55 protein-coding genes and 1 tRNA gene are annotated in these 55629 nt (G+C 67.6%); 38 read left to right on the top strand and 18 right to left on the bottom strand.

The window, feature by feature from the left end:
• Positions 1-317: 317 nt before the first annotated feature.
• The 3 genes from ISP_RS11490 to dnaE all read right to left on the bottom strand — a co-directional run bounded on the left by ISP_RS11490 (position 318) and on the right by dnaE (position 7087).
• On the bottom strand, positions 318-1502 hold the full coding sequence (locus ISP_RS11490; protein WP_013224039.1) for a low temperature requirement protein A: 1185 nt from the start codon (positions 1500-1502) through the stop codon (positions 318-320).
• A 428-nt stretch (positions 1503-1930) separates the two neighbouring features.
• Entirely contained in the window at positions 1931-3400 is a 1470-nt protein-coding gene (locus ISP_RS11485) for an MFS transporter (protein WP_013224038.1), read from the bottom strand.
• 99 nt (positions 3401-3499) lie between these two features.
• Complete coding sequence (gene dnaE, locus ISP_RS11480) at positions 3500-7087, bottom strand: DNA polymerase III subunit alpha (protein ID WP_013224037.1); 3588 nt, start codon at positions 7085-7087, stop codon at positions 3500-3502.
• A gap of 344 nt (positions 7088-7431) precedes the next feature.
• Between dnaE and ISP_RS11475 the strand changes: the two genes are divergently transcribed.
• From ISP_RS11475 to ISP_RS11455, 5 genes are read left to right on the top strand one after another with little or no spacing between them, the layout of a single operon-like run.
• Positions 7432-8079: a FadR/GntR family transcriptional regulator gene (locus tag ISP_RS11475; RefSeq protein ID WP_013224036.1), complete on the top strand. Its 648-nt coding sequence runs from the start codon at positions 7432-7434 to the stop codon at positions 8077-8079.
• Positions 8076-9506, top strand: a complete 1431-nt coding sequence (locus ISP_RS11470) for an amino acid permease (protein WP_013224035.1) — start codon at positions 8076-8078, stop codon at positions 9504-9506. The genes ISP_RS11475 and ISP_RS11470 overlap by 4 nt, the downstream gene beginning before the upstream one ends.
• Positions 9503-10414, top strand: coding sequence for an asparaginase (locus ISP_RS11465; protein WP_013224034.1), 912 nt, complete (start codon positions 9503-9505; stop codon positions 10412-10414). The genes ISP_RS11470 and ISP_RS11465 overlap by 4 nt, the downstream gene beginning before the upstream one ends.
• Complete coding sequence (aspA, locus tag ISP_RS11460) at positions 10411-11802, top strand: aspartate ammonia-lyase (RefSeq protein WP_013224033.1); 1392 nt, start codon at positions 10411-10413, stop codon at positions 11800-11802. The genes ISP_RS11465 and aspA overlap by 4 nt, the downstream gene beginning before the upstream one ends.
• Before the next feature lie 50 nt (positions 11803-11852).
• A complete protein-coding gene (locus ISP_RS11455; RefSeq protein WP_013224032.1) occupies positions 11853-13478 on the top strand; it encodes a CocE/NonD family hydrolase in 1626 nt (541 codons plus the stop codon).
• On the opposite strand, the gene ISP_RS11450 is transcribed toward ISP_RS11455, so the two are convergent.
• Together ISP_RS11450 and ISP_RS11445 are read right to left on the bottom strand one after the other, a co-directional pair.
• Positions 13468-14226, bottom strand: a complete 759-nt coding sequence (locus ISP_RS11450) for a metallophosphoesterase (RefSeq protein WP_013224031.1) — start codon at positions 14224-14226, stop codon at positions 13468-13470. The genes ISP_RS11455 and ISP_RS11450 overlap by 11 nt on opposite strands.
• Positions 14223-14849, bottom strand: a complete 627-nt coding sequence (locus ISP_RS11445) for a GntR family transcriptional regulator (protein WP_013224030.1) — start codon at positions 14847-14849, stop codon at positions 14223-14225. Before ISP_RS11445 ends, ISP_RS11450 begins: the two co-directional genes overlap by 4 nt.
• 46 nt (positions 14850-14895) lie before the next feature.
• Between ISP_RS11445 and ISP_RS11440 the strand changes: the two genes are divergently transcribed.
• Positions 14896-16056, top strand: a complete 1161-nt coding sequence (locus ISP_RS11440) for an aminotransferase class V-fold PLP-dependent enzyme (RefSeq protein WP_013224029.1) — start codon at positions 14896-14898, stop codon at positions 16054-16056.
• On the opposite strand, the gene ISP_RS11435 is transcribed toward ISP_RS11440, so the two are convergent.
• Both ISP_RS11435 and ISP_RS11430 read right to left on the bottom strand, forming a co-directional pair.
• Complete coding sequence (locus ISP_RS11435) at positions 16053-17000, bottom strand: SDR family NAD(P)-dependent oxidoreductase (protein WP_013224028.1); 948 nt, start codon at positions 16998-17000, stop codon at positions 16053-16055. The genes ISP_RS11440 and ISP_RS11435 overlap by 4 nt on opposite strands.
• Before the next feature lie 39 nt (positions 17001-17039).
• Complete coding sequence (locus ISP_RS11430; protein WP_013224027.1) at positions 17040-18176, bottom strand: acyl-CoA dehydrogenase family protein; 1137 nt, start codon at positions 18174-18176, stop codon at positions 17040-17042.
• Between the two features lie 64 nt (positions 18177-18240).
• On the opposite strand from ISP_RS11430, the gene ISP_RS11425 reads away from it, so the two are divergent.
• Positions 18241-18657, top strand: coding sequence for a cupin domain-containing protein (locus ISP_RS11425; RefSeq protein ID WP_013224026.1), 417 nt, complete (start codon positions 18241-18243; stop codon positions 18655-18657).
• Positions 18658-18857: 200 nt separating this feature from the next.
• Here ISP_RS11425 and ISP_RS11420 read toward each other — a convergent pair whose 3' ends face one another.
• The gene (locus ISP_RS11420; RefSeq protein ID WP_013224025.1) at positions 18858-19322 is read right to left on the bottom strand and encodes a MarR family winged helix-turn-helix transcriptional regulator; all 465 of its coding nucleotides are present in this window, start codon (positions 19320-19322) and stop codon (positions 18858-18860) included.
• 128 nt (positions 19323-19450) lie between these two features.
• Between ISP_RS11420 and ISP_RS11415 the strand changes: the two genes are divergently transcribed.
• The 3 genes from ISP_RS11415 to ISP_RS11405 all read left to right on the top strand — a co-directional run bounded on the left by ISP_RS11415 (position 19451) and on the right by ISP_RS11405 (position 21981).
• Positions 19451-19945 (top strand): carboxymuconolactone decarboxylase family protein, encoded by a 495-nt coding sequence (locus ISP_RS11415; RefSeq protein WP_014466773.1) that lies wholly within the window; start codon positions 19451-19453, stop codon positions 19943-19945.
• Positions 19946-20056: 111 nt separating this feature from the next.
• The gene (locus tag ISP_RS11410; protein ID WP_013224023.1) at positions 20057-21502 is read left to right on the top strand and encodes an MFS transporter; all 1446 of its coding nucleotides are present in this window, start codon (positions 20057-20059) and stop codon (positions 21500-21502) included.
• Positions 21503-21687: 185 nt separating this feature from the next.
• Entirely contained in the window at positions 21688-21981 is a 294-nt protein-coding gene (locus ISP_RS11405; protein WP_230468763.1) for a helix-turn-helix domain-containing protein, read from the top strand.
• A gap of 6 nt (positions 21982-21987) precedes the next feature.
• Here ISP_RS11405 and ISP_RS11400 read toward each other — a convergent pair whose 3' ends face one another.
• The gene (locus ISP_RS11400) at positions 21988-22563 is read right to left on the bottom strand and encodes an ImmA/IrrE family metallo-endopeptidase (RefSeq protein ID WP_014466772.1); all 576 of its coding nucleotides are present in this window, start codon (positions 22561-22563) and stop codon (positions 21988-21990) included.
• A gap of 5 nt (positions 22564-22568) precedes the next feature.
• On the bottom strand, positions 22569-22925 hold the full coding sequence (locus ISP_RS11395; RefSeq protein ID WP_013224021.1) for a helix-turn-helix domain-containing protein: 357 nt from the start codon (positions 22923-22925) through the stop codon (positions 22569-22571).
• 107 nt (positions 22926-23032) lie between these two features.
• On the opposite strand from ISP_RS11395, the gene ISP_RS11390 reads away from it, so the two are divergent.
• From ISP_RS11390 to ISP_RS11380, 3 genes are read left to right on the top strand one after another with little or no spacing between them, the layout of a single operon-like run.
• On the top strand, positions 23033-23302 hold the full coding sequence (locus ISP_RS11390; RefSeq protein ID WP_013224020.1) for a multiubiquitin domain-containing protein: 270 nt from the start codon (positions 23033-23035) through the stop codon (positions 23300-23302).
• A 14-nt stretch (positions 23303-23316) separates the two neighbouring features.
• Entirely contained in the window at positions 23317-23697 is a 381-nt protein-coding gene (locus tag ISP_RS11385; RefSeq protein ID WP_013224019.1) for a hypothetical protein, read from the top strand.
• Entirely contained in the window at positions 23679-25145 is a 1467-nt protein-coding gene (locus ISP_RS11380) for a ThiF family adenylyltransferase (RefSeq protein ID WP_013224018.1), read from the top strand. Before ISP_RS11385 ends, ISP_RS11380 begins: the two co-directional genes overlap by 19 nt.
• Positions 25146-25886: 741 nt before the next feature.
• Here the strand turns inward: ISP_RS11380 and ISP_RS11375 are convergent.
• The gene (locus ISP_RS11375; RefSeq protein WP_080582964.1) at positions 25887-27446 is read right to left on the bottom strand and encodes a deaminase; all 1560 of its coding nucleotides are present in this window, start codon (positions 27444-27446) and stop codon (positions 25887-25889) included.
• Positions 27447-27779: 333 nt separating this feature from the next.
• Here ISP_RS11375 and ISP_RS11370 point away from each other — a divergent pair, with 333 nt between their 5' ends.
• Positions 27780-28604 (top strand): alpha/beta hydrolase, encoded by an 825-nt coding sequence (locus ISP_RS11370; RefSeq protein ID WP_013224017.1) that lies wholly within the window; start codon positions 27780-27782, stop codon positions 28602-28604.
• 9 nt (positions 28605-28613) lie between these two features.
• Here the strand turns inward: ISP_RS11370 and ISP_RS11365 are convergent, their stop codons facing one another.
• A complete protein-coding gene (locus ISP_RS11365; RefSeq protein ID WP_230468762.1) occupies positions 28614-30119 on the bottom strand; it encodes a helix-turn-helix domain-containing protein in 1506 nt (501 codons plus the stop codon).
• A gap of 437 nt (positions 30120-30556) precedes the next feature.
• Between ISP_RS11365 and ISP_RS11360 the strand changes: the two genes are divergently transcribed.
• The 7 genes from ISP_RS11360 to ISP_RS11330 all read left to right on the top strand — a co-directional run bounded on the left by ISP_RS11360 (position 30557) and on the right by ISP_RS11330 (position 34268).
• Entirely contained in the window at positions 30557-30976 is a 420-nt protein-coding gene (locus ISP_RS11360) for a hypothetical protein (protein ID WP_013224015.1), read from the top strand.
• Positions 30973-31386 carry a hypothetical protein gene (locus tag ISP_RS11355; protein WP_014466769.1) on the top strand — a complete coding sequence of 138 codons (414 nt, stop codon included), beginning with the start codon at positions 30973-30975 and terminating at the stop codon, positions 31384-31386. The genes ISP_RS11360 and ISP_RS11355 overlap by 4 nt, the downstream gene beginning before the upstream one ends.
• Positions 31383-31793 carry a hypothetical protein gene (locus ISP_RS11350; protein ID WP_014466768.1) on the top strand — a complete coding sequence of 137 codons (411 nt, stop codon included), beginning with the start codon at positions 31383-31385 and terminating at the stop codon, positions 31791-31793. The genes ISP_RS11355 and ISP_RS11350 overlap by 4 nt, the downstream gene beginning before the upstream one ends.
• Positions 31794-31874: 81 nt before the next feature.
• Positions 31875-32684: a S1 family peptidase gene (locus ISP_RS11345; RefSeq protein WP_013224014.1), complete on the top strand. Its 810-nt coding sequence runs from the start codon at positions 31875-31877 to the stop codon at positions 32682-32684.
• Between the two features lie 77 nt (positions 32685-32761).
• On the top strand, positions 32762-33538 hold the full coding sequence (locus tag ISP_RS11340) for a DddA-like double-stranded DNA deaminase toxin (RefSeq protein ID WP_013224013.1): 777 nt from the start codon (positions 32762-32764) through the stop codon (positions 33536-33538).
• On the top strand, positions 33526-33954 hold the full coding sequence (locus ISP_RS11335) for an Imm1 family immunity protein (RefSeq protein WP_013224012.1): 429 nt from the start codon (positions 33526-33528) through the stop codon (positions 33952-33954). The genes ISP_RS11340 and ISP_RS11335 overlap by 13 nt, the downstream gene beginning before the upstream one ends.
• Positions 33951-34268, top strand: a complete 318-nt coding sequence (locus ISP_RS11330) for a hypothetical protein (protein WP_034286245.1) — start codon at positions 33951-33953, stop codon at positions 34266-34268. Before ISP_RS11335 ends, ISP_RS11330 begins: the two co-directional genes overlap by 4 nt.
• A gap of 83 nt (positions 34269-34351) precedes the next feature.
• On the opposite strand, the gene ISP_RS11325 is transcribed toward ISP_RS11330, so the two are convergent.
• Complete coding sequence (locus tag ISP_RS11325) at positions 34352-35686, bottom strand: hypothetical protein (RefSeq protein ID WP_141748498.1); 1335 nt, start codon at positions 35684-35686, stop codon at positions 34352-34354.
• Between the two features lie 127 nt (positions 35687-35813).
• Here ISP_RS11325 and ISP_RS11320 point away from each other — a divergent pair, with 127 nt between their 5' ends.
• The 13 genes from ISP_RS11320 (at position 35814) to ISP_RS11260 (ending at position 46136) form a co-directional block, all read left to right on the top strand.
• Positions 35814-36164 carry a hypothetical protein gene (locus tag ISP_RS11320; RefSeq protein ID WP_141748497.1) on the top strand — a complete coding sequence of 117 codons (351 nt, stop codon included), beginning with the start codon at positions 35814-35816 and terminating at the stop codon, positions 36162-36164.
• Positions 36165-36419: 255 nt separating this feature from the next.
• Complete coding sequence (locus ISP_RS11315) at positions 36420-36641, top strand: hypothetical protein (RefSeq protein ID WP_013224011.1); 222 nt, start codon at positions 36420-36422, stop codon at positions 36639-36641.
• Positions 36642-36743: 102 nt separating this feature from the next.
• Positions 36744-37052 carry a hypothetical protein gene (locus tag ISP_RS11310; protein ID WP_013224010.1) on the top strand — a complete coding sequence of 103 codons (309 nt, stop codon included), beginning with the start codon at positions 36744-36746 and terminating at the stop codon, positions 37050-37052.
• A complete protein-coding gene (locus ISP_RS11305; protein WP_230468931.1) occupies positions 37052-37297 on the top strand; it encodes a hypothetical protein in 246 nt (81 codons plus the stop codon). Before ISP_RS11310 ends, ISP_RS11305 begins: the two co-directional genes overlap by 1 nt.
• Positions 37294-38088, top strand: coding sequence for a hypothetical protein (locus ISP_RS11300; RefSeq protein ID WP_013224008.1), 795 nt, complete (start codon positions 37294-37296; stop codon positions 38086-38088). Before ISP_RS11305 ends, ISP_RS11300 begins: the two co-directional genes overlap by 4 nt.
• Positions 38089-38094: 6 nt before the next feature.
• Positions 38095-38340 (top strand): hypothetical protein, encoded by a 246-nt coding sequence (locus ISP_RS11295; protein WP_013224007.1) that lies wholly within the window; start codon positions 38095-38097, stop codon positions 38338-38340.
• A gap of 29 nt (positions 38341-38369) precedes the next feature.
• The gene (locus ISP_RS11290; protein ID WP_014466766.1) at positions 38370-38507 is read left to right on the top strand and encodes a hypothetical protein; all 138 of its coding nucleotides are present in this window, start codon (positions 38370-38372) and stop codon (positions 38505-38507) included.
• A 647-nt stretch (positions 38508-39154) separates the two neighbouring features.
• Entirely contained in the window at positions 39155-41317 is a 2163-nt protein-coding gene (locus ISP_RS11285; protein WP_013224006.1) for a type IV secretory system conjugative DNA transfer family protein, read from the top strand.
• A 124-nt stretch (positions 41318-41441) separates the two neighbouring features.
• On the top strand, positions 41442-42257 hold the full coding sequence (locus ISP_RS11280) for a replication-relaxation family protein (protein ID WP_013224005.1): 816 nt from the start codon (positions 41442-41444) through the stop codon (positions 42255-42257).
• Positions 42254-43291 carry a DNA-methyltransferase gene (locus ISP_RS11275; RefSeq protein WP_013224004.1) on the top strand — a complete coding sequence of 346 codons (1038 nt, stop codon included), beginning with the start codon at positions 42254-42256 and terminating at the stop codon, positions 43289-43291. Before ISP_RS11280 ends, ISP_RS11275 begins: the two co-directional genes overlap by 4 nt.
• A gap of 75 nt (positions 43292-43366) precedes the next feature.
• Positions 43367-43723 carry a hypothetical protein gene (locus ISP_RS11270; protein WP_013224003.1) on the top strand — a complete coding sequence of 119 codons (357 nt, stop codon included), beginning with the start codon at positions 43367-43369 and terminating at the stop codon, positions 43721-43723.
• Between the two features lie 182 nt (positions 43724-43905).
• Positions 43906-44361, top strand: a complete 456-nt coding sequence (locus ISP_RS11265; protein WP_014466765.1) for a recombinase family protein — start codon at positions 43906-43908, stop codon at positions 44359-44361.
• Positions 44362-44390: 29 nt separating this feature from the next.
• Positions 44391-46136, top strand: a complete 1746-nt coding sequence (locus ISP_RS11260; protein ID WP_230468930.1) for a recombinase family protein — start codon at positions 44391-44393, stop codon at positions 46134-46136.
• On the opposite strand, the gene ISP_RS11255 is transcribed toward ISP_RS11260, so the two are convergent.
• The 3 genes from ISP_RS11255 to ISP_RS11245 all read right to left on the bottom strand — a co-directional run bounded on the left by ISP_RS11255 (position 46093) and on the right by ISP_RS11245 (position 47177).
• Positions 46093-46167: transfer RNA gene (locus tag ISP_RS11255), tRNA-Val, on the bottom strand. The two genes, ISP_RS11260 and ISP_RS11255, sit on opposite strands and share 44 nt — an antisense overlap.
• A gap of 40 nt (positions 46168-46207) precedes the next feature.
• On the bottom strand, positions 46208-46672 hold the full coding sequence (locus ISP_RS11250) for a peroxiredoxin (protein ID WP_013224001.1): 465 nt from the start codon (positions 46670-46672) through the stop codon (positions 46208-46210).
• Between the two features lie 73 nt (positions 46673-46745).
• Positions 46746-47177 (bottom strand): DUF3052 domain-containing protein, encoded by a 432-nt coding sequence (locus ISP_RS11245; RefSeq protein ID WP_013224000.1) that lies wholly within the window; start codon positions 47175-47177, stop codon positions 46746-46748.
• 417 nt (positions 47178-47594) lie between these two features.
• On the opposite strand from ISP_RS11245, the gene aceE reads away from it, so the two are divergent.
• Positions 47595-50390, top strand: coding sequence for a pyruvate dehydrogenase (acetyl-transferring), homodimeric type (aceE, locus tag ISP_RS11240; protein WP_013223999.1), 2796 nt, complete (start codon positions 47595-47597; stop codon positions 50388-50390).
• Between the two features lie 83 nt (positions 50391-50473).
• Entirely contained in the window at positions 50474-51685 is a 1212-nt protein-coding gene (locus ISP_RS11235; RefSeq protein WP_013223998.1) for an alpha-hydroxy acid oxidase, read from the top strand.
• Here the strand turns inward: ISP_RS11235 and ISP_RS11230 are convergent.
• The gene (locus ISP_RS11230; RefSeq protein ID WP_013223997.1) at positions 51682-52437 is read right to left on the bottom strand and encodes an SDR family NAD(P)-dependent oxidoreductase; all 756 of its coding nucleotides are present in this window, start codon (positions 52435-52437) and stop codon (positions 51682-51684) included. The two genes, ISP_RS11235 and ISP_RS11230, sit on opposite strands and share 4 nt — an antisense overlap.
• A gap of 70 nt (positions 52438-52507) precedes the next feature.
• On the opposite strand from ISP_RS11230, the gene ISP_RS11225 reads away from it, so the two are divergent.
• Both ISP_RS11225 and ISP_RS11220 read left to right on the top strand, forming a co-directional pair.
• Positions 52508-53098: a TetR/AcrR family transcriptional regulator gene (locus ISP_RS11225; protein WP_013223996.1), complete on the top strand. Its 591-nt coding sequence runs from the start codon at positions 52508-52510 to the stop codon at positions 53096-53098.
• Positions 53099-53227: 129 nt separating this feature from the next.
• Positions 53228-54838: an L-lactate permease gene (locus tag ISP_RS11220; RefSeq protein ID WP_013223995.1), complete on the top strand. Its 1611-nt coding sequence runs from the start codon at positions 53228-53230 to the stop codon at positions 54836-54838.
• Here the strand turns inward: ISP_RS11220 and ISP_RS11215 are convergent.
• Entirely contained in the window at positions 54819-55457 is a 639-nt protein-coding gene (locus ISP_RS11215) for a nicotinamide mononucleotide transporter family protein (RefSeq protein WP_013223994.1), read from the bottom strand. The genes ISP_RS11220 and ISP_RS11215 overlap by 20 nt on opposite strands.
• Between the last annotated feature and the right edge of the window lie 172 nt (positions 55458-55629).

The raw sequence follows: 55629 nt of genomic DNA, 5'->3' as shown, positions 1-55629 counted from the left end.
AACCTCATCCGAGGTTCAATACATAAGCTCTACTGGCTTAGTTCACTAGCACACTGTTGAGTTCTCAAGCAACACACTTCGGACCGCCGCGCCGCGAAGCGCCTTGGTCTTCGGCTTTTGTTTCAAGCTTTGTTCCAGGGATACCACCCTGGTTCGGGACCACCCACTCTACCACGATCGTGGGAGCTTGGTTCGTGTTCCCTGCGGCCACCCGGTTTCCCTGGCGACTTGGAGAACTTTACATGCCCCCGAAACCCCCTCGCACAGGGGGGGTCGCTTTTATCGCGCCAGGCCGCTGGCCTGCACCGATACCGCCGTCAGGCCGGGTGCCGCTCTCCGTGGGTCGCGACGACCGTCAGCACGACGAGCGCGGCCGCGAGCCCGGCGGTGACGTGGATCGGCGCCGGCGTGAACGACGCCGCCACGACGAGCACCGCGGTCACCGGAAACCCGATGGCGATCGGGCGGCACTCGTTGGTCGGGCCGATGTGCAGCAGCCACACGCTCAGCAGGAAGACCGCGACCGGAACCGTGGTCGCCAGCGCCGCGGCCACACCGCCCACGCCGTGCAGGACATGGGTGTCGTACCCGACCGCCACCTCGAGCCCGGCTCCGACCGCCGCCGCGGAGGCGAAGATCAGGTAGTGGCCGTACCCCCAGCTCATCGCCGTGAACATGCCCGGACGGCGGACGAGCCGCGCGTGGCCCGGCCGGTCGAAGTACAGCCACCACATGGAGAACACCAGGACGAGCGCGGCGACGGCCAGGGAGATCAGCGCGCCGAGGTGGCCGGCTTCGGCGGTGCCCTCCTTGAGCGCGTTGGTCGCGCTCAAGATCGTCTCGCCGAGCACGATCAGGGTGAACAGGCCGTACCGCTCGGCGATGTGGTGCGGGTGCCACGTCGTGCGCGCGCTGCGCTCGGCGATCACCGGCACCGCGAGTTCGCAGAGCACGATGGCCGCGAACGTCACGGTCGCCGTCGATTCGGGCAAGAACAGCCGGATGCCCCAGAGCACCTGGCAGAGCGCGATCCCGGCGGCGAACCGGAGGGCGGCGGGCCTGGCCTCCGGCGCGGCGCCGGCCGCGCGCAGCCACTGCCCGACCAGCGCCAGCCGCATCAGGACGTACCCGGCGACGATCACGCGGAAGTCGCCTTCGAACGCGCTGGACACCCCGGCCGCGATGGTCAGTCCGCCGGCGATCTGCACGAGCGTCGCCAGCCGGTACGGGACGTCGTCGGTGTCGAACGCCGAGGCGAACCAGCTGAAGTTCAGCCAGCCCCACCAGATCGCGAAGAACACCATCGCGAACGACGAAACGCCGTGCGCGGCGTGCCCCTCGGCCAGCGCGTGGTGCAGCGCGGCCGCGGCCTGCCCGACGGCGACCACGAAACACAGGTCGAAGAGCAGTTCCAGCGGTGTCGCGACGCGGTGGTCTTCCCCGCGGTCGCGGGAGCGCATCGGCCGGTACCAGACCCGGATCCGCGACGGCTGCTCGGTCATCGGGGCTCCCCGCGTCGGCCTCGGACGGACGCGATCATCCCAGCACGATCGGGGCGGCACCGGTGAGCACGACACGGGGTGAAGAAGACGGGCGGGCCCGGTTCCCCCTCACCCGGGCCCGCCCGCCACCGTCACGCGCCGGCCGGTACCGATGGGCAGCCCTTCCGCGAGTGCCGGACGGTCCCCCGCGGACGCCGACACCCACTGGACGGAAGGTGACCGAGTGTGTCCATTCCCTCGAACTCCGGACGCCTCGATCGCTCAAGCCGGTCACCCCATCCCCGGGTGGCCGACTGATTGCCACTGTCGGTAGCCGAAGCCGCGCAGTGAAGGCTCCATAAGATCTACCCGGTTGCTCTCCGTAGCACCAGTGTCTTTCCGCGCTCGTCACTCGGATGGAGCATCGCAAATCTGCGGAAAGTAGTTTCTCAACCGCGGTGAACGTCCGCGGCCGAAGCCTCCGCCTGCCGGGCTTCCCGCTCCTGTTCGGAAGCGCGGTGCCGTCGTGCGCGGAGCTCGGCGAGCGCCAAGGCGAGCGCGCCGCAGGTCAGGACGGCCGCGCAGCTGAGCGCGACGGTGAGCGCCACGGAATAGCCGTGGCCGAGGACCATGCCGAAGACCGACGCGAGCACGGCGGTGCCGATCGCCGTGCCGATCCGCTGCCCGGTCTGGAGTGCGCCGCCGGCGACCCCGGCCATCCGCACCGGCACGCACTCCAGCGTCAACGTCGTGTTCGGGGAGATCACCATCCCGCCGCCCACGCCCGCGAACACCAGCGGCAACGCGAAGGCCCATCCGGACGCCGACGGCGGGACCAGCTCGGCCAGCAGCGCGACGGCCAGCAGCCCGGCGGCGACCATGCCCAGCCCGGTGACGGTCAGCCGCCGGCCGAACCGGGGCACGAGCCGGCCGGCGACGGCGGCCGACACCGCCGAACCGAGCGCGAACGGCGTCACCGACAGGCCCGACTGCAGCGGCGAGTAGCCGAGGCCCTGCTGGAAGTAGATCGCGAAGACCAGCCAGATCCCGGCGAACCCGCAGAAGTAGAGGGCGCCGACCGCCGCGCCGGCGGCGTAGCCCGGGGTACCGGTGAACAGGCGGGTGTCGAGCAGCGGCGACCGGCCGCGCCGGACCACCGAGTGCTCCCAGCGCACGAACGCGACGCCGAAGACGAGCGCGACGAGGAACAGCCACCACAGCCGCCGGAGGCCGCCCTGGTCGGAATCGATGACCGGCAGCAGCACGCCGAGGACGGCGACCGCGAGCAGCACGATGCCGACGAAGTCGATCTCGGAGGAGATCTTGAGCTGCTTCTTTTCGCTGCGCGGCAGCAGCCGCAGCGCGAGGACGAACGCGAGCACGCCGATCGGGACGTTGACGTAGAACACCCAGCGCCAGCCGTCCTGCGCTCCGAAGACGGCGATGATGAAGCCGCCGAGGATCGGGCCGACCGCCGTCGAAATCCCGACGACCGCCCCGAACATGCCGAACGCGCGGCCGCGCTCGGCGCCGCGGAAGAGGTCCTGGATCAGACCGGTGTTCTGCGGGGTGAGCATGCCGGCGGCCACGCCCTGGGCCAGGCGGGCGAGCACCAGCGTGGTTTCGTTCGGGGCCGCGCCGGCCAGTGCGCTGGTGAGGACGAAGGCGGCGAGGGCGCCGAGGAACATGTTCCGGCGGCCGAACGCGTCCCCGAGGCGGCCGCCGGTGACCAGGACCAGGCCGAACGCGAGGGCGTAGCCGGAGACGACCCAGCGGATCCCGCCGCTGCTCGCGTGCAGGCCGGACTGCATCGAGGGGAGGGCGACGTTGACGATGCTGACATCGAGCAGGCCCATGAACCCCGCCGTGAGCGAGACGGCAAGCGCTTTCCAGCGACGGGGATCGGGTTCGTACGTCATCGAGGGCAGACCTCACGCAGGTTCACGGGCCGGGGATACCCCACCCAGCAAACACGAAAGGCGGGATCCGCGCGCGTTGTGCGCACGGATCCCGAAGCCTCACGTAGAGGCGGTGATGCCCCGGATGCCCTTGAGCTCGCCGATCAGCATGGAGCTGACCTTGACCGGGTAGTCGTACAGCGCGAAGACCGTCTGGTTCTTGCCCACCAGCTTGAGGTGCACCGGGGTCTCGCCCTTGTGGGCCAGCAGCGTGGACCGCAGCTCGCTCACCACCGCCTGGTCGATCTTCTCCGCCGCCGCGAGCAGCACCAGCGGCGGCTCGTCGTCGCCGTTGCCGGTGCCGACCTCGGACAGGTCGAGCGTGGCCAGGCCGCCGCCGAAGATCGACATCTTGTCTTCGCGCCAGTTGACCCGGCCCTTGACCAGGACCGCGTTGTCCTCGATCAGCTCACCGGCGAACAGCGCGTACGACTTCGGGAAGAACAGCACCTCGAGCGAGGCGTCCATGTCCTCGACCGTGCAGATCGCCCAGGGCTCGCCCTTCTTGTTGACCCGCCGCTCGAGCGAGGTGATCAGCCCGGAGATCACCAGCTCGCCTTCCTTCGGCGGATCGTTGAGGATGCTCGCGATCGGCTTCGGGGCGTGTTTGCGCAGGATCCGCTCGGCGCCGTCCAGCGGGTGCGCCGAGACGTACAGGCCGAGCATCTCGCGCTCGTAGGCGAGCAGCTGCTTGCGCGGGTACTCCTCCTCGCCGAACTTCAGGTGCGCGAGCGGGGACGACGAGGGCGCCGCCTCCCCCTCGTCGCCGCCGAAGCCGAACAGGTCGAACTGGCCCATCGCCTCCTGGCGCTTGAGCGGGACGACGGCTTCGACCGCGTCCTCGTGGACCTGGATCATCGACAGCCGCGTGTGGCCGAGTGAGTCGAACCCGCCCGCCTTGATCAGCGACTCGATGACCCGCTTGTTGCAGGCCACGAGCTCGGACTTGTCGAGGAAGTCGGTGAAGGAGGCGTACTTGCCCTTCTCCTCGCGGGTCTTGATGATCGACTCGACGACGTTCGCGCCGACGTTGCGGACCGCGCCGAGGCCGAAGCGGATGTCGTCCCCGACGGCCGCGAAGCGCAGGGCCGATTCGTTGACGTCCGGCGGCAGCACCTTGATGCCGAGCCGGCGGCACTCGGACAGGTAGACCGCCGACTTGTCCTTGTTGTCGCCGACCGACGTGAGCAGGGCGGCCATGTACTCGGCCCGGAAGTTCGCCTTGAGGTAGGCGGTCCAGTACGAGATCAGGCCGTACGCGGCCGCGTGGCTCTTGTTGAACGCGTACCCGGCGAACGGGAGGATCGTGTCCCAGAGCGCCTTGATCGCCTCGGGCGAGAAGCCGCCGGGCCGCAGGTCACTGGCCCGCATGCCGGCCTCGAAGCCCTCGTATTCCTTGTCGAGGACTTCCTTCTTCTTCTTGCCCATCGCGCGGCGGAGCACGTCCGCGCGCCCCATCGTGTACCCGGCCACCTTCTGGCCGATGTGCATGATCTGCTCTTGGTACACGATCAGGCCGTAGGTGTCGGCCAGGATCTCCCGCAGCGGCTCGTCGAGCTCCGGGTGGATCGGCTTGACCTTCTGCCGGTTGTTCTTGCGGTCGGCGTAGTCGTTGTGCGCGTTCATGCCCATCGGGCCGGGGCGGTACAGCGCGCCGACCGCGACGATGTCGTCGAACACCGTGGGCTCCATGCGCCGCAGCAGGTCGCGCATGGGGCCGCCGTCCAGCTGGAACACGCCGAGCGTGTCACCGCGGGCGAGCAGCTTGTACGTCTCGGGGTCGTCGACGCCGAGGGTGTCGAGGTCGACGTCGACCCCGCGGTTGGCCTTGATGTTGTCGATCGCGTCACCGATGACGGTGAGGTTGCGCAGGCCGAGGAAGTCCATCTTCAGCAGGCCGATGGCCTCGCACGACGGGTAGTCCCAGCCGGTGATGATCGAGCCGTCGTCCCGCTGCCACAGCGGGATCGCGTCGGTCAGCGGGTCGCAGGACATGATGACCGCGCAGGCGTGCACGCCGGCGTTGCGGATCAGGCCCTCAAGGCCGCGGGCGGTCTCGAAGATCGTCTTGCACTCGTCGTCGGTCTCGACGAGCGCGCGGACCTCGGCGGCCTCGCCGTAGCGCTCGTGCTTGTTGTCGACGATGCCCGAGAGCGGGATGTCCTTCGCCATGATCGGCGGCGGCAGCGCCTTGGAGATCTTGTCCGCGATCGCGTAGCCCGGCTGGCCGAAGTGCACCCGGGCGGAGTCCTTGATCGCCGCCTTCGTCTTGATCGTGCCGAAGGTGATGACCTGGGCGACCTTGTCCGAGCCGTACTTGTCGGTCGCGTACCGGATCATCTCGCCACGACGGCGGTCGTCGAAGTCGATGTCGATGTCGGGCATCGAGACGCGCTCGGGGTTCAGGAACCGCTCGAACAGCAGCTTCTGCGGGATCGGATCCAGGTTCGTGATACCCAGGACGTACGCGACCAGCGAACCGGCGGCCGAACCACGGCCCGGGCCGACCCGGATGCCGACCTTGCGGGCGTAGCTGATGAGGTCGGCGACGATCAGGAAGTAGGCCGGGAAGCCCTTCCCGATGATGACGTCGAGCTCGATCTCGATGCGCTCGTTGTAGTACTCGTCCGGCACGCCGTCCGGGAAGCGCCACTTGAGCCCGCGCTGGACCTCTTCGCGCAGCCAGCCGCCCTGGTCGTACCCCTCCGGCACCTCGAAGAACGGCAGCCGGTCCTTGTGCGAGTAGACGTCTTCGTAGGACTCGACGCGCTCGGCGATCATCAGCGTCGTGTCGGCCGCGCCGGGGACCTCCTTGTCCCAGTACTCGCGCATCTCGGCGGCGGACTTGAGGTAGTAGCCGTCGCCGTCGAACTTGAACCGAGTCGGGTCGTTGAGGGTCTTGCCGGCCTGGACGCACAGCAGCGCCGAGTGCGTGTCCGCCTGGTCCTTGGTGACGTAGTGCGAGTCGTTGGTGGCGATCGGCTTGAGGTCGAGCAGGCGGCCGACCTCCAGCAGGCCCTCGCGGACCGACCGCTCGATCGGCAGGCCGTGGTCCATCAGCTCGAGGAAGAAGTTGTCGGCGCCGAAGATGTCCTTGTAGTCGGACGCGGCCTGGATCGCAGCTTCCTTCTGGCCCAGCCGCAGCCGGGTCTGCACCTCGCCGGACGGGCAGCCGGTGGTCGCGATGATCCCGGAGTGGTTCTCGGCGATCAGCTCGCGGTCCATCCGGGGCTTGCGGTAGTAGCCCTGCATGCTGGCCAGCGAGGACAGCTTGAAGAGGTTCCGCAGCCCGGTGGCGTTCTGCGCGAGCATCGTCATGTGGGTGTACGCGCCCGCGCCCGAGACGTCGCCGCCCTCGCCCAGCTCGTCGGAGCCGCGCTGGTTCGACTGGCCCCAGAAGACCGGCTTCTTGTGGAACCGCGACTCCGGCGCGATGTACGCCTCGATCCCGATGATCGGCTTGAGGCCGTGCTTCTTCGACTGCTGGTAGAACTCGTCGCCGCCGTACATGTTGCCGTGGTCGGTCATGCCGACCGCGGGCATGCCGAGGCGCGCCGCCTCCGCGAAGAGGGGAGCGATCTTCGCCGCACCGTCGAGCATCGAGTACTCGGTGTGGACGTGCAGGTGGACGAAAGAATCGTTCGACACCAGCGAAAACCTCCCCTAGGTGGATCGGACCGGCGCGCCCGGGTCTCCCACCCTATCCCGCGCTCACCGGGCTCGATTGTGCCCCTCGGCGGGGCCGGACGAGAGCACCGACGCGCTGCTCCTTCGGCGGAAACGATCACGACACGCGCCGCTGCCGGGCGGTCACGCGCGGCGTCCTTCCGACGCCGGACCCGCCGTCCGCGAACCGGCGCCAGGGGTCGTGAGCTGGGCCACACGCGCCGGAGTTCGCGTTGACAGCGGCGGCGGCGGGACCGAGCATTCCGGCCATGAACCTGTCTGACAGCCAGACAGCCGGACAAGGTGGTCCTCGCCGGGTGAGTGCCATGGAAGCCGTGCTGGCCCACCTGCGCGCCTCGATCGAGCGCGGCGAGTACGCCGTCGGCGGGAAGCTCCCCTCCGAAGCCGCCCTGAGCAGGGAGTTCGAGGTGAGCCGGTCGGTGATCCGGGAGGCCCTGCGCGGCCTCCAGGCGCTCGGCATGACGGAGTCGAAGACCGGCAAGGGCACCTTCGTCACCGCCACCGGCCCGGCCGACAACCCCACCTTCGGGCCCTACTCGGCCCGCGACCTCATCGAGGTGCGCCGGCACGTCGAGATCCCCGTCGCCGGGTACGCGGCCGTGCGGCGCAGCCAGGACGACCTGGACCTGCTCGCCCACCTGCTCGACCGGATGGACGCCGAGACCGACAACACCGCCTGGGTCGCCCTCGACTCGCTCTTCCACATCACCATCGCCCAGGCCTCGGGCAACCCGGTGTTCGGGAAGGTGATCGAGGAGATCCGGGACGCGCTCGCCCGCCAGTCCGCCTTCCTCAACCAGCTCGGCGACCGGCGCCGCCAGTCGAACACCGAGCACCGGGAGATCGTCACCGCGATCGCGGACGGCTCGGAGACCGGCGCCGTCGAAGCCATGACGGCGCACCTGCAGCACGTCGAAGCCACTCTGACCAGCATCGTGAACGGGGACCAGTGACCGAACAGACCCTCCCGGCCACGGCCGCCAAGACCACCGACGCGGGCGACGCCGGCTACCACAAGGCCCTGAAGTCCCGGCACGTCAACATGATCGCCATCGGCGGGGCGATCGGCACCGGCCTCTTCCTCGGCGCGGGCGGCCGGCTCGCCCAGGCCGGGCCGGCCCTGGCGATCGTCTACGGCGTCTGCGGGCTCTTCGCCTTCTTCGTCGTCCGCGCGCTCGGCGAGCTGATCCTCTACCGGCCCTCCAGCGGCGCCTTCGTCTCCTACGCCCGCGAGTTCATGGGCGAGAAGGGCGCGTACGTCGCTGGCTGGATGCACTTCCTGAACTGGTCGACCACCGGGATCGCCGACATCACGGCGATCGCGCTGTACGCGCACTTCTGGTCGTTCTTCTCGCCGATCCCGCAGTGGGTGCTCGCGCTGATCGCGCTCGCCGTCGTCCTGACGCTGAACACGGTGTCGGTGAAGCTGTTCGGCGAGATGGAGTTCTGGTTCGCCATCATCAAGGTCGCCGCGCTCGTGCTGTTCATGGTCATCGGCATCTTCCTGCTGGTGACGCAGACGCCGATCGACGGCGTCGCGGGCGGCCCGCAGCTGATCGCCGACCACGGCGGGATCTTCCCGTCCGGGCTGCTGCCGATGGTGCTGATCGTGCAGGGCGTGGTGTTCGCCTACGCGTCGGTCGAGCTGGTCGGCGTCGCCGCGGGCGAGACCGAGAACCCGGAGAAGATCATGCCGAAGGCGATCAACTCCATCATGTGGCGCATCCTGGTCTTCTACGTCGGCTCGGTCGTGCTGCTGGCGATGCTGCTGCCGTGGAGCTCCTACACCAAGGACCAGAGCCCGTTCGTCACCGTGCTCTCGCACCTGGGCGTGCCGGCGGCGGACAGCGTGATGAACCTGGTCGTGCTCACCGCGGCGCTGTCCAGCCTGAACTCCGGCCTGTATTCGACCGGCCGCATCCTGCGGTCGATGGCGGTGGCGGGCTCGGCACCGAAGTTCACCGGCGTGATGAACCGCAACCACGTGCCCTACGGCGGGATCCTGCTCACCGCGGCCGTCTGCGTGTTCGGCGTCGGGCTCAACTACCTGGTGCCGAAGGAGGCCTTCGACATCGTGCTGAACTTCGCCGCGATCGGCATCCTCGCCACCTGGGCCATCATCGTGCTCTGCCACCTGCTGTTCGTGCGCCGGGCGAAGCGCGACGGCCTCGAGCGGCCGTCGTTCCGGCTGCCGTTCTCGCCCTGCACCGAAATCGCGACGCTGGTGTTCCTCGCCTCCGTCGTCGTCCTGATGGGCTTCGACCAGACCGGCCGGATCACCCTGCTGGCGCTGCCCGCGATCGCCGTGGCCCTGGTCGTGGGCTGGTTCGCCGTGCGCAAGCGGATCGACATGCGGGCGTTCGACGAGGCGGGCCTGTGAGCCACGAACCCCTCGTCGAGCTGATCCGCGACGGGCTGGTCGAGGGCGTCCACCACGGCTCGGCCGTGGTGCTCGCCCCGGACGGCTCGACGCGGTTCGCCGCCGGGGACGTCGACACCCCGATGTACCCGCGGTCGACGGCGAAGCCGCTGCAGGCCACCGCGATGGCGCGGCTCGGCCTGCGCCTGTCCCCCGCCGGGTTCGCGATCGCCGCGGCCAGCCACTCCGGCGAGCCGATGCACCTCGACGCCGCGCTAGAGGTGCTCGACGGACGCTCCCCCGACCTGCTGGGCAATCCCGCGGACTTCCCGTTCGACCCGGTCGAGCGGGACCGCTGGATCGCCGACGGCCGGCCACCGGCGCGGCTCGCGCACAACTGCTCCGGCAAGCACGCGGCGATGCTCGCGACCTGCGAGCTGAACGGCTGGAGCCTCGACGGCTACCTCGACCCGGCCCACCCGCTGCAGCGCGCGATCGCGGCCGCTTTCGAGGACCTGACCGGCCGGGGCATCGCGCGGGTCGCGGTCGACGGCTGTGGCGCGCCGCTCTTCGCGACGACCCTGCGGGGGCTCGCGACGGCCGTGGCGAAGATCGCCACGGCCGCGCCCGGCACGCCGGAGGGCCTGGTCGCCGACGGGATCCGGCGGCACCCGGAGCTGGTCGGCGGCAGCCGCCGGGACGTCACCGCCGTCATGCGCGCGGTGCCCGGGCTGATCGCCAAGGACGGGTTCGAAGCCGTCCAGGTCGCCGCGCTGCCGGACGGCACCGCGATCGCGGTCAAGATCGCCGACGGCGGCGACCGGGCGCGGTACCCCGTGCTGGCCGCGCTGCTCGGGCTGTGCGGGGTGGCCGTCCCGCCCGGCCCGGAAAACCTCCGTTCCACCCTTTCCGTGGGGAGCACCGCATGACCACCCGCCGCGAACACGACCTGCTGGGCGACAAGGACGTCCCCGCCGACGCGTACTGGGGCGTGCACACCGCCCGCGCCCGCGAAAACTTCCCGATCACCGGCACGACGATCGCCGCCTACCCACACCTGGTCGAGGCGCTGGCCTCGGTGAAGGAAGCGGCCGCGCGCGCCAACGCCGAACTGGGCCTGCTCTCCCCCGACATCGCGGACGCGATCACCGCGGCCTGCCGGGAAATCCGCGAGGGCGCGTTGCACGGCGAGTTCGTCGTCGATGTCATCCAGGGCGGCGCCGGGACGTCGACCAACATGAACGCCAACGAGGTGATCGCGAACCGCGCGCTCGAACTGCTCGGGCACGCCAAGGGCGACTACCACGTCGTGCACCCCAACGAGCACGTCAACCTCTCGCAGTCGACGAACGACGCGTACCCGACCGCGGTGAACGTCGCGACGATCATCGCCGTGCGCCAGCTGTCCGAAGCGATGATCGTGCTGGAGAAGGCGTTCGCGGCCAAGGCCGTCGAGTTCCACGACGTGCTGAAGATGGGCCGCACGCAGCTGCAGGACGCCGTGCCGATGACGCTCGGCCAGGAGTTCGGCACCTACGCGGTGATGCTCGGCGAGGACCAGCAGCGGCTGGGCGAGGCCGTCGCGCTGCTGCACGAGATCAACCTCGGCGCAACCGCGATCGGCACCGGCCTCAACGCCGCGCCGGGCTATGCCGAAGCCGCCTGCCGGCACTTGCGCGAGATCACCGGGCTGCCGGTCGTCACCGCCGCGGATCTGGTGGAGGCCACCCAGGACTGCGGCGCGTTCGTGCACCTTTCCGGCGTCCTCAAGCGGATCGCGGTCAAGCTGTCCAAGAGCTGCAACGACCTGAGGCTGCTGTCTTCGGGCCCGCGCGCGGGGCTGAACGAGATCAACCTGCCGCCGGTGCAGGCCGGGTCGTCGATCATGCCCGGCAAGATCAACCCGGTGATCCCGGAGGTGGTCAACCAGGTCGCGTTCGAGGTGATCGGCAACGACGTCACCGTGACGATGGCCGCCGAAGCGGGGCAGCTGCAGCTCAACGCGTTCGAGCCGATCATCCTGCACTCGCTTTCGGAGAGCATCACGCACCTCGGCGCGGCCTGCCGGACGCTGGCCACGAAATGCGTTTCCGGGATCACCGCGAACGTGGACGTCATGCGCGCCTACGTCGAGAACTCGATCGGCCTGGTGACGGCGCTCAACCCGAGCATCGGCTACGCGGCCGCGACGGAGATCGCGAAGGAGGCCTTGGAAACCGGGCGCGGGGTCGCCGAGCTCGTCGTCGAAAAGGGCCTGATCCCGGCCGAAGAGCTGGCGAGGCTGCTGCGGCCGGAAACCCTCGCGCGCGCGACCTGAGGTACGGTCGGATCCGGATGGATCTACTCCACTTCGGAAGGCGGCCGCCCGTGCTGGACCGACTTGTCGACAAGCTGCTCGGCCTCCCCCGCACCGAGGGCCCCAAGCCGGTCGTGACACGCGATCTCGCCGTGCCGATGCCCGACGGCGTCACGCTGCTCGCCGACCGGTACGCCCCGGCCGGGACGACGTCGGCGCCGGTCGTGCTGATCCGCACGCCGTACGGGCGCAAGGGCCTGGCCTCGAAGCTCTTCGGCGAAACCTTCGCCCGGCACGGGCTGCAGACGGTCGTCCAGAGCACCCGCGGCTCGTTCGGTTCCGGCGGCGAGTTCCGGCCCTTCCACCTCGAGCGCGAAGACGGGCTCGCCACCGCCGAATGGCTGCGGGCCCAGCCGTGGTGCGACGGGAACCTCGGCATGGCCGGCGCCAGCTACCTCGGGCACACGCAGTGGGCGGTCGGGCCGTACCTCGACCCGCCCCTGGCGGCGATGTGCCTCGGGGTGACGGCGTCGGAGTTCGTCTCGACGTTCTACCCCGGCGGCGTGCTCGCGGCGGACAACATGGTCTCGTGGTCGGCGATGATCGGCCGCCAGGAGGAGCGCTTCGCCGCGCTGCCGAACCCGCTGCAGACGCGCAAGACCCGCCGGGCGATGGCGCACCTGCCGATCAGCGGCGCCGACGTCGCCGCGATCGGGAAGCCGGTGCGGTTCCTCCAGGACGTCACCGAGCACGCCGTGCCCGGCGACGAGTTCTGGGCGATGTCCGACCACAGCGCCGAAGTGGTGCGGCTCGACGTCCCGGTGTCGATGGTCACCGGCTGGTACGACCTGTTCATCGGCTCGCAGCTGCGCGACTTCCGGCTCCTCGCCGACGCGGGCAAGGCCCCGCGGCTCACGGTCGGGCCGTGGGCGCACGGCGAGCCCGCGAGCATGGGCCCGATGATCCGCGACCAGCTCGGCTTCCTGCGCGCGCACCTGCTCGGCGACCGGACCCAGTTGCAGCGGGCGCCGGTCCGGCTGTTCCTGCAGGGCGCCGGGACGTGGCTGGACTTCGAGTCCTGGCCGCCGCCGTCGAAGGCGACCGAGGCGCACCTGCGGCCGATCGGCGGGCTCGGCGAGGTCGCGACCGACCCGGCGCTGCCGACGCCGTTCACCTACGACCCGGCCGATCCGACGCCGGCGGTCGGCGGTCCGCTGCTGACGGGCGAGTGGAAGCAGCGCGACAACCAGGAAGTCGAAGCCCGGCCGGACGTGCTGGTGTTCACCGGCGAGCCGCTGCCGTCGGACCTCGACGTCATCGGCGAGGTGTCGGCGACCGTGCACGTGCGCACCGAGCTGGGACACGCCGACGTCTACGTCCGGCTGTGCGACGTCGACACCGGCGGCATTTCCCGCAACGTGACCGACGGGATCCTGCGGCTGCGCCCGGGCTTCCCGTCGGCCGACGCCGACGGGGTGGTGACGGCGGAGGTGACGCTCGACCCGACGGCGTACCGCTTCCGCCGCGGCCACCGCCTGCGCGTCCAGGTGGCGGGCGGCGCGTTCCCGCGGTTCGCGCGCAACCACGGCACGGGCGAGCCGGCCACGTCGGCGGTGACCGGGAAGCCGAACCGCTTCGAGGTGTTCCACGACGCGGCCCGGCCGTCCCGGATCACGCTGCCGGTGTTCAGCAGCTGACCACGCGGTGGTGGCTGGTCACCCGGCCGTCGTCGTGGAGGACGTGCAGCAGCAGGGCCGGCGGGCGGTCGTACTCCAGCGGGCCGCCGTCGGTCCAGCCGTGGTCCCCGCCCGGCTCCACCGGGAGCAGGGAGCCCGAGACCACGCCGGGGGCGATGCGCAGCGGGACGCCGGCGAACGTCGTCGAGGCGCCCGTGTGCACGTGCCCGGCCAGCAGCGCCACCACTCTCGGGTGTCGTTCCAGCACCGCAGCCAGCCGCTCCGCGCCGGTCTGACGGATCGCGTCCACCAGCGGGACGCCGACCTCCACCGGCGGGTGGTGGAACGCGACGAACGCCGGGCCGTCGCCGCCGGAGAGGACGCCGTCGAGCCACGCCAGGGTCTCGTCGGCGAGGAAACCCGCGCCGCGGCCCGGGATCGTCGAGTCGCACAGCGCGAACAGCGCGCCGCCGATCTCCTGCGCGAGGTCGATCGGGCCGTCGGACGCGGGCAGGTCGAGCAGCCCGGTGCGAAACGCCGCGCGCACGTCGTGGTTGCCCGGGCACAGCAGCACCGGCGCCGGGTGCTTCAGCAGCTCGGCGGCGCGCGCGTACTCCTCGGCCGTGCCGTGGTCGGCGATGTCGCCGGTGACGACGACGGCGTCGACCGGCTGCGCCAGCCCGCCGAGGTAGCCCAGCACCGCCGCGACGCGGTCTTCCGCCCGCTGACCGCCGTCGAGGTGCAGGTCGCTCAGGTGCGCGATGATCATCTTTCGTCCTTCCCCAGGTACGCCAGTGCCTTGACCCAGTTGGCGACGAGTACCGAGCACGCGGCCGTCAGATCGCCCTCACGCAGGGCCGCGGCGATGCGGCGGTGTTCCTCGATGCTCTCCCCGGCGTGGCCGCGGCGGGCGAAGTACGCCGACTCATAGCGCTTGAGCAGCGGCTTGGTCTGCTCGATCAGCCGCAGCAGGTGCGGGTTCGGGCAGCGCGACAGCAGCAGCGCGTGCCACCGGTCGTCCAATGCGGACAGTGCGCTGCCGTCCGCGAGGGCCATTTCGCCGGCGACCGCGTCGAGCGCGTCCGGCAGCCCGGCCAGCTCGACCGGCGACGTCCAGCGCAGCGCGAGGGCTTCGAGCTCGGCCACCAGCGGGTAGAGCCGGCGCGCCTCGTCCGGGTCGAACGGCGGCACCAGGAACCCCCGGCCGGGCGCGGAGACCAGCAGGCCGCGGTCGGCGAGCCCGATCAGCGCCTCCCGCAGCGGCGTCCGGCTGACGCCGAGCTCGCGCGCCAGGTGCACCTCGTTGACGCGGGCCCCGGCCGCGAGCCGCCGGTCCAGCACGCGGGCGGTGATCTGCTCAATGAGGTCGCTGCGCAACGGGGTGCGGGCCATGCCGGGCAGTATTGCATACAATAGCTATCTACTGTATTCAGTTCGTATGAGCTTCGACGTCGAACGCGCGCGCCGCGAGACCCCCGGCTGCGCCGAGGTGGTCCACTTCAACAACGCGGGCGCGGCGCTGCCCCCGGCCGTCGTGACCGACACCGTCGTCGAGTACCTGCGCCACGAAGCGCTGGTCGGCGGGTACGAAGCCGCCGCCGGAGCCGCGGATCGCCTGGACGCGGTGTACGCGTCGGTGGCCCGGCTGCTCGGCGCCGGCACCGACGACGTCGCGCTCACCGACAACGCGACCCGCTCCTGGCAGGCGGTGTTCTACGCGCTGCCGTTCGGCCCCGGCGACCGGATCCTGACCTCGCAGGCGGAGTACGCCAGCAACGCGATCGCGTTCCTGCAGGTCGCCCGGCGCACCGGCGCGGTCGTCGAGGTGATCGGCGACGACGAGTCCGGGCAGCTGGACGTCGAAGAGCTGCGCCGGCGCGTCGACGGCGACGTCAAGCTGATCGCCGTCAGCCACGTGCCCACCCAGGGCGGCCTGGTCAACCCGGCCGAGGAGATCGGCGCGGTCGCCGAGGCGGCCGGGATCCCGTTCCTGCTGGACGCGTGCCAGTCGGCGGGCCAGCTCGACCTCGACGTCACGCGCCTGAAGTGCGACGCGCTTTCGGGAACGGGCCGCAAGTACCTGCGCGGCCCGCGCGGCACCGGGTTCCTCTACGTGCACCCGCGGCTGCGCGAGCGGCTGGAGCCGGCGATGCTCGACTTGCACTCGGCGAGCTGGCAGTCGCCGACGGAGTACGTCGTCGACCCGACCGCCAAGCGCTTCGAGGTGTGGGAACGCGACTTCGCCGCGGTGTGCGGCCTCGGCGCGGCCATCGACTACGCGCTCGAATGGGGTTTGCCGGCCATCGAAGAACGTGTCGCTTCACTGGCTGCGACACTGCGTGACCGGCTTGCGGACGCCGGTGCCCGCGTCCACGACGCCGGCGCGCGGAAGTGCGGCCTGGTCACCTTCAGCCTCGACGGCACCCCGGCCGCGGAAATCAAGGCGCGGCTGGCGAAGGCGAACATCAACACGTCGGTGTCGGCGCGGACGTCGGCCCAGTTCGACTTCACCGCCCGGGACCTGCCGGACCTGGTCCGGGCGTCGGTGCACTACTACAACACCGAAGACGAGATCGACCTGCTGATCCGGACGCTCTAGAAGGCGTTCACCCCGGTGAGTTCCGCGGACACGGTCCACAGCCGTTCGGCGAGCGCCGGGTCGATCGCGTAGTCCTTGACGCCGGTGCGGGTGCCGTCGGCGGGCGCGGGCTCGGCGATGTCGCAGTCCTCGAGGTAGACGCCGCCGAGGCCGTCGAGCTGCGGGGACGTTGCGGCCCACACCTGCGTCGCGGCGCCCTGCTCCGGCGTCTTCGCCCCGCCGGTGACCTGACCGGACTCGTCGACCATGCCCGCGTCGACGAGCTCCTGCCGGTCCAGGTGGCGCACGAGGTCGGTGAGGATCCGGCCCGGGTGCAGGGCGAACGCGCGGACGCCCTGCTCGCGCGCCAGCTTGTCGAGGTGCACCGCGAACAGCACGTTCGCCGTTTTCGCCTGGCCGTAGGCGAGCCACTTGTCGTAGCCCCGCTCGAAGTCCAGGTCGTCGAAGCACACCGGGCCGTAGTGGTGGCCGCGCGAGGACACCGAAACCACGCGGGCCCCGGGCCGGAACGCGGCCCAGAGCCGGTTCACCAGCGCGAAGTGCCCGAGGTGGTTGGTCGCGAACTGCGCCTCCCAGCCCGGCCCGACGCGGGTCTCGGGCAGCGCCATGATCCCGGCGCTGCCGATGAAGAGGTCGATTCCGCGGCCCGACGCGGCGAACCGCTCGGCGAACGTGCGGACGCTCTCGAGGTCGGCGAGGTCGAGTTCGCCGAGCTCGACGTTTTCGAAGCCACGCAAGGCTTCTTCGGCCGTGGCGCGACGCCGGGCCGGGACGACGACGTGCGCGCCGGCGGCCGCCAGCGCCCGCGTGGTCTCCAGGCCGATGCCGGAGTAGCCGCCGGTGACGATGGCGAGCTTGCCGGTCAGGTCGATTCCCGCCACGACCTCGGCCGCGGTGGTCCCGGCTCCGAAACCCGAGCCGATCTTGTGCTGTGCAGTGGTCATCCTTCGACGCTAAGTCCTGGAGCGGACTCCAGCGCAAGCTCAGCCCTTGAGCAGCTGCCGCGCGATGACGAGCTTCTGGATTTCGCTGGTCCCTTCGTAAATCCGGAACAGCCGCGCGTCGCGGTAGATGCGCTCGACCGTCACGCCGCGGACGTACCCCGTCCCGCCGTGCACCTGCACCGCGCGGTCGGCGACCCGGCCGAGCATCTCGGTGCAGAACAGCTTCGCCGACGACGGCCCGAGCTTGCGGTCCTCGCCCGAGTCGTACTTCGCCGCGGCTTCGTGGACCATCGCGCGGCCCGCCGCGAGTTCGGCGTGGGACTCCGCGAGCAGCGCCTGCACCAGCTGGTACTCGCCGATCACCCGGCCGCCCTGGCGCGCGGTCCGCGCGTATTCGACGGCCTCGGCCAGCGCCCGCTCGGCCAGGCCGACGCACAGCGCCGCGATGTGCAGGCGGCCGCGGGCCAGCGAGGCCATCGCGATGCCGAACCCCTTGCCCTCTTCGCCGACCAGCGTGTCGGCGGCCAGCTCGACGTCGTCGAAGACCACTTCCGACGTCCACGCGCCGGCCTGGCCCATCTTGGCGTCGTGCGGGCCGACGGTGACGCCGGGCGCGCCCGCCGGCACGAGGAACGCGGAAATGCCGTGGCTGCCGGTGCTTTCCGGATCCGTGCGCGCGAACGCCACGAACACTTCGGCGAGCGGCGCGTTGGTGATGAACCGCTTGGTGCCCGACAGCCGGTAGCGGTCGCCGTCGCGGACCGCGCGGCTGGTCAGGCCGCCCGGGTCGGAGCCCGCTTCGGCTTCGGTGAGCGCGAACGACGCGATCGCCTGGCCCGCGGCCAGCCGCGGCAGCCAGCGGGTGCGCTGGTCCGGCGTCCCGTGGTGCACGATCGCCTGGCCGGCGATGCCGTTGTTGGTGCCGAACAGGGACCGGAAGGCCGGCGTCGTCCAGCCGAGCTCGATCGCCAGCCGGACGTCTTCGGCCATGCCGAGGCCGAGCCCGCCGTACTCTTCCGGCAGCGCCCAGCCGAACAAGCCCAGTTCGGCGGCCTTTTCCCGGATTTCGGCGGGGATTTCGTCCCGTTCGTCGATCTCCGCCTCGCGCGGCACGACCTCCTTGCGCACGAACTCCCGCACCGCGCCGAGGACCTGCCCGAAAACGTCCGCGTCCATGCGAGGCACGCTACCCCCGGTTCGCTGCCCCCACGGGCACGTCCGGACGCGGTAGTTTGGGCCGATGCGCAAGCCGATCACCGTTCTCGCCGCCGCCGCGCTCGCTGCGGTCCTGCTCCCCGCCACGGCCTCCGCGACGCCCGGCAGCGGCGTCGCCGGCACGATCCTGGCCCAGAAGACCATCGGGCACACCGATTACACGCTGCGGGAGATCACCGTCCAGCCCGGCGGCTACACGGGCTGGCACTTCCACGACGGCACGCTCTACGCGTACGTCAAGGCGGGGACGCTCACGCACAACCTGGCCGACTGCAGCATCGACGGCATCTTCGGCGCCGGGCGCGCGTTCACCGAGAAGCCGAACCAGGTGCACATCGGCCGCAACCTCGGGTCGACGCCGCTGGTGCTCGAAGTCCTGTACGTGCTCCCGGCGGGCAGCCCGCTGTCGGAGGACGCCCCGAACCCGGGCTGCGGCTTCTAGCGTCGCGCGTCTGAGGTTCGTTGACTGTCTGCTGGCGGCGGCTGGTCCGACGACATGAATGACTCATTCATGTCGTCGGAGGAGGTGAATGAGTCATTCACTGCATCGCCGCGGCCGGAAATCCGCACTGACGGGGCCGGTTTCGGGAAGCGAGCCGGTTCCGGCCACCCCGAACGCCAACCAACTCGCGACGCGCGGCACTAGCTCGAAAACCAGCCGGCGGCGTCGAGCCGGTACGCCGCCGGGCCGACGACCGCGCGCAGGTCGTTCTCCAGCGCGGTGATCCGTTCCGCGCCGACCGTGCGCGCCCAGTCCGCGCGCAGCTCGTCGAAGATGTCCGCCGATTTGCGGAGCGCGTCGACGCCGTGTGCGGTCAACCGGACGATCTTGCGGCGCGCGTCCGCCGGGTCGTCGGCTCGCTCGGCGTACCCGAGCGCCTCGAGCCGGTCGACGGTCTTGCCGGCCGCCTGCTTGGAAACGCCGAGGCGGCGGCCGATCTCCGACGCCGTCGCTCCTTGGACGCCGACGGCCTGCATCGCGAAGCCGTACGACGGCCGCACGTCCGGGTGGCCGCGGCGGGCGAGTTCGGCGTGCAGGCGGTCGATGAGCGTGCGGAAGCCGCCGAAGAGCAGGAAGGGCAGCTCGTAGCCCGGCGTGTCGGTCATGGCCTCTTGCCAAAATCGACAACCAGGTTTACGGTTTCGACAACCACGTTGTCGATCCTACTTCCTCGGGAGCCACCTTGTTCGCCGATCACACCCCGGAGTCTGCACCCCCCGCCGCCCGCCCCGCGATGACGGCCACCGCGAAGAAGTTCGGCCGCGTGCCGTCCGCCGTCGCCCGGCTGGCCACCTCACCGGAACTGCTCAACGGCTTCCTCAAGCTCAGCGCGATCTTCGAGTCCACGACCCTGACGGCGCTGGAACGCGAAGTGCTGATCATGACGGTGGCCGCGCGCAACGAGTGCCACCTCTGCGTGGCGATGCACACGGCCACCCTGACCCGCCTGTCCGCCGCCCCGGAACTGGTGGCGGCGCTGCGGGCGGAGGCCCCGCTGCCGGAGCCGCGGCTGGAGGCGCTGCGCGTCTTCGTCCACGCGGTCATGGACACCCGGGGCGAAGTCCCGGCCGAGGGGCTGGAGGCGTTCACCGGCGCCGGCTACACGCAGCGGAACGCCTTGGAGGTGGTGCTGGGGATCGGGACGTACACGCTGTCGACGTTCGCCAACCGCCTCACCCGCGCCCCGCTCGACGACGCCTTCGCCGAGCACGCCTGGCACGCGGCGTAAGTCCGACGCCAACCCGCGTGCGGCGATCGCGAAAAAATCTTCGCCGCCCGTGTCCGGTCCTCCGCGCCGGCTCCGACTCCCCGGCAAACAGACCACGGAGAAGGAGCGGACATGGAGAAGCCGGCCGGACGGCGGGAGTGGCTGGGACTGGCGGTGCTGGTGCTGCCCACCCTGCTCGTCGCGATGGACATGACCTCGCTGTTCCTCGCGCTGCCGCAGCTGAGTGCGGATCTCGGCGCGAGCAGCACCGAACAGCTGTGGATCACCGACAGCTACGGCTTCGTCGTCGCCGGGTTCGTCATCACCATGGGCACGCTCGGCGACCGGATCGGGCGGCGGCGGCTGCTGCTCGCGGGCGGCGGGGCCTTCGGGCTCCTGTCGATCGTCGCCGCGTTCTCGACCGGGCCGGTGATGCTCATCGTCGTGCGCGCGGCGCTCGGGGTCGCCGGGGCGACGCTGATGCCGTCGACGCTCGCCCTGATCACGAACATGTTCCGCGACGAGAAACAGCGCGGGAAGGCCATTTCGATCTGGGCCACCTGCCAGTTCGCGGGCGGCGCGACCGGTCCGGTGTTCGCCGGCTTCCTGCTCCAGCACTTCTCGTGGGGCTCGGTGTTCCTGGTCGCCGTCCCGGCCGTCGCCGTCCTGCTCGTCGCGGGCCCGTTCCTGCTGCCGGAGTTCCGCGCGCCGGCGTCCGGGCGGCTGGACCTGCCCGGGGTGGCGCTCTCGCTGACCGCGGTGCTGCTGGTCGTGTTCGGCCTCAAGCAGCTGGCCACCGGCTCGCTGGTCCTGCCGGTCGCGGCGATCGCCACCGGGACGCTGCTGGGCATCGTCTTCGCCCGCCGTCAGCTCACGACGGCCTCGCCGCTGCTGGACCTGCGGCTGTTCCGGAACCGCCCGTTCACCGCGGTGCTGGTCGCGCTGGTGTTCGCCGGGGTCGCGATGGCCGGTGTCGGCCTGCTGGTGACGCAGTACCTGCAGAGTGTCCTCGGCCACTCCCCGCTCGTCTCGGCGCTGCTGTTCGCCCCGATGGGCCTGGGCGTGGCGGCGGGCACGATGACGGCACCGGCGTTGACCCGGTTCGTCACCCCGGCCACGGCGATCGCGGGCGGCCTGGTGGTGTCGGCGGCGGGCAGCCTCCTGCTGGCGGTGACCGACGGGCTGCTGCCGGTCGTGGTGGGCATCACGGTGCTGACGCTGGGCACGGGCCCGCTGTTCGCGCTGGGCATCGGCCTGGTGGTGGGATCGGTCCCACCGGAGCGCGCGGGCTCAGCGGCCTCGATGGCGGACACCGGCAACTACCTGGGCGGATCGCTGGGCATGGCGTTGATCGGCCTGACGGCGGCGGCGGTGTACCGCGGCATGTTCCCGGCGGCCACGACCCTGGCGGTCGACGTCACCCGGCCGGCGGTGGCCGAGCAAGCGAAGGAGGCGTTCACGACGGCGCTGAACGTGACGGGCGTGATCGCGGCGGTGCTGTTCGCGGGACTGGCGCTGCTGGTGACGACGATGCGCCGGACCACGGCCGAGGTGGTGGAGCCGGCCATGGCGGAGTGAAGGTGAGCAGCGCCCCCGATGCCCTCGGGGGCGCTGGTCTGGTGGGCGCAGCGCAGGTCTACGCAAGCCTTCCCCACCGCGTCAAAAAGGTCCTGGACCTAGCCACAGCCTGGCCAAATCAGTCTGAGTCGCCTGACCGAAAGCCCGTCAAGATCCGGACAGCCCGACAGCTCAGGATCGACGAGGTGGACGCCCTGGTGATCGCCTTTCGTGGCGGAGCGACGGTCGCCGAGTTAGCCGCGACGTTCCATGTCTACCGCACGACCATCGGACAGCACCTCAGGTCGCGCGGCATCGACACGAAGTACTTCGCCCTCAGTCCTGATGAACTACGGGAGGCCGTGCAGCTCTACGGGCAAGGCTGGACAATCGCTGATCTGGCCGCTCGCTATGAGGTCGGCAACGAGACCATCAGGGCTCGGCTGGTTGCCGACGGGATCACGATCCGGAGCCGGGGTCGCCGACGAAAGATTGCTTAACAAGTTTCAACCGCGTCCCCACCGCTGCCGCCCCCGTTCAACACGCCTCCGAGCTCCCGTCATGTTGAGGCGAAAGTTGATCATTTCGACGCTGACTCCAAAGTGGGTCGCCGCATCTTCAACCGTGCGCCAACGTCGCTCTCGCGCGATCTCCAAGGCCGCGTCCTCAGTCACCAAGAGAACCGCGCCGAGCCAAGAGGCCTCGTCTTCAAGATCCTGGTCCCAATGACGACAGCCACGATCATCGATCGCGGGCGTGGGCGGATGAAAGAGGAGCGCGTGGGCTTCCTCGTGAGCCACATCGCTGTTTTGACGCGGCGGAGTGTGACTGTCATTGTGGACAATGACTCGCTTGTGACCCCGAAAGACTGTCACTCCCGAGAAAACTTGCGGCTCGACTTCCAGCAGATGCGTCACCGACGGAGCTGTGTCTTGCAAGACCGACAGCGGCCACACCTCGATCAGCAAGTGCTCGGCGAGCACCCAGGGATCGAGTCGATCCAGTGCGCCGAGGCCCAACTCCCAGCGCACCTCCTGTGCGCGGGAGTTAGCTTCGGTCTTAAAACCTCGACGGAAACCCATGCGTTCTAGTCCTTGTGCCGCAACCGTTCGTAGGTCGCCTTAATCATCTCGTCGAGCGCCGTCGCCGCCTCGTTCGACAGGTTGCGATCGCTCCGCAGGTAGGTAGAGATCATCGCTAGCGGCTCAGGTTCGGGCCGACCTTCCTCCGACCGGACGTAGTCGTCAGCGTCAAGCCCTGACCACGCCACGAGAGCAGCGAGACCATCCACATCAGGTCGCTTGCCCTGTGCCATCCGAGTCAGCGTTGAGGCACTCACGCCCGACTCGCCGGCCACCTGCTTCCAGTTGAGTTTTCTCGCCTGCCGAACACTGTCCAGCGCTGCGTAGAAGGCCTCAGCGTCGAACCATCCCTTCTTGACCATGTCACCTCCAGTCGATTGCGATCTTGCAATCAACAGCCTTAGTTGGTACAGTTCGACTATAGCAATCGGACACCGATTGCACAACGCTAACTACGGAGGTAGAGATCATGTCCAGCACACTAGAACAGCAGGTCGAGGCCCACGGCCGGACCGTGGAGATCCGCGTCAACAAGAAGCCGGTCGAGGTCAAGGGGCCGCGGGTCACCGGTCTGGAGATCAAGCAGGCGGCCATCGCGCAGGGCGTGAAGATCGAAGTCGACTTCATCCTGTCGGAGGAGCTGCCGTCGGGCGAAACCAAGGTCATCGGCAACGGTGACGTGGTCACGGTGACCAAGCACTCCAAGTTCACCGCTATCGCCGACGACGACAACTCCTGACCGAGGGCATCGAGATGACCCCCGAAGTCACCCAAGCCATCGAGGAAATCCGCGCCGGATTTCCCGAGGCTGACGTCGAGGTCACCGAAGAGGCTGACGGAGGCGCTGTCGTCTTCGTCAGCCCGGTGGACCCCGGCCCCCAGTACCAGCAGCGCGAGACCTGGATCGGGTTCCGGATTACGTTCCAGTACCCGTACTCCGATGTGTACCCGCACTTCGTCCGGCCCGACCTCACGCGCGTCGATGGAGCCGCGCTGGGCGAAGGGACCACTCCGACACCGTTCGAGGAGCGGCCCGCCATCCAGATCTCACGCCGGTCAAACAAGCTGAACCCCGAGACAGACACTGCGTTGCTCAAACTACAGAAAGTGCTGACATGGTTACGCAGTCGATGACACTTCCAGCAAGCCTCCACGTCCCGCCGGCCCTGGCCGAGCAGCTGTTCAGTCACCTCTTCCCTGGGGACGGTGACGAGCACGGCGCCGTCATCGGAGCCACCGTGGTGGAGACCCAGAGGGGCACCCGTTTCCTCGCGCGACGCCTCTACCTGGCAAAAGACGGTGTCGACTACGTTCCCGGCAAACGGGGTTATCGGATGCTGACGGCCGCATTCATCCGCGACCGCATCAAAGACTGTGAACGCGAAGGGCTCGCCTACTTCGCGGTGCACTGCCACGGCGGCACCGACCACGTCGACTTCTCCCGCGACGACCTGGCGTCGCACGAACGGGGATACCCGGCGCTGCTCGACAATCTCGAACACCATCCCGTGGGCGGCCTCGTCTTCGCCCGCAACGCCGCAGCCGGAGACATTTGGCTCCAGGACGGCAGTCGCGTCGAACTCAATGCGACTGTATTCCACGGTGCCCGCCGACGCGTCTTTCAGCCTGCGCCCGCCCCGAAGCCGGCAGCTGATCCGACCTACGACCGCCAAAGCCGACTCTTCGGTGATCGCGGCCAAGCCGTCCTCGCCAGCCAGAAGGTCGGCATCGTCGGTGTCGGCGGCGCAGGCTCCCTGGTCAACGAGTACCTTGCCCGGCTCGGCGTCGGTCACCTCGTTGTTGTTGACCCAGACCGGATCGAGCTCAGCAATGTGCCTCGTGTGGCCGGCAGCCACCGGCGGGACGCGCTGCCGTGGCTCACCAAGCCAGAACGGCCCCAGTTTCTTCGCGCGCTCGGCCGGTGGCTAGCGACGCCGAAGGTTAGGGTTGCCCAGCGAGTCGCGCGGCAAGCCAACCCTGAGATCGGCTTTGACGCCATCCGCGGTGACGTCACCCTGGACACAGTCGCCGCCAGCCTCACTGATTGCGACTACGTCTTCCTCGCTGCCGATTCGATGCAGGCACGCCTCGTCGTGAACGCCCTCGTCCACCAGTACCTGATTCCGGCCGTCCAGGTGGGCGCCAAGGTGCAACTGGACAAGGCCGGGACCGTGACCGACGTGTTTAGCGTAGTTCGCCCTCTGACTCCAGGGCTGAGCTGCCTGTGGTGCAACGAACTAATCAAACCAGCCAAACTGCAAGAAGAAGCACTCACTCCGGAGCAGCGACGACAGCAACGCTACGTTGACGACGTGGACGTACACGCACCCAGCGTCATTACGCTCAACGCCGTAGCCGCCGCTTACGCCGTCGACAATTACCTCATGTCGACTGTCGGCTTGAGAGCCACGGACTATCGGGAACGCTGGACCAGATTTCATCCTCTCACGTCGACTGCGTTCGACCGCGTAATCCATGAAATACCTCGCTCGGACCAAAGCTGCCCCGAATGCGGAAGCAACGGTCGCCTGAGCGCGGGTGGCCAGCGACGGCTACCGGTCAAGAGTACTGCCGGGGTCTAGTCAAATGACGCCATGAACGATATTCGAGATGCAGGTTAATGCTTTCGTCGCAGTGCTTTTGATACCTCGCCCACAACCTGAGTGGGCGATTTGGCACAACAAGAGCTTGGTATTAATACTCGGGAGTAGCTGACCAGAACTGAGCCGATTTGATGCCAGTGAAGGAAGCAATAAGCTGACGACTTATTAATCCATATCAGTCAACAAACATGGCAGATGATCATTAAAATCCCCGACCGTTTCGAGTCGAGGATTGAGTATACTTCCTAGTAGCCGCGACGTACAGACCGAGCATCCTCGTTGAAGAACTCTTCTTCTTCCCTGTACAGATCGACTTTCCACTTTGGCAGCTCTCTCGCTCGAGCCACTGCATTTTTTACTGCCTCGTCACCTTCTCCCGAAGTAGACCTTTCAACAAACCAAGTAGGCAATTCGTAAGACATCGCGTTCACCATGCCCCTTCCGCAGTCCGGCATGGCGCCTTGCCAGCTCGGGCCACTGCCCCAACAATGGTCCAAGTTGGCTTATTTAAATAATACGATTAGATTGACACTTATACAAGCGCTTAATATCCCCGACGCACGGACTCAGCTTCCTCCACGAATGGCTTTCGCTCCTCCTCGTAGAGATCCTTTTTCCACTGCGGCAAGTTACTTGCCTGCTCGCGTGCCCGACTCACCGCCTTGCTCGTCTCAACAGAACGAAAGGTGCGACCACCAGACGTTTTGCGTTCCGAATTTGTCACTGTTCCATCTCCTCATTTTCATCAAGGGGAACAAGGGGCAAGATTGCGATTCCTTCTCGCTCAGAAACGCTCAGCAGTGGTCGAAGATAACCCGCCTTAGGCAAGGCTGTATTCAACGGTTGCCGAACAACCTCACCACGGCTATCTTTTCGTCGATATTGCTGCTCAACAAAGAGACGCCTGTACGCTCGGGGAGAAACTCCAATAAAGGGGTCAACGGAAACAGATGCTATCTCTGTCGATTGAGAGTCGTGAATCGACTTTCCGATAGCAAGCGCGTCTCCGTACATCGCAACAGAGCGGCTTTTTGGATAAGGTTCGATATATACGACTTTCCAGACTCCTGCTGCAATTATCTCCTTCATGCACAGATGACAGGGGTATGTCGTACAATACAAATAGGCGCCTTTGGGTGAAACGCCCCTACGACCCGCATCGAGTATTGCGCTCATCTCGGCATGAACAGGACGTTGAAATTCAAGTAACGACATCAAAGGAGATTTTTGGACCTCAAGAAGTGCTATTGCTTCGTCAGCGAGCCCGTCAGGGTCTATCTCCGCCTTACCCGCCTTTTCTTCACTTAGCCATCCATCGGCCGCGAGCGCCAGTACAGTACTCGCAGCCAAATCGTGCACTGTTAGCTCACTGTAATCGTTGCCTATATCCGCATCACGGCCCCCAATACTTTCTCCGGTGTATTGGCCGCCGCCTGCTTTCGGAGCCTCATTGACCCCCACTGCGACGATCTCGCCACGTTCGGTCGCCATACAGGCCCCTACTTTTCGGCTGAGCGATGACGAAATGGCTGCAGTTCCGTCCGCCAGATACATGGCATGCTCCGACGACGAAGGAACAATATTCTCGCCGAATAACACTCGCACAAACCGACGAACCTGTCGCTCTTGCTCCATAGGATCGTCGCCGGAAATGATCACGTCCGCCATCGGAAAGGTCTTGAGAACATTCTGGCCATAATCATGTTCAGAGGCCGTAACAGCCTGATTTTCATCCCTTGCAATCATTTCATTTGCAAGAGACCCAGCTCTGTCATTCGCGCATGATGAGCGAGATGCTTTGATTGCCGCCTGCAACCGCACTCTGCGCATAGACTCTTCCGAGTAGATCGCCACGCTATAGAAAGCGTCACCATACGTGTGCCGTAACAGTGTTACTTCTTCCGGCCGCTTGAGCGAACGAATTACCCATGCACGTCTGCGCGAATACGGATTATCAGCTCGCCGATGAACAATCTCTTCTATTCCTAATCGAGCGACCGCAGACCGATCACTAAGCTCTTTGCATAGCTCATTTCCAAGTTCTACAAGCTTCGCAGTACGGAGGTCACGATACTGGGGGATCTCGCCTTCATATCGCGCCGCCAACAAGTCACTAAGGCGAATGGGTTCCGACGAATAATTATATGTCCGCAGTTCACTCTCAAGCATGGCTACAAGATGATCAGTTGGCGCCCCAAGTGGAGTGATGAGTGCGATGCACAGTTCAGGACCAGCAGCTTCGCGCTGCTCGTCGTTCCCTACGGCCCGCGCTTCACTCATGATGACCAGCCTGACATATTGAAGTTCCAACAACTAGTATCTCTACTCGATCGGCTGAGGCCCGTTGTTACCAACAGTCATCAAGCGTAGTGTAACAGTTACAGAAGTGTTAAGTTCTTGGCCGCTGCGTCCTGGCCCTGGGGCTTTGCCACTCATAGTTACAGGTCGTAGCCGCCGTCGCCGCCCTTGCCGCTCGTCACGGCTATCACCCGCAGGTCCCTGACAGCGTGGCATCCACACACTTGACACCGATCTCTCTGCTCGCTCGCGGGCTCCGTACGGTTGCGGTGGTTCATTCGAGCCAGCAGTCGATCGCGCCCGTAAGCTCGGTGCATGACCGCCCGTAGCGCCGAGACCACCGTCCGCACGCCAGACGGCCTCAACCTGGTCGGCACGCTGGTCCAGCCGGACGGCCAACTGCGCCACGCCGTTGTTCTCGTGCACGGCGGTGGCGTCACGCGTCATGAGGCGGGCTTCTTCACTCGGCTGGCCGCCGGCCTGGCCGAGGGTGGCGTAGCCTCGCTCCGCTTCGATCTCCCCGGCCACGGCGAAAGCGAAGGGCGCCAGGAAGAGCTATCGCTCACCGGAGTTCTCAACGCCATCCGCGCAGCTCGGGCCCACCTCTGCCGGGAGACCAGTCTGACGTCGGCGTCGCTGGTGGCGGCCAGCTTCTCCGGTGGCCTGGCTGCCTACTACGCGGCCCGGCGTCCGGCCGATGTCGAGCGGCTGGTGTTGTTCAACCCGCTGTTGGACTACAAGCAACGCTTCGTGGATCAGAAGGACTTTTGGCAGGACGACTACCTGACTGACGAGGCCGCCCGCGACCTCGCCGAACAGGGCTTCTTGCCGCACTCGCCGAGCTTCAAGTTGAGTCGCGCCCTGCTCAATGAGGTGTTCTGGCTGGACGCCCGCGGGGCGCTGGCCGACATCCAAGCGCCCACGCTCCTCGTGCACGGCACCAAGGACACTTTCATCCCGGTGGAGTCCTCACGAGACGCAGATCACCGGCTGACCGCCCCGCACCGACTGCTTGAGCTCGAGGGTGCGCAGCACGGCATCGCCGTTCACGACGACCCGACGTATGCCGACCCGCAGAGCCAGGCGTGGCAGGCCGAGGTCATCGCCGCTGTCCGCGACTGGCTGACCGCGGCCGACTGACGTGCGGGGCTAGCTGGCGACGACCTCGCGCAGCTGCGTCACGGCAGGCCGGTTCGTCCAAGGCCGGAGGTGTTCCAGCACGCGGACCAGCTCCTGCTTCGTCCGCCGCGAGCTGGTGCTGTCAGCCCGCGCGGCCGACTCGACGCCGGTCCGGGCGGCCTCGTCCGGCTCACCGGCCAGCGCCAGCGAACCGGCCCGCAGCGACAAGAAGAACCCGTAGTCGCGCGGCGAAAACCGGTCTTCCACTAGCGACTCGTCGTACAGCTCCACCGCCCGCCGCGGTGCTCCGGCCTCGGTGTAACAGATCGCTGTCTGCATGGTCAGCAGCGTGTCGTTGTAGTGCGCTCCCAGCGTGGACGCCCCGTCATCGCGAGCACCCAGCAGCTGACGGGCCTGGTCCAGCTTCGGGGCCACGGCGTCGGCGGTGGCGCCGAGCATGACTTCCGCCCGCGCCTCCTGCTGCACCGACTCGGCTTGGACACGGTTCGGCAAGGACCACGGCCCGTGCTGAACCGCTTGGGCCAGTGTCAGCATCCGCTGTGGTTCGCGCTGGTCGAAGGCCAGCTGTGCCTTCTTGAGGAGGACATAGCCCTGCATGGCTGGGTCGTTCGCCTCTTGCGCCCACTCCATAGCCCGGTCGTACCAGTACAGCGTCCGGCCGAAGTCGCGCACGTCGCGGTACAGCCAGCCCGCGAACTCGGCACTTTCGGCTCCCAGCCTGAGCAGGTCGCGCCGGATGCTCGGCTTGACGTCCCGGGCGTGCTCTTCAATCGCACCCACCACCCCGAGCACGAGCGGCAAGGTCTTGGCCGGTCCGAGCGTGCCGTCATCCGACTTGCAAATGTCGAGCTGGCGGCTGAAGTAGTCGAGCACCGGGCCATCGAAGTAGCGGCGGGCGTCGGCCATGGCTTCGGCCACGCGGTGGAGGTCGTCAAGGCCGAGGGCCGGGAGGGCAGCGGCTGCGAAGCCGTTCGTGAGCAGCGAACGGCGGCTAAGCGGACTCATGGCGTCCCATTCCGCGGCTTGGGCCGCTGGAAGGTTGGCCTCGTCACCGGCGACGAGAGCAGGCGGCAGAAGTGACCCCAGGCCGCTGGTGGCGGCGGTAGCCCCGTCCAGCGGCATCAGTACGGGCCGTCCGTCCACGATAACCGGCAGGAGCAGACCGCCGCGCGGCGCGGGCGACGGTGCAGGACTCGGCGCGGCGGGCTCGTCGGCCGGGGCCGGCTCCGCGGGAACGCCAGCGGTGCCCTCCGCCAGCAGTTCTTCCAGCTTGGCGAGAGAAATACCCAGCAGCTTGGCCAGTTTCGGTCGCTTGTACGGCACGGGCTCGGCCTCGCCGCGCTCCCACGTGCCCACTGTCTTCATGTCCATGTCGAGAGCGTGGGCGAGTGACTCCTGGGTGTAGATGGCGGCCTTGCGTGCCCGGATCAGGCCGTGTCGCCGACCGCCCATGATCGTCTCCCCTCGATTACAGCGCGAGATCGTCACATTACCGCAGGTCAGACCGTCGACCACCCCATTGGACCGACATTCGCCCGGTTTCTTCCCCCTGGTGGACCAGGGGCGACCGCTCCATGGTCATTTCCGGCACCCCGGCGGCCGGTTGAACCGTCCCACGGGCCCCATCCTCCGGCCCGTTTGAGACACGGGTCCTGGCCGCCGGGGTGCTCCCAGAACCCACGAGCGAGGAAGCAGGGAGCGACATGGCGGCACGCGTAACGCATCTGAACTCCAAGCGGCAGCCCCTAACGCTGGTGCCTCGGTGCTGGCGGCGGGGCCAGCCGCTGATGCCGGTCACCGAAGCCCGAGTGCCGGAACCGGCCCAGCTGTACTCGCTCATCACCCTGACACTCCTGGTCCACGAACCGGGCCCGGCGGGCTGCGTGTGGTGCGACAAACCGTGGCCGTGCCCCTCCGCTCGTCAGGCGTACCGGCTGCGGGAGGGGTTCTAGATGCACCCCGACATGCCGCCGAAGCTCGAGACGCTGGCGGATGTGCTGCTGGCTCGGCCCTTCGTCGCCCCGCCGGCCGTGGACCCGCTCATGGCGTACGGCTACGTCAGCACCCCGCACGACGATCCCATGAACCGCCACGCGTACGCCGCTGTGCTCGACCTGTGGTGCTACACGGAAGGCTGGGTCTTCGGAGCGTGGTTCTCGGATGTGCTCAGTAAGCCGGATGAGGTAGTCCGCCCGGGCTTCACCGGCCTGATCGACGTGCTGCCCGTGTATCCCCGCACCGTCGTGCTCGTCGTGGAAACAGGCGCGCTGTCGCCTCAGGTGGGCACGGCCCTGGCCATGAAGGCGGTCATCCGCCGCACCGGTGCGGCCTTGCACGTCCTGGATGAGGAACTGGCTGAGGCCCTGACGTGACCGACGCCGTCTCGTCCGAAGTGGCGCAGTTGCTCACCAGCCTCGGCAGTGTCCATCGGGCCGTCCCTACGGTCATCCGCGAGCTGGCCACAAACACCATGCCGCCGGAGCAGCAGCGGATGTTCGCCGGGCTCCTCATGGAGCTGGCCGACCTCATGGTGGATCACGCGGGCGGCCGGGAGGACGTCACCGCCCCCAGTGCCCTGGCGGACCGCGTCGGCACCACCGGCCGCCAGCTGGTAACCGTCAGCGCCCGACTAAGGACGGGGACCAGCACGCCGGAGCAGCTGAACGAGGTTGCCCGGTTGCTGGTGGCACTGGCCGAAGTACTGGAGCTGTACGCGGGCAAGATGCCGACTGCGTCAGCCGCCACCGACCCGCCGGACGTGCCCGAGCCCCTAGGGCCGTGAACGGCGGGGCGCTGACGGTACTCGTCGTCATGGCGGTGCCGGTGGTCTGGATCGTCGTGTTGCTCATCTCGGACGCCCGGCACAACCGGCGCGTGCGGGCCCGGCCGGAGCGGACCGTGGACGGCATCCGCGAGCGGGTAGAGCGCGAACAGGCCGCAGCCGATTTCGCCAGCGCCCCCACCGAAGTCTTCCCGGCCATTCAGCCGGCCCCGGCCGATGAGCTCACCGTGGAGCTGCCGCCGGTCTTGCCGAAGCGGCCCCGGCCGTACGTCCAGCGACCGACGCCGTACCCGCGCCAGCCGAACCGCAGTCCTGATCCCGACCTTGTGGCACGAGTCCTTGACGGCCTGCGCAACCTGCCGGATCGCCCACCGCCGAGCTGGCCGAGTGGTGATCCGGACTCTTAAAGCCCTCCGGCTTGAACCGTCAGGTCGGAGTTTTGTTGATCCGAAACAGAAAGAGAGCCCTTGAAAGCCCAACTCACAACCGTGGCCGCCAGCCTCTTGGCCCTGACCACCACGGCCGTCATCCCGGCGGCCAGCGCCGACACGGGTGTCCAGCCCAACATCGTCGGCGGCACCGGCGCGACCGGCAACACCTCCTGGATGGCCTCGCTCCAGTACGACGCGCCGGACTACGGGCGCACCGCCTACCACACCTGCGGGGCCGTGCTGGTCTTCCGTCAGTGGGTCGTGACCGGCGCGCAGTGCGTCACGGACGACCCCTCGAACCCGCCGGGCCAGGTCCCCACGGACAAGAAGACGTTCTCGGTGCGGGTCGGCTCGAAAGATCGGACCAAGGGCGGCCAGGTCGCGAAGATCAAGCGCATCGTGGTGCGGGCCGGCTGGAACTGGGGTCAGACCGCTCCGGTGGAAGACCTGGTCATGGCCGAGCTGGACCACCCGCTCGACCTGCAGCCGCTGCAGCTGGCGCCCCGCGCCCCGCGACCGGGTACGCGCATCCGGTTGTACGGCTGGGGAGCGGACGACCCGGCGGTCCCGCCCACCAGCCTGCCGCGTCGGCTCCAGCAGCTCGACACCACCGTGGTACCGGCCGCGCGGTGCGCAAACGCCTTCCAGTCCGCCGGGGAGTTCTGCACCGACAACCCGCACGGCACGGACGGCCCGGGCAACGGTGACTCCGGCAGCCCGGCGGTGCAGATGGTGAACGGCGTACCGCAGTTGGTGGGGACGTGTAGCCGAGGCGGGTCCGCCGTTCCGGGTGAAGACACCACCGTCTACACCAGCGTGCCGGACTTCCGGCGGTGGATCTACGACGTCGCGCGTGACAACGCGTAGCTGCTGACTCTCAGGCCACCGGGCCGCCCGCCCCTCGGGCGGCCCGGTGGTTGGCCGTATCTCCAAGGAGCTGGAACATGGCCGGTGTCGAGGACCTCGCAGCCGCCGTCCGCACTGCATTGGGCAAGCTCTCACCGGCCAGCCTGGAGCAGGCGGCCGGGTGCCTCGACGAAGCCGTCCAGGCCCTGACCCAGACCGGCTCCCAGCAGCCCGAGATGCAGCAGGCCATCTCGGGCTTGATGAGCGTCGCGGAAGGTGTGACCAGTGTTCAGCAACTGGTGGCTCGGGCCAGTGGCCTGCTGACCACCTACCTGGACCGGCTCGGCACCGAGCAGCCAGCGGACGGCTCCACCAGCTCGTCCGCGCCGGCCTCGGACGAGGCCGCGGACACCCCCCAACCGGACTCCAACCCGCTGCCCGCCCGAGACGGCCAGCGCCTGGACCGCGAGCAGGCCGAAGCCATCCGCGCCCAGCTACCACCGACCGTGAAACCCGGCACGGGGCAGAAGACACATGGCTGCTGGGTGGACGAGCAGGGCCAGCCGCAGAGCGTGACAAGCGGTCAGGACAACAGTGCGGCGGCCGTCTGGGCACGCCTCCAGGCCTTGGGCATTCCGCTCTCCGGCCCGCCGACCGCCACGGCGGACGTCGAGCAGAAGGTGGCGATTCAGATGATCCAGCAGGGCCGCCAGCACGTGGACGTGGTCATCAACAACGAGCCGTGCCGCGGGCGCTTCAGCTGCGACACACTCGTGCCGATCATCCTGCCGGAGGGCTCTAGCCTGACGGTGCACGGAACGAACGGCTTTCGGAAGACTTACACAGGAGGAGCGAAACCGCCATGGTCGCGTTAGACATCTGGTACCGACAAGCCGGGCCGGACAACACGCACCCGGAGGGCGCGACGACGACCGTGGACACGGTGGACGAGCTGAATAATTTCATAGATGAAGTATTAGACGAAACCGAGGGGTATGCCGTGCCGCCCATGATCCAGGTGGCGGTGTCCGGCGACTACAACGCGCCGGTGCTCGATGTCGGCCTCGGGCCGGAGTATGGCTTTATTCAGTGCTTGTCGGCGGACGGCGGCTGGTCCCTCGGGGACGCGAAGTGCACCGGCCACGTGACGTACGACTACATGGCGCACGCACGGGAGATTCCAGCCAACGCCGAAATACCGCTGGAGCAGGTGCGCGTGGCCATGGAGCAGTTTCTGACCACAGGCACCAAGCCGAAAGCCATCTCTTGGCAACAGCCGGCGGACGCATGAACGTGCGGCTCGGGCCGTACCCGCTGTGTGAGGCGTGTCAGCGCACCAATGGCGGGCTGACGCACCTGCGACACCCGCAGCGGCATATCGAAGCCCATGGGCAGTCAGCCTGCGTGGACGCCGAGCTGGCCGATCTGCTGATGGAGCTGTGGGCCGTGTGCGTGACGAAGAGCTGTTGCCAGGACGAGGGCGGCCGGGCGTATGTGACACCGACCAGGGAGACGCGGGCGGCAGCGGAAGCGTGGCTGGTGGAGCGGGGCATACTATTTGAGGTGGATGAGCGCGGACGACTCCACCTGTCCACACTGCGCTAATTCCGCGGATTACTGGGATTTGTTCATCTCATTGCAAACTGCGACAGATATATCCATGCGTTAATAGTCCACCCGTCAACATCTCATTTGAACTTCTCGTCTCCGCGAGGTTCCCAGCGCCAGGTGAAACCCGAGAAGAGGGAGAAGGAATGGTATTTTCTACCGTCTACTGGACCGAATTCAACATAGTAAGAGCCATGATCCCGCACGTCGAAATCGATCAAGTCATACTCAGGCCTCCTCGCTGGACCTGATTGATTTTGGTAGACCTTCACGCTGCGCCCGATGGGGTCACCATCAACAAAAGCAAGACGAATGGAAGAAGTCTTCTCGCCAACCTCCCCTTTTAGAATTTTAATGTAAACATACTCATATCTGGGAGTGACGAATGTATTGGGCTTTGCGTTGACGATCGAATATTCGTATTCGCAGAATTCACCTGCTATTGCCTCAGGTATCGAATATTCAAGTACGTAAGGAGCCCTCCTCTCGGGCAAGAAAGTAACTTTCGGGATATGGCGGATTGCCAACGTGCCCTCGCCGGAGATGGTTTCAATACCAAACCTCTCCCTTGTGTCGGCCTCCCCCCAACGATCCCACAGGTAGAAATCTGCGCACTCTGCGAGGGTCAGTGGGCCGTCGAACTTGGGGACAATCGCTCTTCTTACATCCACACGCTCTAGTCGGCGGTCAACAAATCGATACGTAACATCCAGACGTTTGATTGACGCTGAATTAGGTTGCTTTCTCTGTGTCGCTACACTCTTATCGGCGGCGGACACTGCCTGCGGAATACTTACAGCTTCCACCTCGGACGAGGCATCCTCCTCCACCGAGTTAGCGTCAGTCGTAGCCGGATGAGCATCTTGCTTTAGCTTAGAGAGTGCAAAGGTGCGCGCTTCGTCGAGGTGCTCTGACAAATACAAAGTGAGGAGGTCTGCTGCCTCATAGGACCACTCGTTATTTTGGAATTCTTGAGCAGTCTTTCGGCTTACCTCTGGCCTGCCATAGGCGACGAGCCCAGCGAACAACCTGAAGGATTTCTCACCACGACGATTTTTTCGGTCATCCTCATCCAGCCACTCAGGGTTAAACTCAGCTATCTTCGCATTGATCTCGTCGTCCGCCACAAAAGCAAAGCCCAGTAATTCCCCCGCAGCTCGAAGGCCACTCTTATTAGCATAGTCAGATTTGTCGTAGTAATCCAAAGACGCCTTGATGAGACGCTTCAAGACATCGCCGCGCCACACGAAGGGAGTCGCATTATTCAGAGGCAGCCCCAGACGCCCGAACACAGCTTCATGCAGTGAGGCCACGTGCCGCATCTGTTCATGAGGATGGCGCGCGCGGCTTTTCGTCCTACCCATGATGACCGCCATTTGCCCTGCAAGGTCATCGCGACTCGGCCAAGCATCCACCGCTTCCTCCTTCTGCGACGCTTGCGCAGCGTAGCACCGGTCCAACAAGGCTGCGACTTTGCTATTGCGAATGTAGCTTTTTTATGTTAAAAATTCATGCGGGATCGGCCTTTGGTCAGGAGGCCAAATGTCACTAGTATTTGATGATACGGTCAGCAGTTTTTTCGATTACTTCTACGAACACCCTCAGAGCGTCTCAGGCAAGAAGGATGCGAACTCGCTCGAAGAGTGCATCAAAATATGGGTACTCGAGGAAGTTGCAACAAAAGCCTGTGGAGGCTCGTTCAAGCTTTACCTCGCCACAATCGCTGTAATTATTGGCGTATGGCATGACGCGCGACAGGAGTGCCCGAGTGAGGAGTATTGGGGCCTTTCTATCCCGTGGCGTATCCGACATGTGTTCAAAGACGGGCGCAGCGAGCCCCAAACTGACATCTTCGATCCGTTCTTCTTCAAGTGGAGCTCGATACCCGGTTAACGAAGTCGCTGCATGGCTTCTTGAATCGATCTAGTTTCATTACGCGTGCTTAAAACATCCACCTGCCCGATCCCACCCGCAAGCCTGCCCATTCTGGGCGGGCTTTTTCTGTTCTCAACAACTTCCGAACTTCCGATCAGGTTCCTAACGGCTTCCGAAGCTATTCCTTAGTGCGACTTTAGTTCCTTAGATGTACTTCCCTGCATTTATTCGCTGAGACTTCTTTCGTACCCACCGACGAAAGGAGGCAACAGAATGGCTCGCAACCGCTTCACCCCCACCGTTCGCCAGGTCGAGCGTGCCCGCGCGGCGCACCTCGAGGCGTCGCTGCCCGCGCTCGCCCGGGAGCTGCATGGTGACCACCCGCCCGTGGCGCACATGCCGCTGGTCAACGACGAGAAGGCCCGGCGCGCGACGCGCCGGGAGCTCACCGCGCTGCACCGACCGATCCGCGCCGCGGCGGTCGTCAGCAGCTAGTTCTGCTGCCGGACGCGCCGGGCACGTCCCGGCGCTCCGGTTTCTCTTCCCCCGTTCGCGCAACCTGCGCGGACGCCCGACAAGTAGAGGAGGTGCTCAAGTATGGAGATCATTCGGAGCGGTGGCCAGGGCGAACTGGTGCCGCAGCTCAACACCGCCCTGCGAAAGATGCCGCGGGAGGGACGTGAGCGCGTCATGGACGAGCTCATCGAGGGCTACATCAGTGCCGCGCGCGTCCAGGCCGCCGGCTGGGTGGGCTCGATTGGCATCACGCAGATCGCGAACCTGGAGGCCATGGAAGCCCAGCAGGCCGCGGCCAGCCCGATCCGGGCCGAGGTGTACGCCAGCATCGTCGAGGACGTGGCGCTCGTCACCCGCCACGCCGTGCGGCGGCTGGGTGGTCGCCCGTGATGACGGCCGTGTGGGTGTTCGCCGGGCTCGGCGTGCTGTTCGCTCTGGCCATCCTGCTGGTCTTGGCGATGCTGGTGGAGGATGCGTACTACCGGTATCGGCCTCGCTGGCGCATGTACCGGCGGGTGTTGGCGGAAGACCTGGCGGCACTGCGGGCGTGGGCGCAGATGACGCGAGCTCACCTGCGGGCGGTTCGCGAGATGGCGCGCGAGATGGAGCGTCAGTCTGGCGGTGATCGCCCGTGACCGCGTTCGAGCTGACGGCCGACGAGCCGGACACGTCCGGCTCCGCGCCCACCGACGCACACCGGGCCATGACCGCGCTCCTGGCGCGCGTCGTCATCGAGGTGGCCCGCCGCCGACAGGACGAGCTTTCCGGCTTGACGGAGACTCTTCAAGACCGGGTGCTGGTCACGACGGGTGAGACCAGCCGCCGGGCGTACGGCTGGTTTGAGCCGGACGCCTGGCGGCACGGCGAGCAGGCGGTCAGCGAGCTGTTCGTTAACGCTGACTTCGCCGATCACGCCAAGTGGATCAGTCCGGCCGAGAACGTCCTCGTGACGCTGCTGCACGAGGCGTGCCACGTCTACGCCGATGCGAACAAGATCAAGGACACCTCCCGGGACGGCCGGTACCACAACCGCAGGTTCGGCGAGTTGGCCTTGTGCATTGGGCTGCAGATCGAGCGGGACCGGCAGACCGGCGTCCGCACGCCGCAGCTGTCGGCCCGCGGCGCGGCGGACTACCGCGACCTGATCGAACATTTGGAGAGCGGGCTCGTTGTTGTCCGGAGGCCGCGGACCCTGGCCGACGCGGACGCCGAAAGCTCGAAGAGCGCCCCGGAGGCGTCGGCGGACGGCTCCGGGCTGGCGGCGGGCCCGGCGGCGCCGGCTCCGCGGGCAAGGTACGTGTTCGCTTCATGCGGGTGCCGCATGGGCCGGAGACCGGTCACGTTGCGGGTCGCTCAGGGCTCATGGCGGCCTGGCGTCATCCGCTGCACGGCCTGCGGCCAGCCGTTCACGGACGGGGGGGTGTAGGGGTCCATGCCGACGAACACGCTGCTCATCCTGGGCCGCACCCTGACCGTGCTCGGCGGCCTGGTGCTGCTGGGCGTCGTCGTCCGGTTGTCGGTCGCCGTGCTCGAAGCGACGCTCCCGCCCGTCCTGATGAACGGCCTGGCCGCCGGGTTCGCCACCTTGGTCAGCATCCTGAACCCGGCCATGGGCTCGCTCATGGCCCTCTTCATCATCGTGGGGCTGTGCTACATCGCGCTTGGGCGGCGGCGATGAGTCGCCGGACCGGGAACGCTCGAGGCCGCGTGGTTCGCACGCTCGTCGGCCTGACGATGGTCGCGGCGGGCGCCATCGTGCTGCAGCCGCTGGCCCAACTGGTGCTACCGCTGCTGGTGGTGGCCGTGATCATCGCGTGGTTGGTACGAACGTTCAAACGGTCGTAGCTACCAATCGCTTCAAAGCGCGAACTGTTCTACCGTGACCCGCGACAGAAAATGAGCACACGTAAGACCAGTCAGTGTCAATAGCGTCAGGACGCCCCAACCCCGTTGTCTGCACCTATTGACAGTTACCCTACAGAATTTAACGTCAACTTTCCTCTGGCGTTTCTCTGAAAGTTTGGACCGCCGGTCGGTTTTTTACATGTGGAAAAGCTAATTGCTTTACTTATTATAGTTCCGGAATAATAGAAAGCCTGAGTGCAAAGCCGTCCCGACTATGGAAAGAAGATGCGCAAACATCTTCTTCGCAGTCAACGCCGGAACGGGCAGCGCATCTCAGGTATGACACACAATAGCCCGCAAACGGGTACTACTGTGCTTATTTATTGAACAGCTGACAGCTACCTAACGTCAAGGCTGGTTTTTGTTCGGTAAGCGCAGTATGTATCCCTCGTTTCGGGCCGACCTGAAAGGAGGGTTTTCTATGTCTCAACCTAACGTCGAGAAGGAGGTCCGCGTCACGGCGCAAGAACGCGCCCATCCAAGTCTTCGCGTGCTGGCCCGCGCCTGCATCGCCCTGGCTCGTCACGAGCTGGCCACCGGTCGAACCGCTCCGGCCACGACCGAGCCCAGCGGATCGGAGGCGGATCATGATTGAGCTGACCTGGCTTGAGGCCGTGCCGCCGCGAGACGCCGCGTTTGACGACCTGACGCAAATGGTGCGTGTGCTGGCGGCTCGACCCCATCACGGCCTGCGCCGGCTACAACCGCTCGTGGTGTTTGAACTCTGGCTGTCGGCGGACCGGGCGCGCTGGCTCGTCGGCATGGAGCCGCAACTGGCTCATACCCTGCCCGGTGAGCTGACCGCCCAACTGCCCCAGCTGACTTTGACGGAGTCTCGCCAACCGGTCCGGCCGGCCCCGGTGACGGCGCGGGAGCTGCGCCTCACCAGCCTGATCTACCCCCTACGCGTGACCACCGCCCGCGCCGTCACGGCCGGGCTGTTCCAAGCTCAGCGCCAGCTCGGCTCCGGTGAGGCCGTCGTGCTGCAGTGGGTGGTGGGACCGAGTCAGACGTCTACGCGCGTACCCGTCGCGGACGGCCCGCTCGAACTGCTCGGCTTTGCGACCCGCCGTGAGCCGTCCGGCGACGAGCAACGCGCCTGGAAACAGAAGCTGGCTGAGCCGCTGTTCGGCGTCCGCGGCCGGGTTGGGGCGGTAACGAAGGACCCCCGCCGCGCGGCTGAGTTGCTGCGCCCGGCGGTGTCGGCGCTGTCGCTGGTCAGCGGGTCACACAGTCGCCTCTACGCCAGTCCGCAGTCGAGCAAGACCGCCACCCAGCTGCACCAGGTCATGGGCCGGATGCGGTCCTGGTCGGGCATCGCCAACGCTGCCGAGCTGGCCGTCATGATGGGCTGGTGTCTCGGTGGCCTGGAGGTCCCCGGCGGCGCCGGACGGTTCGCTCCCGCTCCCCCGAGCCTGCTGCGCACCACCCCGCCCCGGCCGGCCACCGCAGGTCGCCCGCTCGGCGTCAGCCCACACCCGGCCTCCCGTGGTCAGAGCGTCTGGCTGCCACCTGCCAGCTATGCCACCGGCAGTCACGTCATTGGCCCGACCGGGCGGGGAAAGTCCACGCTACTGACGCACTGGGCGCTGGCCGAAGCCCGGGCTGGCGGATCGGTCGTGGTTCTGGAGCCGAAAAGTGATCTTGTCACCGACATCGCCGCCCGACTCGGCGAGCACGGCAACGTGGTCATCCTTGAGCCCGGCACGAACGGCCCGGCTATTGGCTTCAATCCGCTCTCAGGGCCACGAGCGGACGCCGAGCGACGGGCCGACGCGGTCCTTGGTCTGCTGCGTGAGGTCTTCGGCTCGGCCATCGGTCCCCGGTCGGCGGACGCGCTGCTGCACGGGCTCATCATGGCTGCCCGGTTGCCAGACGGGACCCTGTGCGACGTCGGTCCGATCTTGAGCAACCCCCGCTTCCGGCGGACCATCGCGCCCCAGGTCGGCGACCCGCTGACCATCTCGCCCTGGCTGGCCTGGTACGACAACCTGTCCGAGGAGCAGCGCACGCAAGTCGTCATGCCGGTGCGAAATAAGCTGAGTGCTTGGACCGCGAGACCGGCGATCCGTCACCTGCTCGGCCAGTCGGCGCCGAAATTTGACCTGGCTCAGGTCTTCGACCGACCCACTATTCTGCTGGTGAGTCTCAACGCCGGAGTGCTCGGTCCGGAAACCACCCGCTTGCTCGGCAGCTTGCTGCTCCAACAGTTGTGGCACCACGTCCAGCGCCAGACCACTCGACCTGCCGCGTACCGCCGACCGGTCACGGTCATGATTGACGAGTTCCAGACCTTCACCGCCGGACTGGACTTCGCCGACGCCCTGGCCCGGGCGCGCGGCGCGGGCGTCAACATCGTCGCCGCTCATCAGCACCTCGGGCAGCTCACCCCCGAGCTACGGAGCGCCGCCTTGGCGAACCTCGGGACGCGAGTGGTCTTCCGGCCGGCCGAAGAGGACGCCCGACCTCTATCCCGCGTGCTCGGTGAGCCCGTCACGCCGGAGGACCTGACCAGCCTCGGCGCGCACCACGCCGCCGTGAAGACGACGGTGGCGGGCACCACGCTCCCGGCCTTCGAGGTCGTCACCCCGCCCCTGCCCGACGCATTGCGCGATCCGGTCGAACTGCGCCGGTTGAGCGCCGAACGGTACGGCGCCGATCCGGTAGCTATCGACGCCGGGTTGCTTGCTCGGTGGGCCGGACAAGCTCCGCCGGACGGCCCGGTCGGGGTGCGGAGGACCAGCCGGTGAACGCGCGCGACAGCTTCACCCGCCCTACCGCTCGCCCTACCGGTCCGCTGGAGCTGATTCGCTCCCGACGTGCAGGAATCCGCGACTGCCGCCGCCGACACATAGCCACTCCCGGAGGTGTCCGATGAGTGGCCGTGGACGCGCCGGACGGCTGGCAGCCCGGCTCAGTGACCGCGACCTGGCGATCTTGCGCGACCTGCGCGAGCTCCGGCTGATGACCGGTGGTCAAGTGCTCCGCCAGCACTTCCCGGACGGCCACGCCGAAACGCAGAGCCGCAAGGCCCGCGCGGCGCTCGCCCGCTTCCACCGGCTCGGGCTCGTCATCCGGCTTCGGCGGCGCATCGGCGGGGTGCGCGCGGGCTCACAGGGCTACGTGTATGGCCTGACGGGCCTTGGGCTGGCGGTGCTCGATGTCGGCAACCCAGCCCCGCCGCGCCACCGCCGGGACGTCGAGACCAAGCCCGCCTTTGCGAATCACGCGCTAGCGGTGGCGGAGTTGCGGGTCCAGCTGACCGAGTTCGGCCGCCAGCACTCCACGGCGACGGTTGACTTCGCCGCCGAACCGCTGTGCTGGCGACGCTTCCCCGGACCTGGCGGCGAGGTCATCACCTTGAAGCCGGACGCCTTTGTCCAGGTTGACCGGGACGGCTACGAACTGACGTCGTTCGTCGAGGTCGATATGGCGACCGAGAGCCTGCCGACGATCCGCCGCAAGCTGGACGTCTACGTCGCGTACTGGCGCAGCGGCACCGAGCAGGCCGCCCGCGGCGTGTTCCCGCGGACCTGGTGGAGCGTGCCGACGACGGCCCGCGCCGAAGCTATCCAGCACGTCATCCGCCGGCTGCCCGCCGAGGCCCATTACCTGTTCGCGGTCTGCCTGGCCGACGAGGCCGTGACCCGCCTGACCGCCCTACCTAACGACGAAGGAGGTGCCCGATGACCCTGACCCCTGACCAGTTTGTTCGCCACATCTTGATCGGCGACGTCCGTCAGCGACTGCGCGAACTGCCGGACGCGTCGGTGGACTGCGTCATCACCTCCCCGCCGTACTGGGCGCTGCGCGACTACGGCCACCCCGGGCAAATCGGGGCCGAGCCCACGGTGGACGCCTGGGCTGACACCATCGCCGCCGTCTGTACCGAGCTGGCCCGCGTCCTGACCCCTACCGGCGCGTTGTGGTTGAACCTTGGCGACAGCTTCTCCCGCCACGAGCGCGAGGGCGCGGCCAAGAAGAGCCTGCTGCTCGGGCCGCAACGCGTCGCCCTGCGCCTGACGGCCTCCGGCTGGCTGCTGCGCAACCAAGTGATCTGGGCCAAGCCCAACCCGACGCCGTCCAGCGTCCGAGACCGCTTCACCGCTAGCCACGAACTGCTGTACCTCCTGACCCGGCAGTCGCGTTACTTCTTCGATCTCGACGCAGTGCGGGAGCCCGCCCGGACCGCGCCCGCCGGCTCCGCGGTCAAGGCGGCTCGGACCTACCTGACGCGCGAGGCCGTACCATCCTTGAACGGCGGCAGCAGTCCCCGAGTGGACTTGAACCAGGGACTGGCCCAGATGAAGACCACGGGCCTGGCCAGCCACCCACTCGGCAAGAGCCCCGGCGACGTCTGGACCATCCCGACGGGCAGCTACCGCGGCGCGCACTTCGCGACGTTTCCGCTGGCGCTCGTCCGGCGGCCGCTGTTGACCACCTGCCCCGAACGCGTCTGCGCCGTCTGCGACTTGCCGTGGCGTCGCACGCCGCAGCTCGTCGACGGCCGCCAGCTGGCCACCGGGCCGCTGACCCCGAGCTGCCCGCACCGGCAGTTCCGCGCCGGACGCGTCCTCGACCCGTTCATGGGCGCGGGCACCGTCGCCCTGGCGGCCGAAACCTACGGCCGCGACTGGGTCGGGATTGAGCTCAACGAGGCGTACGCCGCGCTGGCCGAGGCGCGTCTCACCGCTCACCGGGCTCAGGCGGCCAAGGTCGCATGAGCCTGGGAAGGCCCCGCTTTGTCGGCGGCGTGGGGCCGCTCAAGTTGTCGCTTCGCAGGCACCGGTCTGCGAGGTGTGAGCGGTCCCACCAACGCCGAGAAGAAAGGCACCGTCATGTCCGAACCCCGCTCCAACGTGAAGACGCTGGGCGTCAAGTTGCCCGACGCGCTGCACGCGCAGTTCTCGTTGGTGGCTCAGCTCGACCAGATTTCGCTGGCCGATGCGGTCCTGCGAGCCGTCGAGCAGTACGTGGCCACCAAGCGGCAAGAGCCGGACTTCGCCGCGCGGGCAGCGGCAGCGCTCGAGGAGATCGAGCGTGAAGCCGCCGCCCGGCGGGGCGCCATTGAAGGCCTGTTCGGCGAAGCGCCGGACAAGCCCGAGGCCCCGAAGTCGACGTCCCGACGCAAGAGCGCGACCAGCGAGAGCGAGTAAACGCCGCTCGCGCGTTACCCGGTACGGGATGGCAGCCATGAGCCGCCATCCCGTACCACCCCTCCTTCTAAAGGACATCCTCAATAAGGACAGGAATACCTTTCTTGGCACTTGCAAGAAAGGCTGAGAAAATGATTATGGAGGCGGATTCGAGAGTTAATCCGAGGCAAAAGGAGGCACCCATGAGTGAACCATCTACCGCACTGACCGCCGTGTTCTATCTGCGCACGGCCAGCAACCGAGCCGGAGACATCTTCACAGGCATTGCCCGGCAACGAAGCATCTGCCAGCAACGAGCCAATGAGCTGGGCCTGCGCGTGCTCGGCGAGTACACCGATCGCGGCACCACCACCCGCCCGGACGGCCAACCCGGCTTGGCCGAGCTGCTGAGCGACCTTCCCGCGCTGAAACCCGACTACGTCATTACGTTTGACCATAGTCGCCTCGCCCACAAGATGGCGCACTACGCCAGTATCGCGTGGAGCATTGCCAAAGCTGGTTCTCGACTAGAGATCGCCTCGCAGCCACATCGCGATGCCAACGAACTGGCGGAGGAGATTATCACGCAGATTGGTTCCGTGCAGATAGTGGACTTCAGCAACGAGAACACAGACAGCGAAAAGCACGACGAAAAGTAGTCAGCTTCATCAATCGAGAGGAGGTCACCATGACCGAACAAGGAAACAACTCGCACGCATTGGATGCCGTCCGCAAGGTCGGACGTAACCAAACCCGGTCCGGCCAGGTACCGCCTGCGTCGAAACGTGAAAGCGGCATTGCGCTCATCTACCTGCGCGTCAGCACCAAGGAGCAGGCTCGCACCGGTGGCGGCGCGGAGGGCTACTCGATCCCAGCCCAGCGTGAGGCCTGCTACGCCAAGGCCCAGCAGCTGGGCGTCACCGTGCATGAAGAATACGTGGACGCTGGCGAGTCAGCCCGGTCCGCCGACCGGGAACAGCTGCAGAAGTTACTCAAGGACATCAAGACCGTCCGGCCGGAGTTCGTGATCGTGCACAAGATCGACCGACTGGCGCGAAACCGCGAGGACGACATCGCGATCAACCTCATGCTGCGCAAGCATGGCGTCGAGCTCATCTCTTGCACGGAGAACATCGACGACACGCCCAGCGGTCGGCTGTTGTATGGCCTCATGGCCGAGATTGCCCAGTTCTACTCCGGCAACCTCGCTCAGGAGGTCATGAAGGGACTCGTACGCAAGGCGCAGGAGGGCGGCACGCCGTTTAGGGCACCCATTGGCTACATCAACCGACGTGAGTCACGCGGCGGCGCTGAGTTTTCCTGGGTCGAACTGGACCCGGCACGGGCTGAGATCGTCCAGTGGTGCCTGAACGAATACGCCACCGGGGAATGGAGCGCAGCCGACCTCGTATTTGCAGCTCGCGCCAAGGGGCTGACGACCCGCGCCACAGCCACCAAACCGCAAGGTGAAATCAGCATCAACACGATGTATGCCATCTTCCGGAACCCGTACTACATGGGCGTCGTCAGCTACCAAGGCATCCACTACGAGGGTAAGCACCAGCCACTGATCGAGCCGGAGACTTGGCTTCGGGTTCAAGACGTGCTCGCCGCCCATGGCCAGCAAGGTGAGCGGGACCGGAAGCATCGCCATTATCTGCGTGGCACGATCTTCTGTTCAGGCTGTGGCGGACGACTCCACTACTCGCGCAACGAAGGTAACGGTGGCGTCTACGCCTACTACCTGTGCGCCAAGAAGCGCACCAGGGCGAACAACTGTCAGCGGCCGGCCGTCCGAGTAGAGCGGATCGAGGAGGGCGTAGCCGACCTGTACGAGCGCCTCCAGGTTCCGCCGGAGACCGTGACTGCCATCCGCGATGCCGTGACGGCCGAGATGGCAGCCGAGCAAGCCGAGGCCCGGCGGAGCCTCCAGCACGCCACCGAACGCAAGCGCAAGCTCGACGACGAGCGGCAGAAGCTGCTGCAGGCGCACTACGCCGGAGCGATCCCACAAGACCTGCTTGCCTCCGAGATGAAGCGCCTCACCCGGAGCCTGGTCGAGGCGGACGCCGCGATATCAGCGGCCAAGGTGTCGCAGGAAGACGTCGAGCAGGTCCTGGAGGCTGCTCTGACGGCTGCCGGACACTGCGCGAGCGCCTACATCCGCGCCACGGACAGCATCAAGCGACAGATCAACCACGGGTTCTTCGAGAAGCTGTACGTCGGTGAAGATGGCTCCATCGAGCGACACGCCCTGACCGAGCCCTTTGCCTCACTGATCCAGCTGTCCGAAATTCACCCGTTCGACGCAGTTGCAGAAAGTGAAAGCGGCATCACTAAACGTGATGCCGCTTTCACCCGACCTGTCGTCGGTGTGCGTATGAATACTTTGGTGGGCGCAGCAGGGTTCGAACCTGCGACCGCTCGGGTGTAAGCCGAGTGCTCTTCCGCTGAGCTATGCGCCCGGACGGCGGCCCGGACGACCGGACCGCCACCGCAAAGAACTCAAGCCGTCAGTTCGGCCACGGCCTTCTTCCAGCCCTGCTGGTCGCGAGCCTCACCGGGCGCGTTGACCTCGGCGAACCGGACCACGCCGGACGTGTCGATCAAGAACGTGCCGCGGACCGCCAGGCCGGCGTCGGAGTTGAAGACGCCGTACGCCTGCGCCACCTCGCCGTGGGGCCAGAAGTCGGACAGCAGGGGGAACTGGTAGCCCTCCTTCTCGGACCACGCCTTGAGGGAGAACGGCGTGTCGACCGAGACGCCCAGGATCTGGACGCCCTTGTTGTCGTAGTCCGCGAACTCGTCGCGGAGCTGGCACAGCTCGCCCGTGCAGATGCCGCTGAACGCGAAGGGGTAGAAGACCAGCAGAACCGGCTTGTCACCCCGGAACGACGACAGCTGGACCGGCTGCTTGTTGTAGTCGTTGAGCGTGAAGTCAGGGGCCTCAGAACCGACCTCGACGGTCATACCAGCGTTTCCTCTCCCGAACGGACACGTGCCTGCGACGACAACCCTATCGTGTCCGTCCGGTGGGACCGGCTCAGCGCTGCTTCGACTTCGACTTGGGAGACACCAGGCGGGTGCCGATCCAGTTCGGGCCGACACTGATGTTGGCGGTCTGGGCCAGGCCTACGGCGGGCACCGCTTCGGCGATTTCGCTCGGCTCGACGTGCCCGGGCTGTCCCGTCTTCGGGGTCAGCACCCAGATCACGCCGGTCTCCTCCAGGGGGCCCCGGGCGTCGATGAGCGCGTCGCCCAGGTCGCCGTCGTCCTCGCGCCACCAGAGCAGCACCACGTCGATGACCTCGTCGGCTTCCTCGTCGAGGATGTCCCCGCCGATCTGCTCCTCGATCGCCGCGCGGACGTCGTCGTCGACGTCCTCGTCCCAGCCGATCTCCTGGACCACCATCTCGGGCTTGATGCCGAGCCTCTCGGCGACGCTGCTCTGATCAGCGTCTCCCGCGGCGACCACTGCTTTCACTCCTCCAACTACGACGGAGCGTGGCGTCGGAGCACCCTCGGTGGGTACACCTGGGCCACACTCGGCTACCCGGTTGCCGATAGCGAACACTGGTGAAGCTCCGCGCGCAACCGTCCACACCGGATCTGTGACAACTCGTGTCGCAGGATACGGCCCGCCACACCCCGCCCGCGACGGCGTTTCGGGTGCCGGGCGCACCCGGCCTGCCACCCCTGGGAGGGTCGTCCCCTAGGGTGGGGAGGAAGTAAACGCGCGCGCGATACACCGCGCGCAGGGAGTGGCTCGACCGGGTCGGCCCATGTTACCGCCAAGTAGCGGTGCGGAAGCCGGGACGGAAGACGACGATGGAGAGTCGTAACACCCCCGCGTACGAGCAACACCGGCTGCAACTTTTCGCAAGGAGACCCCTTGGCCCCGCAGAACGACGGCGCCTCCGGCAAGGAGACCCCGGCACGCGTACGCGTCATCCGTGACGGACTGGCGGCGCACCTGCCCGACATCGACCCGGAGGAGACCGCCGAGTGGCTGGACTCCTTCGACGAGGCTCTGGCGAGGGGCGGTCAGCAGCGGGCCCGGTACCTGATGCTGCGCATCCTCGAGCGGGCCCGGGAACGGAACGTCGGCGTACCGGCCCTGACCTCGACGGACTACGTCAACACCATCCCCACCGAGAACGAGCCGTGGTTCCCCGGCGACGAGGAGATCGAGCGCCGCTACCGCGCCTACATCCGGTGGAACGCGGCGATCATGGTGCACCGCGCGCAGCGCCCGGGCGTCGGCGTCGGCGGCCACATCTCGACCTACGCCTCCTCGGCCGCGCTGTACGAGGTGGGCTTCAACCACTTCTTCCGCGGCAAGGACCACTCCGGCGGCGGCGACCAGATCTACATCCAGGGCCACGCCTCCCCCGGCATCTACGCCCGCGCGTTCCTCGAAGGCCGGCTGAGCGAGTCGCAGCTCGACGGCTTCCGCCAGGAGTTCTCGCACGCCGGCGAGGGCGGCGGCCTGCCGTCGTACCCGCACCCGCGGCTGATGCCGGAGTTCTGGGAGAACCCGACGGTGTCGATGGGCCTCGGCCCGATGAACGCCATCTACCAGGCCCGGTTCAACCGGTACCTGCGCGACCGCGGCATCAAGAACACCGACGACCAGCACATCTGGGCGTTCCTCGGCGACGGCGAGATGGACGAGGCCGAATCCCGCGGCCTGATCCACGTCGCGGCCGGTGAGGGCCTCGACAACCTGACCTTCGTGATCAACTGCAACCTGCAGCGGCTCGACGGCCCGGTGCGCGGCAACGGCAAGATCATCCAGGAGCTGGAGTCGTACTTCCGCGGCGCCGGCTGGAACGTCATCAAGGTGATCTGGGGCCGCGAGTGGGACTCGCTGCTGCACGCCGACCGCGACGGCGCCCTGGTCAACCTGATGAACGTCACCCCGGACGGTGACTACCAGACGTACAAGGCCAACGACGGCGCCTTCGTCCGCGAACACTTCTTCGGCCGCGACCCGCGGACGAAGGACCTGGTCAAGGACCTCTCCGACGCCGACATCTGGAACCTCAAGCGCGGCGGCCACGACTACCGCAAGGTGTACGCGGCCTACAAGTCGGCGCTGGAGCACCACGGCCAGCCGACGGTGATCCTGGCCCACACCATCAAGGGCTACGGCCTGGGCCCGGCGTTCGAGGGCCGCAACGCCACGCACCAGATGAAGAAGCTCACCCTCGACGACCTGAAGCTGTTCCGCGACTCGCAGCGGATCCCGATCAGCGACGAGGAGCTGGAGCGCAACCCGAAGCTGCCGCCGTACTACCACCCGGGCGCGAACTCGCCCGAGATCGAGTACATGATCGGCCGCCGCAAGGCGCTCGGCGGGTTTCTGCCGGAACGCCGTCCGAAGGCCGCGAAGGCGCTGGTCCTGCCGGGCGACAAGGTCTACGAGGGCATCCGGAAGGGCTCCGGCAAGCAGGAGGTCGCCACCACGATGGCGTTCGTCCGGCTGGTCCGCGAGCTGGCCAAGGACTCCGAGATCGGCAAGCGCGTCGTCCCGATCATCCCGGACGAGGCCCGCACCTTCGGCCTCGACTCGATGTTCCCGACGGCCAAGATCTACAACCCGCACGGCCAGACCTACACGTCGGTCGACGCGAGCCTGATGCTGGCCTACAAGGAGTCCGAGAAGGGCCAGCTGCTGCACGAGGGCATCAACGAGGCGGGCTCCACCGCGTCGTTCACCGCCGTCGGCACGTCGTACGCGACGCACGGCGAGCCGATGATCCCGATCTACATCTTCTACTCGATGTTCGGGTTCCAGCGGACCGGTGACGGCCTGTACGCCGCCGCCGACCAGATGGCCCGCGGGTTCGTCCTCGGCGCCACCGCCGGCCGAACCACCCTGACGGGTGAAGGCCTGCAGCACGCCGACGGCCACTCGCTCCTGCTCGCGGCGACCAACCCGGCCGCGGTGGCCTACGACCCGGCGTGGTCGTTCGAGATCGCGCACATCGTCAAGGACGGCCTGCGCCGGATGTACGGCGAGGCCGGCCCGGACGGCAACGGCGAGAACGTCTTCTACTACATGACGATCTACAACGAGCCGTACCAGCAGCCCGCCGAGCCGGAGAACCTCGACGTCGACGGCCTGCTGAAGGGTCTGTACAAGTACGCGGACGCGCCCGGGGGCGACGGTCCGGAGGTGCAGATCCTGGTCTCGGGCGTCACGATGCCGGACGCGCTGAAGGCGCAGAAGATGCTGGCCGAGGAGTGGGGCGTGCGGGCCGCGGTGTGGTCGGTGACGTCGTGGACCGAGCTGCGGCGCGAAGCCGTCGAGATCGACCACGACAACCTGCTCTACCCGGGCAGCGAGCCGCGCGTGCCGTACGTGACGGAGGCGCTTTCGGGGAGCAACGGCCCGGTCGTGGCGGTGTCGGACTGGATGCGCGCGGTGCCGGACCTGATCCGCCCATACGTCCCGACCGACATGCTGACGCTGGGCACGGACGGCTTCGGCTTCTCCGACACCCGGCCGGCGGCGCGGCGGAAGTTCCTGGTCGACGCCGAGTCGATCACCGTCGGGGCGCTGTCGATCCTGGCCAAGCGCGGCGAGGTCGAGCAGGCGAAGGTCCTCGAAGCGGCCACGAAGTACCGGCTCGACGACATCGCGGCCGCCGGGCCGCAGACGTCGGAGTCCGGCAACGCGTGATCAGGTGCTAGTTTCGGGACCCGGCAGACATCCGATGTCTGCCGGGTCCCGCTCGCTCGTAGTCCGTTAGGGAGTTGATCAGGGTGACGAAGCGCCGGCTGCCCAAGCCGAGTGAGCTGCAGCAGATCCTGCGGCCGAAACCGATCGTGCTGAACCCGACGGACCGGCGGCTGGCGAACGCGCACACCGTCGCCGACCTGCGGATGATCGCGCGCAAGCGCACCCCGCGGGCGGCGTTCGACTACACCGACGGGGCGGCCGAGCTGGAAGACAGCCTGCTCCGCGCCCGGCAGGCGTACCGGCGGGTCGAATTCCACCCGAACGTGCTGCGCGGGGTGTCCGATGTGGACACCACCCGCGAGATCCTCGGCCAGACCTCGGCGTTGCCGTTCGCCTTCGCCCCCACCGGTTTCACCCGGATGATGCAGCACGAGGGTGAGCGCGCGGTGGCCCGCGTCGCCGAGCGCAACGGCATCCCCGTCGGGCTCTCGACGATGGCGACGACGTCGATCGAGGACCTCGCCGAAGCCTCGCCGGGCGCCCGCAAGTGGTTCCAGCTCTACGTCTGGCGCGACCACGGCGCCGGTGAAGATCTGATGAATCGCGCATGGGCGGCGGGCTACGACACGCTGATGCTGACCGTGGACACCCCGGTCGCGGGCGCCCGGCTGCGGGACGTCCGCAACGGCCTGACCATCCCGCCGGCGCTGACCCTCAAGACCTTCCTCGACGGCGCGACGCACCCGGCGTGGTGGTTCAACCTGCTGACCACCGAGCCGCTGACGTTCGCGTCGCTGAACCAGTTCGGCGGCACGGTGGCCGAGCTGCTGAACAAACTGTTCGACCCGACGCTGAACTACGACGACCTCGACTGGGTGCGCCGCACCTGGCCGGGCAAGCTGGTGGTCAAGGGCGTCCAGAACGTCGACGACGCCCGCGACGTCGTGAAGCACGGCGCGGACGCGGTGCTGCTGTCCAACCACGGCGGCCGCCAGCTCGACCGCGCCCCGACGCCCCTAGAGCTGCTCCCGGCAGTCCTGGACGAGCTCCAGGGCGGCGCGGAGGTCTGGATCGACACGGGCATCCTGTCCGGCGGCGACATCGTGGCGGCGATCGCCCGGGGCGCCGACGCCGTCCTGATCGGCCGGGCGTTCCTGTACGGCCTGATGGCCGGCGGCGAGCGCGGGGTCCAGCGCTGCGTGGACATCCTGCGGACGGAAATGGTCCGCACGATGCAGCTGCTCGGCGTCCGCACCCTCGCCGACCTCAAGCCCTCGCACGCGACCTTGCGCTAGACCTGTGCCGCACCGCCGTCGACGAAGAACTCGGTGCCGTTGACGAAACTCGCCTCATCGGAGGCCAGGAACAGCGCCGCGGCCGCGATCTCCGCCGGGTCGCCGAGACGACCCAGCGGGACCTGCGCCACGAGGCCGTCGACCAGACCCTGCTGTTCGTCGTCGGGCACCAGGCCCAGCATGCCGGGGGTGCGCGTCGGTCCGGGACTCAGGACGTTGACCCGCGTGCCGGTGCCCTTGAGGTCGAGCGCCCAGCTTCGGGCGAAGTTGCGCACCGCCGCCTTCGTCGCCCCGTAGACGCCGAAGGCCGGCCCGGGCCGCATCGACGCCGTCGAGCCGGTGACGATGATCGAGGCGTTCTCGTTCAGCAGCGGCAGCGCCTTCTGGACGGCGAAGACGACGCCCTTGACGTTCGTTCCGAAGGTGGCGTCGAACTGTTCTTCGGTGATTTCGCCGAGCGGGGCGAAGCTCCCGCCACCGGAGTTGGCCACCACGACGTCCAGCCCGCGGCCGCGCTCGGCCACCGCGCGGTAGAGCTCGTCCAGGTCGGCCAGGTTCGCCGAATCGGCCCGCACGGCCGTCACCCCGCTGCCGATCTCGGCGACGGCGTCGTCGAGGGCTTCCTTGCGGCGGCCGGTGATGAACACGTGCGCGCCTTCGGCCGCGAACCGCTGGGCGATGGCGAGCCCGATGCCGGTGCTGCCACCGGTCACGACCGCGGTTTTGTTCTCCAGGTTCACGATGCCCTCCAAGTTCTTGACTATCTCGTCCAGAACGTACGCCGTTCTGGACGAGGTAGTCAAGAATGGGTAGCCTGATCTCATGGCGAGACCCCGGAGCTTCGACGAGGCGGCAGTCCTGCGCGCGGCCAGGGACCAGTTCTGGGAACACGGTTACGCCGGCACGAAGGTCGACGACATCGCCGCCGCGACCGGCCTCGGCAAGGGCAGCCTGTATGGCGCTTTCGGCGACAAGCACGCGCTCTACCTGCGCGTCTACGACTACTACTGCACCGAATCGACCGACGGCGTGCGGCGCCAGCTCGAAGGCCCCGACGAAACGGCCCACCGGCGGCTCGGCGACCATGTGCGCGCCATCGCCGAGTCGGTCGCCGTCGATCGGGAGCGCCGCGGCTGCCTGATCGCGAAGGGCGCCGCCGAATGCTCGGAGCACGACGAGGCCGTCGCCGCGCGGACCGGGCGGGCGTTCCGCGACCTGCACGACTCCTTGACGGCGTGCATCGCGGGCGCGCAGCGCGCGGGCGACATCGACCCCGGCCCGGACCCCGCCCACCTCGCCGGGCTGGTGCTGGCGGTCCTGCGCGGCCTCGAAGCACTCGGCAAGGGCGGCGTCGAGCCGGACGGCATCCGCGCGATCGCCGAGACCGCGCTTGCCGTGCTGCCGAAGCCGTGAAGCAAGCCGTCAAGCACTGACTTGTTGGGCCAACCGGTCTCAACTTCTTGACGGACCGCCTGGTTTGTGACGAAGATCTCGGGCACTCGCCGAAAGGCCGTTTTCGCATCGTGGAAACGGAGGTCGCTCGTGTTCGTTCAGGATCTGACTCCGCTCGGTTCCCTCGGCCTGTCCGCGCTCGTCGCCGTGCTGCCGCTCGCCACCGTCCTCGTGCTGCTCGGGGCCGTCCGGATGCGGGCGCACCACGCCGCCCTCATCGGGCTGCTCGTCGCACTCGTCGTCGGGATCGCCGCCTTCGGGATGCCCGTCGTGCAGGCCGTCTCCGGGGCGCTGCAGGGCGCCGCGTTCGGGTTGTGGCCGATCATGTGGATCGTCGTCAACGCACTCTGGATCTACCGGCTCACCGTGCGGACCGGGCACTTCGACGTCCTGCGCCGCTCGTTCGGGCGCATCTCCGACGACCCGCGCATCCAGGCGCTGATCATCGCCTTCTGCTTCGGCGCGCTCATGGAGGCGCTCGCCGGGTTCGGCGCGCCGGTCGCGATCAGCGCTGTGATGCTCGTGGCCGTCGGGTTCCACCCGGTCAAGGCCGCCGTCGTCGCGCTCGTCGCCAACACCGCGCCCGTCGCGTTCGGCGCCATGGGCACCCCGGTGGTCACCCTCGCCCAGGTCACCGGGCTGCCGCTGCAGGAGGTGTCGTCGATCGTCGGGCGCCAGACGCCGCTGCTCGCGCTGGTCGTGCCGCTGCTGCTGGTGATCATCGTCGACGGCAAGCGCGGCCTCAAGGACACCTGGCTGCCCGCGCTCGTCTGCGGTGTCGCGTTCGGGCTGGTGCAGTTCCTCGCCTCGAACTACGTGTCACCGCAGCTGGCCGACATCGGCGCGGCGCTGGCCGGCGCGGCCGCGCTGGTGGCCCTCCCCCAGACCCGGCGGCCGGTGCCCGAAGCCGTCCGGATCGGCACCGGCCCGGGGGCGACCGCCGAAGCGCCGCCGGAGGACTCGCGGGGCGACGTCGTCAAGGCCTACCTGCCGTACCTGCTCATCATCGTGATCTTCTCGATCGCCGTGCTGCCGCCGGTCAAGCGGCTGCTGGACAAGGCGACCTGGAAGTTCCACTGGCCCGGCCTGAACGTCGCCGCGCCGAACGGGAAACCGGTGTCCGGCAACACGTTCTCGCTGCCGTTCCTCAACACCGGCGGCACGCTGGTGCTGCTGGCCGGCGTCATCACGGCGGCGTTGCTGGCGGTGCGGGCGGGTGACACCGCGCAGGAGTGGCTGGCGACGGTCAAGGAGCTGCGGTTCGCGATCCTCACCGTGACCGGCGTGCTCGCGCTGGCCTACGTGATGAACCTGTCCGGCCAGACCAGCACCATCGGCACGTTCATCGCCGCCGCGGGCGCCGGGCTGGCGTTCCTCTCGCCGCTGCTGGGCTGGTTCGGCGTCGCCGTCTCGGGATCCGACACGTCGGCCAACGCGCTGTTCGGCGCCTTGCAGGTGACGGCGGCGCACCAGACGGGCCTGCCCGCGGACCTGCTGGCCGCGGCGAACAGCTCCGGCGGTGTCCTCGGCAAGATGGTGTCGCCGCAGAACCTCACCATCGCCTGCGTGGCGGCGAACCTGCCCGGGGAAGAGGGGAAGCTGCTGCGGAAGGTGCTGCCGTGGAGCGTCGGGCTGCTGCTCGTGATGTGCCTGATCGTGTGGGGTCAGAGCACCGCGGTGCTCAGCTGGATGCTGCCGTGACCCCGGGCCGGGCGGCGACGCGCTGGGCGGAGCGGTTCCAGCTCCACCAGCCGTGCACGACGAGCCCGGCGAAGACGATGTAGATGGCGGCGGAGAAGTAGAGCCCGGACGAGATCTGCAGCGGCACGCCGATCGCGTCGACGGCCAGCCAGACCAGCCAGAATTCGACGAGCCCGAGTCCCTGCGCCCCGAACGCGACGAGGGTGCCGACGAAGATGGCGGCGTCCGGCCAAGGGGCCCAGGACGCGTGGAGGGCGTCGAGGACCAGCGCCATGACGGTGGTGCCGACGACGAAGGCGCCGGCCATCGCCAGCCGTTCGGCGAGCCGGCCCTTGCGCACGACGACGCCGAACACCGGGTCCTGGCGACGCGTCCACGCCCACCAGCCGTAGACGGAGATGGCCAGGATGGCGACCTGCCGGGCGGCGAGCCCGCCGAGGTGCGCGGAGACGTAGACGGCGAACAGCAGCACGGTGGCCCCGACCTGCACGGGCCACGTCCACAGGGTGCGACGCTGCGCGAGGAACACGACGGCGAGCGCGAACACCTGCCCGGCGAGCTCCGCGATCGAGATCCACTGGCCGAGCACGGTGATCCCGTGGTGCAACAGGAAGTCCACGTCACGCCCCTTTCGTCCTACCGCTCCCAACATGCTCGCTGACGGACGCATTCCCCAAGGAGTGTGAGCGGCGGAACATCCCGAACCGTGGGACTCGAGCGCCCCAATGTGGCCTTCGGTGCGTTCAACGCACCGAAGGCCACATTGGGTGCGTTGAACGCAACCAAGGCCA

The organism is Amycolatopsis mediterranei, assembly GCF_026017845.1.
Lineage (GTDB): Bacteria > Actinomycetota > Actinomycetes > Mycobacteriales > Pseudonocardiaceae > Amycolatopsis > Amycolatopsis mediterranei.
The sequence above is the reverse complement of the archived record's forward strand: the minus strand, read 5'-3'. Positions and strand labels throughout refer to the sequence as shown.

Excerpts from the sequence above, each read along its gene's own strand:
- ISP_RS11490 (WP_013224039.1), bottom strand. The coding sequence starts at position 1,502 with ATGACCGAGCAGCCGTCGCGGATCCGGGTCTGGTACCGGCCGATGCGC.
- ISP_RS11485 (WP_013224038.1), bottom strand. The coding sequence starts at position 3,400 with ATGACGTACGAACCCGATCCCCGTCGCTGGAAAGCGCTTGCCGTCTCG.
- ISP_RS11475 (WP_013224036.1), top strand. The coding sequence starts at position 7,432 with ATGGAAGCCGTGCTGGCCCACCTGCGCGCCTCGATCGAGCGCGGCGAG.
- aspA (WP_013224033.1), top strand. The coding sequence starts at position 10,411 with ATGACCACCCGCCGCGAACACGACCTGCTGGGCGACAAGGACGTCCCC.
- ISP_RS11450 (WP_013224031.1), bottom strand. The coding sequence starts at position 14,226 with ATGATCATCGCGCACCTGAGCGACCTGCACCTCGACGGCGGTCAGCGG.
- ISP_RS11445 (WP_013224030.1), bottom strand. The coding sequence starts at position 14,849 with ATGGCCCGCACCCCGTTGCGCAGCGACCTCATTGAGCAGATCACCGCC.
- ISP_RS11440 (WP_013224029.1), top strand. The coding sequence starts at position 14,896 with ATGAGCTTCGACGTCGAACGCGCGCGCCGCGAGACCCCCGGCTGCGCC.
- ISP_RS11435 (WP_013224028.1), bottom strand. The coding sequence starts at position 17,000 with ATGACCACTGCACAGCACAAGATCGGCTCGGGTTTCGGAGCCGGGACC.
- ISP_RS11430 (WP_013224027.1), bottom strand. The coding sequence starts at position 18,176 with ATGGACGCGGACGTTTTCGGGCAGGTCCTCGGCGCGGTGCGGGAGTTC.
- ISP_RS11425 (WP_013224026.1), top strand. The coding sequence starts at position 18,241 with ATGCGCAAGCCGATCACCGTTCTCGCCGCCGCCGCGCTCGCTGCGGTC.
- ISP_RS11420 (WP_013224025.1), bottom strand. The coding sequence starts at position 19,322 with ATGACCGACACGCCGGGCTACGAGCTGCCCTTCCTGCTCTTCGGCGGC.
- ISP_RS11415 (WP_014466773.1), top strand. The coding sequence starts at position 19,451 with ATGACGGCCACCGCGAAGAAGTTCGGCCGCGTGCCGTCCGCCGTCGCC.
- ISP_RS11410 (WP_013224023.1), top strand. The coding sequence starts at position 20,057 with ATGGAGAAGCCGGCCGGACGGCGGGAGTGGCTGGGACTGGCGGTGCTG.
- ISP_RS11400 (WP_014466772.1), bottom strand. The coding sequence starts at position 22,563 with ATGGGTTTCCGTCGAGGTTTTAAGACCGAAGCTAACTCCCGCGCACAG.
- ISP_RS11395 (WP_013224021.1), bottom strand. The coding sequence starts at position 22,925 with ATGGTCAAGAAGGGATGGTTCGACGCTGAGGCCTTCTACGCAGCGCTG.
- ISP_RS11390 (WP_013224020.1), top strand. The coding sequence starts at position 23,033 with ATGTCCAGCACACTAGAACAGCAGGTCGAGGCCCACGGCCGGACCGTG.
- ISP_RS11385 (WP_013224019.1), top strand. The coding sequence starts at position 23,317 with ATGACCCCCGAAGTCACCCAAGCCATCGAGGAAATCCGCGCCGGATTT.
- ISP_RS11380 (WP_013224018.1), top strand. The coding sequence starts at position 23,679 with ATGGTTACGCAGTCGATGACACTTCCAGCAAGCCTCCACGTCCCGCCG.
- ISP_RS11375 (WP_080582964.1), bottom strand. The coding sequence starts at position 27,446 with ATGAGTGAAGCGCGGGCCGTAGGGAACGACGAGCAGCGCGAAGCTGCT.
- ISP_RS11370 (WP_013224017.1), top strand. The coding sequence starts at position 27,780 with ATGACCGCCCGTAGCGCCGAGACCACCGTCCGCACGCCAGACGGCCTC.
- ISP_RS11360 (WP_013224015.1), top strand. The coding sequence starts at position 30,557 with ATGCACCCCGACATGCCGCCGAAGCTCGAGACGCTGGCGGATGTGCTG.
- ISP_RS11340 (WP_013224013.1), top strand. The coding sequence starts at position 32,762 with ATGGCCGGTGTCGAGGACCTCGCAGCCGCCGTCCGCACTGCATTGGGC.
- ISP_RS11335 (WP_013224012.1), top strand. The coding sequence starts at position 33,526 with ATGGTCGCGTTAGACATCTGGTACCGACAAGCCGGGCCGGACAACACG.
- ISP_RS11330 (WP_034286245.1), top strand. The coding sequence starts at position 33,951 with ATGAACGTGCGGCTCGGGCCGTACCCGCTGTGTGAGGCGTGTCAGCGC.
- ISP_RS11320 (WP_141748497.1), top strand. The coding sequence starts at position 35,814 with ATGTCACTAGTATTTGATGATACGGTCAGCAGTTTTTTCGATTACTTC.
- ISP_RS11315 (WP_013224011.1), top strand. The coding sequence starts at position 36,420 with ATGGCTCGCAACCGCTTCACCCCCACCGTTCGCCAGGTCGAGCGTGCC.
- ISP_RS11310 (WP_013224010.1), top strand. The coding sequence starts at position 36,744 with ATGGAGATCATTCGGAGCGGTGGCCAGGGCGAACTGGTGCCGCAGCTC.
- ISP_RS11305 (WP_230468931.1), top strand. The coding sequence starts at position 37,052 with ATGACGGCCGTGTGGGTGTTCGCCGGGCTCGGCGTGCTGTTCGCTCTG.
- ISP_RS11295 (WP_013224007.1), top strand. The coding sequence starts at position 38,095 with ATGCCGACGAACACGCTGCTCATCCTGGGCCGCACCCTGACCGTGCTC.
- ISP_RS11285 (WP_013224006.1), top strand. The coding sequence starts at position 39,155 with ATGATTGAGCTGACCTGGCTTGAGGCCGTGCCGCCGCGAGACGCCGCG.
- ISP_RS11280 (WP_013224005.1), top strand. The coding sequence starts at position 41,442 with ATGAGTGGCCGTGGACGCGCCGGACGGCTGGCAGCCCGGCTCAGTGAC.
- ISP_RS11275 (WP_013224004.1), top strand. The coding sequence starts at position 42,254 with ATGACCCTGACCCCTGACCAGTTTGTTCGCCACATCTTGATCGGCGAC.
- ISP_RS11265 (WP_014466765.1), top strand. The coding sequence starts at position 43,906 with ATGAGTGAACCATCTACCGCACTGACCGCCGTGTTCTATCTGCGCACG.
- ISP_RS11260 (WP_230468930.1), top strand. The coding sequence starts at position 44,391 with ATGACCGAACAAGGAAACAACTCGCACGCATTGGATGCCGTCCGCAAG.
- ISP_RS11250 (WP_013224001.1), bottom strand. The coding sequence starts at position 46,672 with ATGACCGTCGAGGTCGGTTCTGAGGCCCCTGACTTCACGCTCAACGAC.
- ISP_RS11225 (WP_013223996.1), top strand. The coding sequence starts at position 52,508 with ATGGCGAGACCCCGGAGCTTCGACGAGGCGGCAGTCCTGCGCGCGGCC.